Below are 56063 nucleotides of genomic sequence, written 5' to 3'. Positions count from 1 at the left end.
CCAAACAGTGCGGCTTGATAGTCTGCCATTGCAACCCCTGGTCTGACAGGCGGGCGGTCTGGAAATCCCGTGATGTTTAAGACGCCCGCGAAGGCCAATGCGATCCGGTCGTAGGCTGCTCGGGAAGCGTAGGGGCCGGTTTGACCGTAGCCAGAAATGCTGAGCAAAATTAGATCGGGATTAACCTTGCTGAGCGTGTCATACCCAATCCCCCATTTCTCCATCGTCCCCGGACGGAAATTCTCAACTACGACGTCCGCCTTAGAAGCCAAATCAAGGAGCAACTTCTGCCCTGCCGGTACACGTAGGTCGATTGTTACGGACTTTTTATTTCTTCCTTCCACGTGCCAGCTGAGGCTCTCGCCATCTGCAAACGGTCCTAACTTGCGGATCGTGTCGCCTCCTCCAGGCTGTTCGATCTTGATGACATCGGCGCCGAAATCGCCCAAAAGTGTTGCAGCCACGGGACCAGCGAGCATGGTTCCCAAATCAAGTACCCGCACACCCGTCAACGGGTATGTCTTCACAGCAATAGAAGTCATCATTCGTCACCTTGAATTTAGGGGCTCGCAGAATCGCGCAGCGACATTTGAACGGCATGCCGGAGGGCTGGAGTAGCGAAACGAGCTCGGATGAAGGGGAAGACGCCCCACAGCCGACTTGCCATTTAATTTAACTGGATGTTTGCGCTCCGAATGACTTTCCCATATACCTCGGTATCGCTGCGCATCACGGACAAGAGTTCTTCCGGAGTACTCCCCACTGGACTGATCCCCATGCGTTCGATCTTCGCGGAGACCTCCGGCGTTGCGATGATGCGAGCCATCTCGTTTGAAAGTTTTGTGATGATCGGCGTGGGAGTGCCTGCTGGCGCGAGAATGCCCAACCAACCATCCTGTTCGAACGAGCGATAACCCAGTTCACGGAAGTTTCTAAGTTCAGGCAGTCCCGGAAGCCGTCGCGTGCCCGTCACTGCCAAGAAGCGGAACTTTTCTGTGAATTGACGTGCGGTGACGCTGTCCAGGAAACCTGCGCTCACCTGTTGGCCTATCAAATTGGTTGCCAGGGGCGCACTTCCTTGAAAAGCGACCAAGGGCAGATCCAATCCCGCTTGTTGATTGAGCATGATGCTCAGCAACTGCGAGGGTGTACCCACGCCATAGTTGCCAATACTGAATTGACTGGGATTGGCCTTCGCCTGGCGAACGAACTCTTCAAGTGAAGTTGGTCCGCTTTTCGGCACGGCGAGCAACAAGGGTAGGCGAGCGATAAGGGTGATAGGAGCCAGTTCCTTGAAGGGATCCACGGTGGCACTTCGTACCAGTAGGGGCTGAAGTACCAGCCCTGATACTCCCAACAGAATCGTATATCCGTCGGCCGGCGCGCGCGCCACGGCACGAGCTCCCACCATGCCGCCTGCGCCGGTCCGATTCTCGATGATCACGGGCTGGCGCAATGAATCTTGGAGCTTCTGCCCGACGACGCGCGCCGTTTGGTCGGCCACGCCGCCGGCGGGATAAGGAACAACCAGCGTGATGGGTTTAGCAGGGAAAGTTGCAGCGCTGCCTTGAGCCAAGGAAGTGGCGGCCATCGTAGCGAGGCCGAGAGAGAGGCACAGCTTGGCCAATGACAGGAATCGCATTTCAAGTCTCCGTTTGGATGGGGGCTGATTCTTAGAGTTGCTGAACTTTCTCCTGGTCGAGCCAGACGGCGTGCACGCCGAACGGAACGCGTTGCGGAAGGTGCAGGCGACAGACTTCGTCCATGGTCTTGGCATCCAGCACGAGAACCTCGGCCCTGTCCTTCTCCATCATCAGGTCCAGGATGTAGCCGTCATCCTCATCGACCGCGCCCTTCTTAGGAACGAACAGCGGTTCTCCGCCGTATTGGTTTCCGTAGTCCACATACTTGATTTCGCGCTCGTTCAGGATGTCGTACTTGAGGGTGCCCTTGCCCATGTAGCCCTCCTTCTGCTCATCAAGGAGGTAGCAGTAGCGCATCTTCTTCCCGCGGTATCCGACGTGGAAAGAGCAACGTTCGTAGCCCCACTCGACGAGCACTCGGTCTTCCAGCACCTCGTGAGCTTCCGGATCAATCACCCATCGCGAAAGCTGAGCATGCGACTCTTCCGGGGTGTGAATGGGGACCGTAGTAGGGTATTCGTGGAATCGCGGACCGTACATCACGATGTTCGTGCCCCCGTCGGGCCTTTCTTCTTCCCACGCATTGAGCAAATGCCAAATTGCACCTGGCCTGCTCGTCGAGATCCAGCGAATTGGCGTGTCGCTATCGAACTTGCGCGGCAGTACGCCGAAGCGCATGTTGTATCCGGTGTCCCAGTAGTACATGCTCCCGTTTTCTTGCTGCAGCCCATTTCTATCGACCCGCATGGAGATGTCCGGGAAGATGATGTAGTTCTCGGTGATGCAGCACTCATGGATCCACGCCATATGCTTCGGCGGCTGCTGATAAGTAAGTGACCGAACCACTTCGTTGTTCGACACCTGCACAATGGTGATACTTCCGTCATAGCGGTTGGTCGCCACGCTGTACATGTCGCCGGTGTCAGGATCGATCGCGGGATGGGCGGAGAACGGTCCGGTCAGCTTTCCTCCCCAAGTGGTGGGCTCGCCAGTACCATCGATGACCAGTTCCCCGTTTTCCTTTCGGACATACAAAAGAAACGGATAGCCGGCCTCGTTAAACGTGTAGAGCTGGCCTTGGTGGAACTGGATGGCCGTGCCGTTGCCCGTGCCGCTGAACTTGAGTTCCGGCAACGCACCTTCCTTGTATTGCTTTTGCAGCCATTCCATTTTGGCTAAAGTCGCCTTGCCCCCGGTCAGCAGTTCACCCATGCTGATGTAGACGTCTCGGCCAAGCGCCCTTTCAACTTGGAAGCGCTTCGAACGGACATAAGAATTGGTATAGGTGGCCTGACCATTCTTGATGTGGACCTGGTGAAGCATGCCTGGCCCATCGAACATCTGATACCGGATCGCCATTGGATCAAACTGAGGATTCGTTCCGTTGCGGATATATACGCCCTCAAGATCCGGCGGGAGGGTGCCCGTGACCGTGACAGGCGCGCGCTGCAACTCGGTATGAATCGCACGGAAGCCCCAATGGCTATAGGCACTCTGTTGGTTGTAGGCCTGCGCCTGGATGGCGGCATCGATGGTCTCAAGTTCTCTTTTTTGGGTTTCGGTGAGTTGCATGATCATGGGTTCCCAGAAATTCTTCGAAAGAAGTACAACAACAAAGTCACCGCGGGCAGGGTCCGGCTCAGCCGTTTGAGCGGCATTTCGAATGATGCGTCCTACGGATCACCTGCGAGGCGGACCCTGCTCGTGGGTACAACGGCCGCTGTCGCACCCCGCCCGGGTTTGCGACACGTTGGTATGACCATTGCATATTGCTATGATAGAAGGCCTCTCCCCTGAGGCTCAAGCCCCTGCAGCATGATTATTTCCAGGGGCGCGTGAGTTTTCGTATCGCCTCGGCGGCGCAATTCAGCCGCCCCGCGCTATCGGTACGATGATTTACTGTCAGGCCAACAATCTTGTACAAGATCGCCTCGAGAGAGCGCGGAGTGTGTGGGATCTCGACTAAGGCATGCGCAATGGATCAAACAGCCGCCAAAGTACCCGCAATGTTTCAACCCATACCGGCGCAGCGGGCGTTTGAAGTTGTCTGCGAACGGATTCGCGAGCTTGTCGCGAGCGGCAGATTAAAGAAAGGGGACAAGCTGCCTCCTGAGCGTGAGTTGGCGGTTCAGCTTGGCGTCAGCCGTCTTGCAATACGCGAAGCCTTCAGAAGCCTTGAGAACGCTGGCCTCATAGCCTTGCAGAGGGGGCCAAAAGGCGGCGCGTTTATTCAGGCCAGTTCCGATCGCAAGATGACGGAGCTGATGCAGGACATGCTCAATCTGGGAACGATCACGCTAAGCGAGCTGACTGAAGCACGTATATTCATACTCGCTTCGGTTGCACGCTTGGCATGTGAACGAGCCACAACCCAAGACCTAGAGCAAATCGAAGAGAACGTAAGACTTAACGAGGTGGCGCTTAAATCCGGAAGTCGGGAAATTCGGTTGCAGCATGCCACCGACTTCTATGAACTGCTGGCGTCAGCCACAAAAAACAAGGTTATGACGGTTGTCGTCCGATCCCTAACAGACGTGATAAGAGTTATCTTGCAGCGCATCGAAATATATCCGACGCAAGATCTGGCGTTGTCAAGAAGGCGGTTCCTTGAAGCGCTTCAGGCTCGGAATGGGGATCAGGCAGCTCAAGAAATGCACACGCACCTTCGCAAGCTGCACGAACACATCGTTAGGCATGCCGTGGAGCAAAAGCAATCACCCGATTTGACGATGTTATAGGCCCCAGCAATGCGCCACTTGCCAAGTGCCACTAAGCGAAAATTAAAGAATACTCCGCGCGATAATTTCTTTCATGATCTCGTTTGAGCCCCCGTAAATCGGCCCAACGCGTACGTTTGCATACATTCTTGCGATCGGATAATCCATGATATAGCCGTTTCCTCCATGCAGTTGGAGGCATTCGTTGACTATCTCATTGCATCGCTGCGTGCTCCACCATTTCGCCATTGCCGCCTCAGAAGCGTCAAGATCACCATCTAGGCACCTGACTAAGCAATTGTCCAAAAACACCCGTGCAACCTTGGCCTGAGTTGCACATTCGGCGAGCTTGAATCGCGTGTTTTGGAGCTGCGACAGGGATTGTCCGAAGACCTTTCGACTCTTGACGTAGTCGATGGTCATCGCCACAGCTCGTTCCATTTGCGCCACGGCATTCATGGCTATGTACAGCCGCTCCGCTGGCAATTGCGCCATCAACTGCGAAAAGCCCTTGTTCTCCTCGGTGCCAAGAAGATTTTTCAACGGCACCTTTACGTCATCGAAGAAAAGTTCTGCAGTATCAGAGCCTTTATTTCCTAATTTCTCCAATACGCGGCCTTTGCGATAGCCCTCTAGGTTGTTAGTTTCTAAAACTATTATGGACAATCCACGCGCGCCCTTTGCTTCGGGATCGGTACGCGCGACCACGAATACCAAGTCTGCGTGATAACCATTCGTGATAAACGTCTTGGAACCGTTGACTACATAGTGTTCGTCTTGGCGCCGTGCCCGTGTCTTAATCGCTTGAAGATCGGAGCCCGCATCCGGCTCGGACATAGCGATTGCACCAACCAACTCCCCCGAGGCCATACCAGGCAGCCAACGGCGCTTCTGCTCCTCTGTTCCGTAGTGCAGCAAGTAGTGGGCAACGATACCGCTGTGTACCGTGTTGCTGAAGCTTCCTATCAGTGCTCGCGACTGTTCGCTAAAAATAACAATGTCATGCGCTAGGCTTCCTCCGCCTCCACCGTATTCCTCAGGAATGCTCGCACAAAGCAAACCCATGGCGCCTGCTTCGTTCCAAGCACTCCGGTCCATCAACATGTTGTGCGCCCATTCCTCCTCTCGAGGCACGAATTGTTCCTCGAAGAATCGGCGGCTCGCTTCCTGCAGCATTTCCAATTCCGGGGTCAACCAAGGCGACTTGTATTCTTTCATGTTTTATCCGGTAAATTGTCACGTATGTGCCATGGCTATTCTTATTTCATAGCAGGCCAGATGAGGCAATCCACTGCTAAATTTCCGTGGATCTAAATCTCAGCTACGGCTGGGATAACCGCCATAGTTAGGCGAGACACGCAAGTAAGCTTGCCCGCCTGATCGGAAATATCAATCTTCCACACCTGTGTGGTCCGCCCGATGTGGATCGGCATGGCGCGCCCCGTAACCCAGCCCTCACGTACGGCGCGTAGATGGTTGGCGTTTATATCCAGACCAACCACGCTGCTTCCCTCGGAACAACAATGGGCCGCGCCGATCGATCCCAGCGTTTCGGCTAGCACGACCGACACGCCTCCGTGCAGCAGGCCCATCGGCTGGCATGTTTGCCTAGTCACCGGGAGCCGCGCAGTGAGGAAATCTTCCCCCACCTCCATAAACTCTATTCCGAGATGGGTTATTGCGGTATTAGCCGCGCGCCGGGTAAGAGAAGCGACCGAAACCGGTTTTTTCCAGATCAACATGAATGATAACAATTGTTAATAAAGCGATTGTTCGGATGGAAAATTAAAATTGACCACGCTCCTGCTGGCGCTAAAGCAGGTGTCTCCCGTACTTCGCAATTTAGCCACCATCATTCCGGCAACTGCAGCGTCGATGTCGGTGTCGTCGAACACTGTGTAAAGCTGCATTTCCACCAGGGTTCCAAAGGATTCGCTTGACTATGCCAGCGCACTGCGCCCGAATTGTCAGATTGTCCGGAACGCCTCTTCGTGCGGCAAGCGATGAAAGCTTGAGCGGCGTGAGTTAATCTCATGCTCCTGCCTACCAGAGCGCAGCTTGGTGCCAGCGAACACACATCGCTGGCGCCTTGCATTGAGCGCCGCGCGGAGAAGCTGGGAGCCGGATTGCTGCTCAAGATGAGGAGTACTTTCACTGCCCGGAAGAGACGGCCGCGACCTTGCGTGACGGATAGGCGGCCATGGGCGACCGACGTGTCGGTTCGACGATGGCGGCTATTGAGCAGGCAGGTCCTTGTTGTTGTCGAAGTGGTAGTTGACCGTATCCATGGAGGGGGCCACTTCCCCGGCCTGCCCTCATGCTGATGCCGTCGAGTGCCATGTTCGGAGATCAGCTCATAGACTGTCCGAGCACATGTCGGCGCATCGTTTCCTGACCAGGGACGAGGCCGGGATCGCCTTGCGGCAATTGCATCGTTTGCTTGGCTGTTCACGGTGCGATTGCCAGTGCACCAGCGTGTGATAAAGGCGACTCAAACGTGAGATTGTCTGGTGCGACGTGAGTATTCGTCGATTGTGCGCTTGCGTACTCTGCGGAAAATGCTTCGAGCCATGACGCTCAAAACATCCCAATCCCAAACACTTGCAGATCGTCTCGCCGACAAGACGCTGCTCAGGCAGCTCAATCTGATCGACGGCGAATGGCGCAGCGCCGCCTCCGGCGAGGTGCATCTGGTCGTCAATCCTGCAAATGACGCCCGATTGGCGCACGTGCCTGCCTCGGACGCGCAAGATGCCGCCGCGGCCGTAGAAGCGGCGCACCGCGCCCTGCCAGCATGGTCCAGCCTCACTGCGAAGGAGCGTGCGGCTGTCCTGCGTCGTTGGTACGAGTTGATCCTTGCACACCGAGAAGATCTCGGGCTCATCCTCGCCAGCGAGCAGGGTAAGCCTTTGGCCGAGTCCATTGGTGAGGTGGTCTACGGCGCTGGCTTCGTTGAGTGGTTTGCGGAAGAGGCCAAGCGTGTTTACGGCGATGTCATTCCGCCGCACGTGCGCGACCGCCGCCTCGTCGTCGTGAAGCAGGCCGTCGGTGTCGCGGCGATGGTCACACCCTGGAACTTCCCCAGCGCCATGATCACCCGCAAGGCAGCGCCTGCCCTGGCGGCTGGATGTACGGTGGTGCTCAAGCCTGCGGAGGACACGCCGTTGTCTGCGCTGGCATTGGGTGAGCTGGCGCTGCGCGCGGGCGTACCGGCGGGCGTTTTCAACATCGTAACTACGGCAAAGCCGGCACCGGTAGGGGAGGTCTTCACTACGCACCCGGCGGTCCGAAAATTGTCCTTCACCGGCTCCACGCGTGTGGGAAAGCTGCTCATGTCGCAGTGTGCAGGAACAGTCAAGAAGGTGTCGCTAGAACTGGGCGGCAACGCTGCTTTCATCGTGTTCGACGATGCGGATCTGGACGCCGCGTTGGCAGGTCTGCTGGCGGTAAAGTTTCGCAACACGGGGCAGACATGCGTTAGCGCCAACCGCATCTTCGTGCAGGCCGGCATCTTCGATCGTTTCTGCAACATGTTGAGCGAGGCTGTAGCTGGCATGAAGGTCGGTGATCCGCTTGCGCCCGGCATCCAGCAAGGTCCGCTGATCAATCATGCCGCCCTGGAAAAGGTGCAAACGCTGGTGGGCGATGCCTTGGCTCGCGGTGCCAAGGTGGAAACTGGCGGCACCGTGCATCAACTCGGCGGGCTCTTCTTTCGCCCGACGGTGCTCTCCGGCGTCACGGGTGATATGCGCATGTGCCACGAAGAGATCTTTGGGCCCGTGGCAGCTCTGCAGCGGTTCGAGCATGAAGCGGACGTTGTCGCCACTGCCAATGACACACCTTACGGCTTGGCGGGCTACTTCTACAGCAGGGACGTTGGTCGCGCATGGCGGGTTGCCGAGGCGCTGGAGGTCGGCATGGTGGGCGTGAACGAAGGCGGCATATCCACCGAACTCGCTCCATTCGGAGGCGTGAAGGAGTCCGGCATCGGGCGCGAAGGCTCGAAATACGGGATTGAAGAGTACATCGAGACGAAGTACATCTGCTTCGGCGGCATCGCTTGAGGCCCGAGCGTACGGGCCATTCTTTCCAGCTTTGATGCGGGCAAGCTGATCGCACTTGCGGCATAACGTCGATATTGGCCAATGCGGGGATCCGTTGGTGCCAATTCGAGGCCGTCGGAGTGACTTCTGCGGCTGCATCGCGCGGCCACGCAGTGGCGCATCCGAGGAGCAACTGGAGTCACCCCCGCGCACGGGCTGCGGGCGCTATTTATTTTCCAAGCAGTCCCTGCACTCAGCGAGATCGTCGTTTCCTGGTTCTTGCGAATCGATCTCCGACGGCCCTATTCCGTTCGGTTATGCGGCTCCTCAAGCCTTTCTATTGGACTGTGAAAGAGCCCTGAGCCACGATTCCCCGATACGCCATCCGGCGTTCAACCTGAGAGGAATCAAATGTCAGACTGGTCGCTTCGCGACAGGGCCTGTGTCGTCGGTGTCGGAACGACGGCCTATGGATCCTTCCCCGAATCGGATGCCTATGGGCTGGGCGCGGACGCGCTCCAGCGTGCCGTCGAAGACGCCGGCCTGAAGCCGGAACAAATCGACGGGCTGATCGTCAGCCGCATCCCATCGTTCGAGCGCTTCGCCGAAGTCGCAGGGCTCAACCCGCGCTTCACCATGCAGACGCCCGTGCATGGCCGCTTCGCCTCGATCTCTCTCGAGTTGGCGGCCAACGCGCTTGCCTGCGGCGAGGCCAACTATGTAGCCCTTGTGTATGGCAACAACGGTCGCTCGCAGCGGATGAACTATGGCGGCGGCGACGCCACCTGGTCGCCCTGGGGCATGACCTCGCCGGGCGCGCTGCACGCGATGATGTGGCGCCATCACATGAACCAGTACGGGTCGTGCTCCGAGGACCTGGCCCACATCGCGGTGGCGTTCCGTAAGCACGCCATGCTGAACCCGGATGCCGTGATGCGGGAGCCGCTGACCGTGGAGCAGCATCAGGCAGGGCGCTTCATTGCGGACCCGCTGCGGCTGAATGACTACTGTCTGATTAATGACGGCGGAGTGGCCTGGATCATGACCACGCCCGAGCGAGCGCGAGATCTGCGGGGCAAGCCGGTGTACGTGAGCGGCTATGCCCGCCGCGACACCTACGACAACAGTTCCACGTTCCATCCGGATCTGTGGCATCCGGCGTTGCAAGAGGTTTCCCGCGAGGTGCACGCGCGCTCGGGGATCTCGCGCGCAGACCTGAGCGGCCTGATGATCTACGACAACTTCACGCCTACCGTGCTGTTCGCGCTGGAGGGCATGGGCTTTTGCGAGCGCGGCGAGGGCGGCGCATTCGTGCGCGACGGCATGCTTGAACTAGGGCGCGGCCGCTGGCCCACCAACACCAGTGGCGGCCATCTGTCGGAGTCGTACATGCAGGGCTGGGCACTGATTGCTGAGGCCGTGCGCCAGCTGCGTGGCAGCGCGGGCGAACGGCAGATCCCGGACTGCAAGGCCCTGCAGTACATCTGCGCAACCAACTGCGCCACTTCAATCATTTTCAGGAACTGAGTCCATGAGCGAAACATCGACTCCCTACCGCAAGCCGCTCCCCGTCATCGACGTCTGGAGCAGGCCCTTCTGGAACGCCTGCCGCGAGCATCGCCTGCTCATGCAGCGCGACAAGGCGACCGGCGAGTTCTGGTTTCCGCCTTCGCCCGTGGTACCGCGTACGCTCTCCAGGGAATGGGAATGGGCGGAGCTCTCCGGCTTGGGCACCGTCATCTCGTGGGTCGTCTTCCATCAAAAATACTACGCTGGCTTCGCCGACGAGCTGCCGTACAACGTGGCAATGGTCCAACTGGACGAAGGCCCGTTCATCTTCACCAATCTGGTCGGCATTGCGAACGATGACATCCGCATCGGCCAACGTGTTTGCGTGACGTTCCGCGACGCCAACGAGCAAGTTTCAATCCCGGTGTTCGAGCCGGTGCGGGAGGACGCTCGATGAGCACACCGCAAGAACCTGTTCTTCTGGAAGACCGTGGCGACTACGGACTGATCCGGCTGAACCGCCCGGCCCAGCGCAATGCCATGAACGGCGCGGCCCGCAAAGGGCTGCTCCAATGCCTCGAACGGGCCCGCGGCACGTACAAGGTCCTGGTCATCACGGGGCAGGACGGCAGCTTTTGCAGCGGCGTGGACCTGAAGGAAGTCGCGTCCGCCACTCAGCGTGAACGGGAGTTAGCTCCGCGCGAATGGGTGGAGGTGTTGCTGGCGATCCGCCGTCACCCTGCCGTCTTCATCGCGGCCGTCGGGGGTTATGCGCTGGGCGGTGGGGTGTCGTTGATCAACGTGTGCGACCTAGCGATCGCTGCGGACGAAGCGCCGATCGGCATGCCTGAGCTCGGCTTTGGCATGTATCCCGCGATGGCAGGGCCGTCCACGCAGATGATGCTGCCGCCGAAGCGCGCGGCCTGGATGGTGCTCACGGCTGATCGCATCGACGGCCGTACCGCCGCTCAGTGGGGACTTGTGAACGAGAGCGTACCGTTGGCTGACCTGGAGGGCGCCGCGGACGCACTGGCGAAACGGATCGCCCGGCATGACGCCATTGCGCTTTCCGAGAGCAAGCGTGCGCTCGAGATGATCCCGAAGCGAATCACCGAACTGGAACCGGGTTTCGACTACGCGATGGCTCTCAACGTCGGTATTCGGGCGCGCACGACGGTTCAGGCCGAAGGCATCGCAGCGTTCAAGGACAAAGCATGACGAAGCCTCTCCAAGGCCGTGTTGTGCTTGAGGCCGTTTCGCCACGCAGCAGTTGGGGGGTGCGACTCGCTGCTGCTTTCGCGGGTCGAATTGCTGCCGACCTCGGCGCGCAGGTCATCTGCCTGCAACCCGCTGGCGAGGCCGCGCTGCCGGACACGAGTGCTGCGATCGAAGAGGCGTCAGCGCTCCATTCGTTTCTCTGCGCAGGCAAGAACGTGATGAAGGGCGTCGCGGGCGACGCGGCCTCGACATTGGCGCGTGAAATCGCGGGCGGCGCGAATGCCCTGCTCGGGGATGTTTGGCTGCGCAATGCCGCGACCGACGCCCTCGGCCAGAAGCTGGCTGCCGGTGCCCCGCGCGCTATCGTGCAAGTGGACACGCTGCCCTGCCAGCATGCATGCGAACCGCCGGCCAGCGAGTTCACCGTCGAAGCCGAGAGCGGCTTGCTGGATCTGGTCGGCGATGCATGGCGCGAGCCCGTGCGCCTTGCCGGCCATCAGGTCGCTTATTCCGCCGGTCTGGCGGCGTACACCGGTATGGTGGCGGCGTTCTGTCGCCGCGGGCTGCGGCCGCCAGTCGTGCGTGTGAGCCTGCTGGAAACAGCCCTGTGGCTGAACTGGAAGAACTTGGCAACGGTTTCTATTGGCGAGACGCCTGCCACGCGTTCCGGCCAGGCGATGAGCTGGCCGGTGGTGCGGTGTGCGGACGGCTGGGTGGCGGTGGTCTACCAACCCCACGAGTGGGAGACGTTGCGTGACACGCTGGGTGATCCGCGTCTGCGAGATCCCCGGTTCGGTACCCCTGCGGGCCGTGCTTCGCACGCGTCCGAACTCGCTGCGCTGTTCGAAGGTTCGCTGACCAGATTGACACGGGACGAGGTGAACGAGCTCGCCGCGCGACACCGGTTGCCCCTGGGCGTCGTGCAAAGCGCCGGTGAGCTGGCGGACGATCCGCACTATCGCGCGCGCGGGTTCGTGCGCTCCGTCGCGTCGGATGCAGGCAGCGTGTCCCTGCCGCGCCTTCCAGTTTTCTGGAGCGGTGAGCTGTTTGCGCCGGGGCGAATTCCGGCGCGCAGCGTGCAGGAAGAGGAGACTGCGGCATGACCGGTCCTCTCGCAGGATGCAGGGTCCTGGACCTGGGCATCATCACCGCCGGCGCGGCGACCTCGGCCATGCTTGCGGACCTCGGTGCCGATGTGATCAAGGTGGAATCACCGGGCTACCACGATCCGTTCCGTCGCTGGAGCGGGCCGGGCGGCGCCGACGATTCGCCATTCTTCCGGTTCACCAACCGCAACAAGCAGGGAGTCGGCATCGACATCAAGCGGCCTGAGGGCAGGGCGGTGTTCATGCGTCTGGTTGCCCGTTCCGACGTGGTGGTGGAGAACTTCCGACGTGGCGTGCTGGCCAAGCTTGGCATCGACTACCCGCAGCTGCGCGCGGTGCGGCCTTCTATCATCCTGGCCTCGCTGTCCAGCCATGGCGAGTTCGGTCCCGACGCCGACCGCGTATCGTTCGGCACGACGCTCGAAGCGATGTCGGGTCTTGCGGCGGAAACAGGGTACGCGGGCGGAACGCCGACGGTGAGCGGCCGCGAGCTGAACTATCCCGACCAGGTCGTTGCGATCTTCGCGGCGGGCATGGTGGTCACAGCCTGGCACGCAGCCCAGGGTGGCCAGGGAGTGCACCTGGACCTGTCCCAGCGCGAGCTGACGAGCTTCCTGCTTGGCGAGCGCTTCGTGCTGGGCGCTTCGGGTCAGCCTCGGGGCAATGCAGATCCGCTCTACGCGCTCCAGAATTGCTATGCGTCTCAAGACAAGGTGTGGATTGCCGTTAGCGTGGAGCAGCGGCAGCTTCCGTCGTTGGTCGGACTGGTGGCCGATTCGACTGTCGGACGGGTCCAGGAGCGCTTGGTGCGGTGGATAGCCACTCGCACAGCCGAAGAGGCTGTCGAAGCACTGGCCGCGCTGGGCATTGCCACTGCGCCCGTGCGGGACGGGCGCGCAGCCGCCCAGGGGCGGGGTACCTCCTGGTGGGAAGCCGTCGGGACCCTGCCTGATGGCTCTCTCGCCAAGGGCTTCCCGTTTCAGTTCGAGGATGAGCCGATGCAATTGACGCGGCCCGCACCCTCGATCGGGCAGGACACCGCGCAGGTCTTGCAGGATCTCGGCGGCTACACGTCGCAGGAGATCGCGGCCTTGCGCAAGGACGGCGTGATCGAATGCGCGGACACCTGATTCCGTTCGCGTCAGTCTTCGCCGATCCAGGTGGCACCGACCCAGCGGCCTTCTTGGATCAAGGTGCGGGTGAGCGCGTTCAGTTCATTGGCAACGGCGCGAACCGCCAGGGAGTTGCGACGCATCATCGACACGGCAATTCCGGTGCGGCGCTGCAGCTCTTCGCTGGCCAGCGGCGTGAACTTCAGTTGCCCGCTGGCCGCCTCCGCGGCGACGATGTTTATGGGCAGCACTGCGTAGCCGAGGTTCAGTTGCAACATCTCCTTCTGCACTCGCGTGTCGTTCGTTTCGGCGACGACGTTGAGCTTGACGCCCTGCGCCTCGCTCGCGTGGTCGAGAATCAGGCGCAGCCCCCGGTAGAAGGTTGGCAGGATCAAGGGCAGGCTCACCAGGCGCTGGAGCCCAATGGGCTCGCGCCCATGGTCTTCCAATGCCGGGCCGCCAACCAGGCACAGCTGTTCCGCAAAGAGCGGCTGCATGTCCAACTGGCTCGACTGCTTGTAGTCGGTCAACATGGCGAGGCCGACGTCACCCGATTCCAGCCACTCGCGCAGCCGGTCCGAATAGCTCGTGAATATCCGCAGCAGCAGGTCCGGATGGCTGGCCCGCAGCGCGGCCACCAGCGGGGCGGCGATCATCTCGCTGTGGCTCGTCAGGAGTCCCAGTTCCACTGTGCCGCGCACCGCACCCGGACTGGCCGCCAGGATTTCCGTGCGTGCGCCATCGATCTCCCGCAGCGCGCGCCGCGCCCGGTCAATCAGGCGCGCGCCAGCATCCGTGAGGTCCATGCCACGTGGCGTGCGCTCGAACAGCGTGGTGCCCAGTTCGTCCTCAAGCATGCGCAGCTGGCGCGACAGCGCTGGCTGAACCAGATGCAATGTTTCGGAGGCCCGTGTGATGCTTCCCGTGTCGGCAATGGCCAGGAATGCGCGCAGCTGCTTGATGTCCACCTCGGGTCTCCTCGTCGCGAAATCCGTCGCGATCGTCATTCGATTCTAAGCAGCAGAGTACCCGGGGAGAGCCTGCCAACTGGCGGTGCTCCCCAATAACGTTGAATATTTGAAATGGAGACAAAGATCATGATGAATCGACGCAGAACTCTCGTTGCGCTGGGGGCTTCCGTGCTCGCGCATGTCGCGCGGGCACAGTCCTACCCCATCCGCCCGATCAAGCTGGTGGTGCCCACTTCCGCGGGCGGCATCGCGGATTTCATCGGTCGCAGCGCCGGCGAGATCATGGCGCGAAGCCTTGGCCAGCCCCTGGTGCTCGAGAACCGCCCGGGAGGAGCCTCGACGCTCGCCGCCAATCTGGTTGCGCACTCACCGCCCGATGGATACACGGTGCTCATGAGCACCGAGTTCAACATGGCTACGGCAGCCTTGTTGCGCAAAGACCTCAGCTACGACCCACGCAAGGATCTCGCACCCGTTGGCGTACTCGCCCGGTTTCCGCTCGGCCTGATCGTGAATGCCAAATTGCCGGTGCGCACCGTGCGCGAGCTCGTGGTTTATTTGAAGGCTCGCCCCGGCGCAGTGAACTACGCGTCTGCTGGCGCGGGCACCGCCTATCACCTGGCTGCCGAGATGTTTATGGCCCAGAACGATGTGCAGATGGTGCACGTGCCCTATCCCGGTGGATCGCCGATGGCAACGTCGCTCGTGCGGCGCGACACGGATGTGGCGTTTGCCGCGCTCAATACCTACCTGCCGCACATCCGCTCCGGTGACCTGCGAGTATTAGCGGTTGCCAACGAGAAGCGCATTGCGGCGTTGCCCGACGTGCCCACGTTTGCTGAAGCAGGGTTTCCTGCCTTTGACGCAGAGATGCACGTCGGACTGGCCGTGCCCAGCGGCGTAACGCCGGACGTCGTCCAGAAACTCCACGCTGCCCTCGCCAAAGTGTGGTCGGATGAAGCCTTGCGCACGCGCATGGCAGCTGCCGGTGTGGAAGTCGCGTCGCAGCACACACCGCAGGACTATGCCGAACGGCTCGCCCGCGAGGGGCGCCGCTGGCAGGGGCTGATTGCCAAGAACAAGCTGCGCATGGAGTGAGGAGGGCATGATGGAACAGTTCGCAACCGCATATGCCTACTACAGGGGCGGCACCAGCAAAGCCGCCATCGTGAAGCGCTCCGACTTGCCGCCGATGCGAAGCGATTCGGACTTGGACGCTTGGGTGCTCGCAGTGATGGGGTCTCCAGATCGCCGTCAGATCGACGGTCTCGGGGGCGCCGACCCGCTGACGAGCAAGTTCGCGATCGTGGGTCCCCCCACACGTCCCGACGCGGACGTTGACTACACCTTCCTGCAAGTCGTCCCCGAGCGGGCAACCGTCACGCAGGACATCAACTGCGGCAACATCTCCGCGGCCATCGGTCCGTTCGCCATTGACGAAGGCCTTGTGGTATCCCGCGCACCCATCACCTCGGTGCGCATCCACGCCACCAACATGGGCCAGATCATCCACGCCGATGTGGAGGTTGGCGAGGACGGGAAGGCTCGCGTGCTGGGCTCGCAACGCATCGATGGCGTGCCCGGCACCGGTGCGCCCGTGCGGCTGGATTTCAGGGAGCTGGTGGGAGGCGCGACAGGGCGGCTGCTTCCGACGGGGCGTGTCCGAGATCGACTGGTCGTCGATGGCAAAGAGATCGAAGTCTCCATCGTCGACCTCGCGAATCTGGTCTGCTATGTACGCGCCGAGGACCTGGGCTTAGCGGGGACTGAAGACCCACTCGCAATGCAGGCAAACCGCGAACTGATGCAACTGTGCGAGCGGGTGCGGCTGGAAGCCGCGCTGCTCGCCGGCGTCGCGAAGGACATGGACTCGGCCATCCGACAGCCACCTTCGACGCCCTGGCTGGCGCTCGTCAGCGCCCCGCGTCCTTGGCGCGATCATGCAACAAGCGAACAGCATGAGGCGCATGAGTGCGACATCGCCGCGCGTCTCTACGCGAGGGGCGGCAATGTGCACAAGGCCTATCCTGGGACGGGAAGCGCCTGCCTGGGCGTTGCTTCCATGCTGGAGGGAAGCGTGGCTCATGAGCTTGTCAGCGCGGACGCGCACGCGAGTGGCACGATTCGGGTTGGGCATCCCTGCGGAGTGCTCGACGTTGCCGCCGCGATCGAAAACCAGACGGGAGCCGATCCCTTGGTGCGCCGTGCGGCGTTCGTGCGAACGGCCCGCCGGATCGCGGATGGGCAGGTCTACACAGCGATGGACCGGCTGCCCTGGTTGCCGGAATTTGCTGCGCGCTGAGCCTGCGTACGGGCTATACCGAACACGTATCCGAGACCTCGCATCTTTCTATTGGACGCTATCGGCCGAGGGCGTCAGCATCCCCGCTATTCAATGTGTGAATCGGCAGGAGACATATCCATGAACTTCCAGCAACCCGTCAAATGCGCAGGACGGTCCGTATGCCCGCGGTGACCTTCGTGCAGGCCTCGGGCGAGCGCAGGACTGTGCAAGGCCTCGAAGGTGAATCGGTGATGCAGGTGGCACGCCGCCATGGCTTGCCCGGGATCGTCGCAGACTGCGGTGGTGAACTCTCGTGCGCCACCTGCCATGTCATGGTGGACGAGCAATGGCTCGCGACAATGCCCGCTCGCTCCTCCGACGAAGAAGAGATGCTTGAGTGCACGGCGGAGATGCCCACGCCGTGCAGCCGCCTCGCATGCCAGGTGCGTCTGACGCCGGCCCTCGAGGGCCTTGTTGTTCACGTGCCTCGCTCGCAGAAATGAGTGCCACGGAAGTCCCCGAGTACGGCGCCGTCGTGATCGTCGGAGCCGGCCAGGCCGGCTCCGAGGTGGCCACGGAACTGCGCGCCTGCGGCTACACCGGCACGCTCACGCTTGTTCATGAAGAGGAGGGCGTGCCCTATGCACGGCCCCCACTCTCGAAGGCCTACCTTCTCGGCGCAGCGACCGAAGCCGACCTGGCAATCCGGCCGGCTAGCGTGTATGACGAGCAGCGCATCGAAATCCTGTCAGGCACGGTTGACTCCATTGACCGCGCCAACAGGAGAGTCCGCCTGCATGACGGGTGCGAGCTCTCTTACGACGCAGTGGTCCTCGCAACCGGTGGGCGGCCACAGCGTCTTGCCGGCTGCGACATCGAGCGTGCACCGAACGTCCACTACCTCAAGACACTGCCGGACGCCACTGCGCTCAAGAAAAACCTGCGGACCAGCTCCAAGCTGGTGATCGTGGGCGGTGGCTACATCGGCCTGGAGGCCGCCGCGGCAGCGCGCCAGCTCGGACTGCAGGTCACTGTGCTCGAAGCGCAGTCACGCTTGCTGGCCCGCGTGACCTCCGAGCCGGTATCGGACTTCTACCGGCGTCTGCATGAATCGCGTGGCGTCGACATCCGACTGGCGTCCCAGATTGCCTCGTTCGAGTTCGGAGCAGGCGGGCACGTGACAGCCGTCACGCTTGCGGACGGAGAGCGCGTCGCGTGCGACGTCCTTCTGGTGGGAATCGGCCAGCAGCCGCGGACGGAGCTGGCCGAGAAGGCTGGACTCGCCGTGACAGAGGGTGTCCTCGTGGACGCGGCATGCCGCTCCAGCGATCACCGCATCCTGGCCATCGGGGACTGCGCACGGCAGCCATGTGGCGCGGACCGGACGCTGCGCCGAATCGAGTCGGTAGACAACGCCTTGCAGCAGGCGCGTATCGCCGCAGCCGCGCTCACCGGAAAGCCGCTACCTGTTCGGGCGGCGCCGTGGTTCTGGTCGAACCAGTTCGATGCGCGGCTGCAGAGTGTGGGCCTCTACACGCCGGATTGCGAACGTGTGGTGCGCGGCGACCCACAGACAGACAGCAGCTTCAGTGTGTGGTACCTCAGGGCGGGCGCCCTGATTGCTGCTGACGTCGTGTCGAGCCCGCGGGACTTTGCTGCCGCGCGCAGGCTCGTCGGCGGTGGCGTGAGTGTCACTGCGAAGAAGCTGGCCGACACCTCCCTGCCACTGAACCATCTGGCGACCGGCGCTACCTGTGCGGCGCCGCAAGTTCCATCCAATTCCAACTCCATTCAGGCATCCGTATGAGCGAACCCTCCCAATCCCCCACGCGATTCGACCCCAGTACGGATCGCGACTACCGGATGCTGATCGACGGCGAGTGGGTCGCTGCTCAAAGCGGTGAGACCTTCCGCTGTGTCGATCCTTACGAAGACCGCGAATGGGGCCGCGTCCCCTCGGCACAAGCGGGAGATGTGGACCGCGCCGTGTGCGCTGCCCGCCGGGCGTTCGATACAGGCGGCTGGCCGCAGACGCCACCAGGGCAACGGGCCGCGTTGCTGCGTCGGCTGGGAGACCTCATCGAACAGAACGCCGACGAGCTCGCGAGGATTCAGATCCAGGAGAACGGCAAGCTGCTTGGAGAGATGAGCCGCGGCACCTTCGTGCTGGGAGCCCATGCCCGCTATGTTGCCGGGCTGGTGGAAAACTTGCATGGCGAGACTGTCGACACCGGTTTTCCCAACATGAGCACAAGCACCGTGCGGGAGCCGCTGGGTGTCGTCGCTGCAGTCACCCCGTGGAACACGCCGCTGGGTCTGCTTGCTTGGAAACTGTTCCCGGCACTGGGCGCCGGTTGCACGCTGGTAATCAAGCCATCGGAGGTGACGCCTACCTCTACCCTACGCTTGGCGGAGCTCTGTGTTCAGGCCGGTTTTCCGGCGGGTGTGGTGAACGTGGTCACCGGCTATGGGCAAACGGCCGGCGCTGCGCTCGTGGCCCATCCCGGGGTAGACAAGATTGCCTTCACAGGTTCTACGCAGGGCGGCCGCGCGATGCTGAAGGCCGCTGCGGAGCGCATCGGACGGGTAACGCTCGAGCTTGGTGGGAAGTCGCCCAACATCGTCTTCGCCGATGCCGACCTGGACAACGCCGTGCATGGTGCGATGGCGGGTATTTTCGCGGCTACTGGGCAGACCTGCATGGGCGGCTCGCGGCTGCTGGTGGAGGACAGCATCTACGACGAGTTCACCCAGCGTCTCGCCGTCGCTGCCGAGTCCCTGCGGCTCGGCGACCCGCTCGACCCGGCGACCGAGGTTGGTCCCTTGGCCTGTGATGCGCAACTGCGCAAGGTGCTGGAGTACATCGAGATCGGGAAATCCGAAGGGGCGCGGTTGATGGCTGGCGGCGTACGTGACGAAGCGCCAGCCACTCGGCGCGGATTCTTCGTTCGGCCCACGGTGTTTGCCGACGTCGCCAACAGCTCCCGCCTCGCACAGGAAGAGGTGTTCGGTCCCGTCGTGGCGGTGATCCGCTTCAAGGGCGAGGAGGAAGCGCTCGCCCTTGCCAACGATGTGGACTTCGGGCTTGCGGCTGCGGTCTGGACACGCGATTCCGTCCGCGCCCAAAGGATGGCGCGCCGTCTGCGCGCTGGAACGGTGTGGGTCAACACCTACCGCATGGTCCACCACACGATGCCGTTCGGCGGCTTCAAGCAAAGCGGGCTGGGACGTGAACTGGGCTCCCATGCCCTCGACGAGTACACAGAGACCAAGTCGATCTGGATCGACCTGGGCAATCGGCAGACTTTCGGCCGCCGCTAGGGCGCCTTCCATCGCAAAAAAGGAGACGAGCATGAGCGCAGTAGCCGCAACACAGATCCCCAACCTGGCCAGCCAGGATACCTTCGTGGACCGCGTGCCGCACGAAGCTTTCGACGCCCTCCGGGCCATGCCCGGCCTCTATTGGCAGCCGGCCGATCGCGGTACGCTCAGCGGCGGGTTCTGGGCCGTCACAAGGGCCAAGGACATCGCCGCGATCGAGAGCGATCCGGCGACCTTCACGTCCAACCACGGCCCCTACTTTCCCCTGCCTGGAAAGAATCCCGAGAACATCCTGTGGAATGACCCGCCCAAGCATGGTGAGCTGCGCCGCGGTGTGGCGAAGACTTTCGGGCCGCGCGTGGTCGCGAACTTCGACGGTTGGGTTCGGCCGATCGTGGTCGAGGCGCTGGATGCCTATACGGCCAAGGGCGGTGGCGACTTTGTACCCGAAGTGGCTGCGATGATTCCCTCGCGCGTCATGGCTCGGGTGATCGGCGTCCCTCGCAATGAGGAGCTGCGCGTGGTTAAGTGGACGTTCGACATCTTTGCCGCAATGCAGGTGCCCGATGGCGGCAAGACATTCTGGACGGTCAACAACCCGATCCGTGACTACATGTGGGAATTGCGCGCTGCCAAGCTGCGCGAACCGGCGGATGACATGGCCACGGCGCTCGCGCAGGCACACGAACGCGGCGAGTTGAGCGAGGGCGAGTACCGCTCGTTCACGAGCGTGCTGTTGTTGGCCGGTTTTGAAACCACGCACACCGTGATGGCCCAGGCGATGCGGATGATCGCGGAAGACGAGACGATTGCGCGAATGGCCGATGAAGCGGTGGCGGCCGGCACGACCGATGCGCTGATCGATGAGTTCCTGCGCTACATCACGCCGGCCATGAACATGGTGCGGGTTGCCACGCGGGACCTGGAGTTCGCCGGCACGAAGATCCGCGAAGGCGATGTGATGCAGCTGTACTTTGTCTCGGCGAACCGCGACTCCGAGATCTTCGAGGAGCCGCACCGTTTCAACCCGGCGCGTCCGAAGAACAACCACATGGCCTTTGGCGGCGGTTGCCATGCCTGTCTGGGCGCGCCCCTCGCGAAGCTGGAACTGCGCATCCTGTTCGAGGAGATGCACCGGCGCGGCATTCGCCTGCGGCCCAACGGCGAGCCCAAGCGTGGCCGCAACACGATGATCAATCAGTTGCTGTCGCTGCCGCTGGCAGTCGCCTGAGCCATGAAGACGCTGGACAACACCGTCGTCGTCGTCACCGGTGGAGCAGCCGGGATCGGTCGCGCGCTTGCGATCGAAGCGGCGGGCCGGGGGGCGGCAGTGATCATCGGCGACGTGCAGGACGCCCAATCCACGGTGGATGCGATTTCCGCTGCTGGCGGTCGAGCCGAATGGCGCCCTTGCGACATGACGCAGTACTCGGACGTCGCTGCCCTGGCGGCGCACGCCGTCGAGCGATTCGGCGGTATCAACGTGCTGTGCAACAACGCCGGCCGAGGCGTGCCGGGGCCGCTGCATTCGACTGACCCTTCTCTGGCTCGCCAGGTGCTGGATCTCAATGTGCTCGGCCTGTTCCATGGCATCCATGCATTCACGCCGCATCTGCAGGCGGCTGCGGCGGTCGGTCGGCCCGCTTTCATCTTGAATACCGGGTCTGAACATTCGTTGGGCGTGCCGCCGCACGTCGGGCCGATGAGCATTTACACGGCCAGCAAGTTCGCAGCGCTGGGCCTGACGGAAACAGCGGCAAGGGATCTTGCTCCGCTCGGCATCAAGGTGTCGCTTCTGACTCCCGGATGGGTGCGAACCGAGCGCGTCACAGCCTTGATTGGCGCCTCAGCCGAGGCCGCGGCGCGCATAGAGCCCTATGCGCAGGACTCCGCGGACGTCGCTGCAAAGGCGTTCGATGGCCTCGCTGCCGGGCACATGATCATCGCGACGAATCCCGCCAGCCGTGAGTTCGCGATGGCCCATGCCCGCCAACTGATGGCGGAAGTCCAACGCCTGCCGATGCAGGCGGAACAAAAACCGGCGACGGCGGCAAATGGAGTGCGTTGCCCCTTCATGCACGGCAATCCCTGAAACCCGAATGAACACGCAAATGACCAAGACCTGGCTGATCACTGGAACCAGCGGTGGCTTCGGGCGCGCGATGGCAGAGCAGCTCCTGGTCCGCGGTGACCGCGTGGCTGCCACCACGCGCAGCCTGACCTCGCTCGATGACCTTGCAACTCGCTTCGGCGAACGTCTCTGGCGCAGCGAGCTTGACATCACAGACAACGCCGACATCGTGCGCGTCGTCCAAAAGGCTGTTGCGGATCTTGGCCGCATCGATGTGGTTGTGAGCAATGCCGGCTACGGCCTCTTCGGCGCGGCCGAGGAAGTCAGCGATGAGCAACTGGTACGCCAACTCGACGTGAACCTTCTGGGCTCGATGCGGCTCGTGCGGGCGGCCTTGCCGCACCTGCGTGGACACGGCGGCGGGCGCATTCTGCAGGTATCCAGCGTGGGCGGACAGGTCGCGTATCCCACCCTCGGGGTGTACCACGCCAGCAAGTGGGGCATCGAAGGCTTCATTGAAGCGCTCATTCCAGAGGTCGCGCCCTTTGGCATCCAAGCCACGTTGGTGGAGCCAGGGGGCGCGCGTACGGATTGGGCAGGATCGAGCGCTGAGCGCGCACAACCGCTATCAGCCTACGAAGAGTCGACCGTCGGCGCGATGCGGCGCCGCATGGCGGCCGCCGGTCTAGGGGCTTTCCGTGGCGATCCGCAAAAGATTGCGAGGGCCATGATCGCCTGCGCAGACGAGCCGCAGGCCCCGCGTCGTCTGGCCCTGGGCAGCGATGCCTACGAAGCCCTGCATTCGACGCTGACGGCACGCCTCGCGGCGCTAGAGGCGCAGCAGGCGATCGCGTTCTCCACGGACGTGGATGCCTAGTCGAACCGCGACCTTAATCCAATCCACCGAGGAGACAAGATGACTATTACCCGATTCGCGGCCTGGGCCGCGGTCATGGCTGTGGCCGCCCATACGACAGCTTTTGCCCAGAAAAAGTACGACCCGGGTGCCTCGGACACGGAGATCAAGATCGGCAACACCGCCCCTTATTCCGGAGCGCTCTCAAGTGCCAGTTCCGGTCCGAAGGCGATGAAAGCGTATTTCGACAAGGTCAATGATGAAGGCGGCATCAATGGACGAAAGATCGTTTTCGTCTCGCTGGACGATGGCTACAACCCGCCCAAGACGGTGGAGCAAACCCGCAAACTGGTGGAGCAGGAGCAGGCACTGATGATCGTCGCGTCGATCGGCAGCCCGACCAGCGCGGCGGTGCAGAAGTACATGAACGCAAAAAAGGTGCCGCAGCTGTTCGTCGCGTCAGGCACGCGCAAGTGGGGCGATCCGAAAGCCTTCCCGTATTCGATGGGCTTCACGCCTGACTATTACAGCGAGGCTCGCATCTTTGCGCAGTACCTTCTCGAGACCAAACCGGCGGCAAAAATCGCAGTTTTCCACCAGAACGACGACGTGGGAAAGGAGTTCCTCGCAGGTCTGGAGGAGGGACTCGGTGCCAAAGCCAAGTCCATGATCGTAGGCCGCGCCAGCTACGAATTTACCGACCCAACCATCGACAGCCAGATCATCGCCCTGAAGGCCTCTGGAGCGGACACGTTGCTGAACGTCTCTTTTGGCAAGTTCGCCTCGCAGGCCATCCGCAAGACGGCGGAGCTGGGATGGAAACCGACCCATTACCTGATCAATGCGTCGAGTTCGATTGGCGGCGTCTTGCAGCCTGCTGGCGTGGACAGCGCTGTCGGCCTCATCAGCGCGAACTTCTTCCGGGATGCTTCCGACCCGCAGTGGCAGAAGGGAAAAGAATACGAAGAGTTCGTGGCCTGGGCGCGTAAGTACAACCCCAACGCCGATCTGAAGGATTGGCTGGTGGTCTGGGGCTACACGGTTGCGCAGGCCACGGTGCAGGTGATCCGCCAGGCGGGTGACAACCTGACACACGAGAACATCATGAAGCAAGCCGCCAGCCTCGATGTCACGTTGCCCATGCTGCTGCCCGGCATCAGCGTGACAACAAGTGCCGATGACTACTTTCCGTTGGAGCGCATGAAGATGATGCGATTCAATGGCACCTACTGGGAGCTGTTCGGGAAGGTCTACGGGCGCTGACCGAACTGTGATGGCCATGAACCGCAGCGTGCATGTAGTCGGTGTGGGTCGGAGGCCCTTCACCGCTCCGCAACCAGATATCAATGCGGCCGTGCTGGGTGCACAGGCGGCACGTGCGGCGCTCGCCGATGCTGCACTCGACGGCGATCAGGTGCAGCGCGCATTCGTGGCTTCGGCCATCCAGGATCTGAACTGGGCTTCCAGCGCGGTCTGTGCCGCGGAAATGGCCGGCATCCCGGCATTCCGGGTGAGCACGGACGATCTCGGCGGTGCCCACGCGCTGCACCGGGCCCGCGAGGCAGTGGCGAACTTTTCGGTGGAGTGCGCGCTCATCCTGGGGGTCCATGCGGGTGCCGCCTGCTCGAAGAATGGCGAGGCGCACGACGAGGCCCGATGTCGTGTCGCACGCACCTGCATGAGCCTGTGCGGGACGCGAAGGGAGACATTCGCACGAATCGCGGTGAAAGCCTGGCAGCATGCTGCGCACAATCCGCTTGCGACCGACCGACGTGCATTGGGGCTGTCGGAGATCCTGGATTCGGATGCGCTCTCAGATTCGCCGAGGGGCTTGCAATTCAGCGCACCTCGTGCAGGTGCGGCGGCCGTGATCCTGTGCAGCACGGATTTCGCGCGTCGTCATCGGCTCGACAAGCGGGTTCTGGTTGATGCGCAAGTCGTCGAACGAACGGCTGGTTCCCTCGATGTACCGCGCGCCAGCGAGATTGCCGCGCGCAAGGCGTACGCAGAAGCCGGCACCGGCCCGGAGCATCTAGACCTCGTTGAACTGCATGACGACTGCATTGCGAGCGAACTGCTTGCTTATGAGTCGTTGCACCTTGTGCCGAAAGGCGGTGCAGAACGATTCGTTCTCGAAGGCGAGAACACCTACGGCGGACTCGTGGTGATCAACCCTTCGGGGGGATTGCTCGGTCTCGGCAACGCAGGTGCAGCCAATGCGCCTGCGCAGTGCGCTGAGCTGGTGTGGCAGCTTCGCGGCGCCGCTCGCCGCCGGCAGGTGGAGGGCGCCCGCTCGGCCTTGCAGCATGCCATCGATCACGAGACCGGGACCTGTGTCGTCACGCTGTATCGGGCGGAAGTGCGGTGATGACACGTCAGGAATTCTCATGCAGCTTGAGCGTTTTTGCCTCGCGTAATCACGAACCCGCGCCTACATTGCAGCGGCGCTTTCTCCGCGCGCTCCCAAGACGGTACACAGGACTGACCATGCCCAAGCATTGCAACACGACGCCTTACGCCTCCCCGGCACTGCTTGGCCGCAGACTGCTTCTTGCCCTCGCATCGGCTTGCACGCTGATGGTTGCCGCGCCGGCAAGTGCGGCCGATGCCTTCCCGGTGCGCCCGATCACGTTGATCCTGCCGTTCCCAGCTGGCGGCGTTTCCGATGGACAGCTGCGTGCGCTCGCCGCCGCGGCCTCGAAGGACCTGGGCCAGCCCATCATCATTGTGAACAGGCCGGGCAATGGGGGTACGCTCGCGCCGGCCGCGATGGCCCGCAGCGCTCCTCCCGATGGCTACACGATCGCGCTGGCAGTGCGCACCTTGTTGCGCCTGCCTCACCTCAGCAAGGTGAACTACGATCCGCTGCACGACTTCACCTACATCATCGGTCTGAGCGGGTTCTCGTTCGGGATCGTCGTGCGCGACGATGCTCCCTGGAAGACGCTGAAGGGCATGCTCGACGACGCACGTGCCAGGCCCGGCGCCATCGCCTACGGCGCCACGGGTCGTGGCAGCAGCGGCCATGTCGCCATGGAACGTCTTGCCCGGGCGGCCGGTGTGCGCCTGAACTTCGTGCCCTACAAGGGGACGGCCGAGGTGACCAACGACCTGCTGGGTGGGCATATCGGCGTGTATTCGGACGCCGGCTGGGGAGGGGTGCTCGAGTCGGGCAGGGTGCGCGTCCTGGCCACCATGGGCGAGAACCGGCCGAAGCGCTGGCCGCAGGTCCCCACGCTGAAGGAGCTGGGCTACGACATCGTCGTGACTTCGCCTATCGGCTTGATTGGCCCGCGCGGCATGGACCCCGCAGTCGTGGCGCGCCTACACGATGCCCTGCACAAGGCGATGAGCGATCCAGCCTACGTTCGTGCGATGGATCAGAACGACCAGATACCCGAGTACCTGGGCAGCGAAGCCTATGCGCAATCCGCGGCGCGCGAATTCGCCCGGGAGAAGGTCCTCATGCAGGAATTGGGCATCACGCTGGAATGACGGCAATGTATCTCACCCAAGGTTTGCACCGCGCTGTGCAGCAGGTTCCGGAGAAGCCCGCAACGGTGTGTGCTGGAAGAACGAGTTCGTTTCGCGAACTGGCTGAACGCGCGAGCCGCGCGGCGTCCCTGCTGCAGGGACTTGACGTGCGCCCAGGTGACCGCGTCGCAATCCTGGCGCACAACTCGGACCGCTATGTCGAGTTGCTGTTGGGCGTATGGTGGGCTGGGGCGGTCGCGACGCCCGTGAACACGCGTTGGAGCGTGACTGAGATCGCGTACTCGCTCTCGGACTGCGGGGCTGTCGTCCTGGTGGTGGACGACACCTTCCTGCCGCTCGTCGATGCGATTCGGACTGCCGCAGCTGTGGTGCGCCGAGTTGTGCACGTCGGCGTGGCACCACGTGCCGAAGGGGTTCATTCCTACGAGGCTCTGGTGCAGTCTTGCGAGCCAGTCGCCGATGTGCGGCGCGGCGGCGAAGAACTGGCGGCCATCCTGTACACGGGCGGCACCACCGGCTTCCCGAAGGGCGTGATGCTTTCCCACGCCAATCTCTGGGGCGGTGCAGTGACGCGCCTGGCGGAAATGTTTAGTCCCCGTGACGGTGTGGCCTTGCTGGTGACGCCCTTCTTCCATGTCTCGGGTCTCTTCCGGTTTGTCATGCAACTGGTGCTCGGCGCCAGCAATGTCATCGAGCCGCAGTTTCGCCCCGAAGCCGTGGTCGAGGCGATCGAGCGTCACGGTGTGACCGACATCGTCGTTGTCCCCAGCATGCTGCAGATGCTGCTGGACGATCCGGCGTTCGATGCCGTGCGACTGCGCAACCTGCAGCGACTCTCGTACGGTGCGTCTCCGATGCCACCCGCGCTGCTCGATCGGGCCATGCGCGCCCTGCCTCACGTGGGTTTTTGCAGCTCATATGGCATGACTGAGACTTCGGGCGTCGTGAGTGTGCTGGGCCCGTTCACCGAGGCAGACCGCAAGGGAATGGGCGAGGTGACGCGTTCCGTGGGGCGTGTCGGTCTGGGCGCCGAACTTCGCATCGTCGACCCCGATGACCGTGACCTCCCGCCGGGCGCCGTCGGCGAAATCGTGCTGCGCGGGGTGGCGGTAATGCGAGGCTATTGGAACAAGCCTGCCGAAACCGCGGCCGTACTGCGCGAGGGGTGGCTGCACACGGGCGACGCCGGCTGGAGCGACGCCGCTGGCCACATCTACGTGGTCGACCGGCTCAAGGACATGGTGATCACTGGCGGCGAGAACGTCTACTCCGCGGAGGTTGAGGCGGCGCTGATGGCGCACCCGGCCGTCTCGTCGTGCGCCGTGATTGGCATACCCAGCATCCTGTGGGGCGAAGCCGTGCATGCCGTCATCGTTCTGCGGCCAGGCGCAACTGCCGATGGCGAGTCCCTGCGGGAGCACTGCCGCACACGTCTCGCGGGCTACAAGTGCCCCAAGAGCTTCGACTTCGCCGACAGCTTGCCGCTGTCGGCCGCCGGCAAGATTCTGAAGACCCGACTGCGCGACGAATACCTGTCCCGTGCAACCGTGTGACAGCCCACTTTTCTTAATTTCCTCCGAGGAAGATCGATGACCCACAAGCACCGTCCCGTCCATGTCGTGGGCGTCGGCATGATTCAGTTCACCAAGCCCGGCACCAGCGAGCCCTACAACATCATGGGCGCGCGGGCTGTGAAGCTCGCTCTTGAAGACGCCCGGTTGGATTACGACCTCGTGGACCAGGCCTACGTTGGCTACGTCTATGGTGATTCCACCGCCGGCCAAGCGGCCATGTACCAAGTCGGACTGAGCGGCATTCCCGTCTTCAACGTCAACAACAATTGCGCCACAGGCTCTAGTGCGCTGTTCCTGGCGCGCCAGGCCGTGGAGAGCGGGGCTGTGGAGTGCGCATTGGCCTTGGGGATGGATCAGATGGTTCCGGGCGCACTGAAGGGCGCCTTCGAGGATCGCCCTTCGCCAATGCAGCGCTTTGCCGAAACGATGGCCGCGCACCAGGGCTACGAGCCGCAAACTCCGCGGGCCGCCCAATTTTTCGGCGGCGCGGGGCGCGACTACATGGCGCAATACGGGACCAAGCCCGAGACCTTTGGTCGCATCTCCGTCAAGGCGCGCCAGCATGCAGCGCGCAATCCACTGGCCGTGTTCCGGCAGGAACTCTCGCTCGAAGAAGTGATGGCATCGCCCAAGGTGTTCGATCCACTCACGCGCTACCAGTGCTGCCCGCCCACCTGCGGAGCGGCGGCGGCCATCGTGTGCTCGGCCGAATTCGCGCGCAAGCACGGGCTCGACATGAGCGTGGTGATCGCAGCCCAAGCCATGACCACCGATACGCCCGCCAGTTTCGAAAGCAACGACATGCGCAAGCTTGTGGGCTACGACATGACGGTGGACGCCGTGAAGTGGGTCTACGAGCGGGCCGCCATCGGCCCCGAAGACGTGGACGTCGTTGAATTGCACGATTGTTTTACGGCCAACGAACTTATTTCGTACGAAGCGCTTGGCCTGACCGCGCCTGGAACGGCGGAGAAATTCGTGCTCGATGGCGACAACACCTATGGCGGCCGCTATGTCGTCAATCCCTCGGGCGGGCTGCTGTCCAAGGGCCATCCGCTCGGTGCCACCGGCCTCGCGCAATGCGCGGAACTGGTGTGGCAACTGCGGGGACAGGCTGAACAGCGCCAGGTTGAAGGCGCGCGCGTGGCGTTGCAGCACAACCTGGGGCTTGGCGGCGCTTGCGTCGTCACGCTTTACCAGCGCGCTTGAAGGGACGACGTGATCGACAAGCGTTTTATCGGGTGTGCCTTAGAGCCGTTCTCGATTGCAGTGGAACCCGGCCGGCTGAGGTTCTTTGCCAAGGCGACGAGCCAGCCAGACCCGGTGTACACGGACGAGGCGGCCGCACACGCCGCGGGGTATCGCGGATTGCCCGTGCCGCCAACCTTCCTGTTTTGCCTGGAGATGGACGGACCCAATCCGGCTGCCGTGCGGGAGCTTCTGGGCCTCGACTACCGCTTCCTGCTGCATGGCGAGCAGGGCTTCCGGTATCACGCGATGGCCTACGCAGGTGACGTGCTCACCTTCGCGCCGCGCATCGAGAACATCTGGGACAAGAAGGGGGGGGCGCTCGAATTCGTCGCGCGTGACACGCGCGTCAGCAACCAGGTGGGCATACACGTTGCGGACCTGCGATTCGTGACAGTTGTGCGCCACCCGACTGGAGCAAGCGCATGAAGGCCTTCGAATCCTTGCAGGCGGGGGCAGATCTACCGGTCTTCGAACCGGAGCCTGTTTCGCGACTTGTGCTTGCGCTCTATTGCGGCGCGTCAGGGGATCACAACCCGATTCATGTCGACATCGACTATGCCCGCGCCTCCGGCGCGCAGGACGTCTTCGCGCACGGCATGCTCTCCATGGCCTGGCTGGGCCACGTGCTCACGTGCTGGGTGCCTCAGCATGCGATCCGCAGCATGGACGTGCGCTTTGCGGCGATCACGCGAGTTGGCGAACGCATCCGTTGTGGCGGGCGTGTCACCGAGCTTGTCGAACAGGCGCCGGAGCGACTGGCCCGTGTGGCGCTCACTTGCACCAATGAGCAGGGCGAGATCAAGCTCGAAGGAGAGGCCCTGATTTTGCTACCGCAGGAGGCACCATGAGCGAACCCCGAAGCGTATTGCTCGACATCAACGATGGTGTTGCGGAACTGACGCTCAACCAGCCGGAGCGCCGCAATGCGCTCGATCCCGTCATGCGGGCGCAATTGGCGGACGCGATCTGTGCCGTTCGACGCGACCGCAACGTGCGCGTCGTGATCCTGACCGGCTCGCAAGGGCATTTCTGTGCCGGTGGCGATCTCCGGGCGCTCGCCGGCGCGGGCCTGGACAACGAAGGCTGGCTTCAGCGCTTCCAGGACATGAACGACTGGGTGCGCGACCTGATCTCGCTCGACCGGCCGGTGGTCGCGGCCGTGGATGGCATGGCGACAGGGGCCGGTCTGAGCCTCGCCCTCACGGCGGACTTCGTGCTCGCCACGCCGCGTGCGCGGTTCAGCGCGTCGTTTCTGCGCGTGGGTCTCGTGCCCGACTGCGGCTGCCTCTACACGCTGCCTAGAGCGGTCGGTGTGCAGCGAGCCAAGGAACTGATGCTGTCGGCCCGCGAATTCGGCGCCGACGAGGCGCAGCGACTGGGCATCGTCACAGAGATCGCCGCTGCCGATGCGCTGCTCGCCCGGGCACGTGCCATCGCCCGCAGCTTCGTCCAAGCATCGCCTGCCGCCGTGAGCATGATCAAGCGCAACCTGGCGCCGCAAGGCGGTGAACTGGCTGCCTTGCTGGATGCCGAGGCCCAGGCGCAGGCGATGGCCATGAGTACCCCGGGCCACCGCTTGGCCGTCAATCGCCTGCTGGAAAAGCAGGCCCCCCCTTACAACTGGCCCGCCGGCACATGACGGCGGCAGGGCCCACCAACAGGAGCAATCACATGGACAACACAAAATCAGCGCTGACAGGCGCCGAGGGCATTCTGCAAGGCAAGGTGGCTGTGGTCACGGGCGCGGGCGGCGGCATTGGCCGCGACATCGCCCTGGCCATGGCGCGCGAAGGCGCTCGGGTGGTTGTGAACGACATCGGCGCCGCTCTCAATGGCGAGGGCCGGGACGCGGGGCCGGCCCAGGCTGTGGCGGACGAGATCAAGGCGCTGGGCGGCCAGGCCGCCGCGAACACCGACAGCGTGGCCGATCCGGTCGCCGGCCGGCGGATGGTGGAGTGCGCACTGGATGCTTTCGGTCGCCTGGACATCGTCGTCAACAACGCCGGGATCCTGCGCGATGGCTTCTTCCACAAGATGGGCGACGACCAATGGGATGCCGTCATCAAGGTGCACCTGTATGGCAGCTATTACGTGAGCCGCGCGGCCGCCAATCATTTCAAGGAGCAGGGGGGCGGATGCTTCGTGCACATGACGTCAACTTCGGGGCTGATCGGCGAGATAGGGCAGGCGAACTACGCGGCTGCCAAGATGGGAATTGCCGCGCTGTCCAAGTCGATTGCCCTGGACATGTCCAAGTTCAATGTGCGATCCAATTGCATCGCGCCATTCGCCTTCAGCCGGATGATTGCCTCCATGCCCACGGATACGCCGGAACAACAGGCACGAGTGAATCGTCTGAAGGAAATGACGCCCGCAAAGATCGCTCCATTAGCAGTGTGTTTGGCGAGCGATCTTGCGGAAGACACGACCGGACAGATCTTTGCAGTGCGCAACAACGAGATCTTCTTGATGAGCCAGCCGCGGCCCGTGCGCTCGGTTCATCGCGGCGACGGCTGGACTCCTCGTAGCGTGGCTGAACATGCACTGCCTGCGCTGCGAGCGCAGTACCACAGCTTGGACCGCACTGTCGATGTTTTTCGCTGGGACCCAATCTGAGCAGCACCGCAATGGACCGCACGGCGCCTCGTGAGCCTTTGCTGCGCATTGACAGCGTGACGGTTCGCTTCGGCGGGATCGTCGCACTCGATGGCGTCTCGTTCAACGTCGAGCGCGGACGGGTCTGCGGATTGATCGGCCCCAACGGTGCTGGGAAGAGCACCTTGTTCAACTGCCTTTCGGGCCTTTACCCGTGGCAGGCCGGTGCGATCGAATTCAATGGCCACTCGCTTGCGCGCATGTCTAGCCACCGTCGTGCGGTGCTCGGGCTCGGCCGCACCTTCCAGAACCTTGCGCTGTTCGACTCGATGAGTGTGCGTGAAAACGTGCTTGTCGGCACCTACGCACACCACCACGCCGGCTTTCTGCTGGATGCGATCGGTGGCAAGCGCACACGAAAGGTGGAGAGGGACGCGGCCGAGCGGGCCGATGCTGCCATCGAGTTGCTGTCGCTCCAGGCCGTGGCGGACCGGTGCGTCGCTGCGCTGCCTTTTGGAACGCAGAAGCGGGTGGAGATGGCGCGGGCGCTGGCCTGCGAGCCGTCCTTGCTTCTGCTGGACGAACCTGCCTGCGGCCTGAACCACGAGGAGCTCGAGAGCCTCGGTGAGTTGATCGTGTCCCTGCGGGACAAGTTGTCCCTCGCCGTGCTGCTGGTCGAGCATCACATGGGGCTCGTCATGGGGGTTTCCGACAAGGTGGTCGCCCTGAACTTCGGTCGCCGCATCGCCGAAGGCACGCCGGATCAGGTGCGCAGGCACCCGGACGTGATCACTGCCTACCTGGGCGAGCAGGTTCATGGAGCGAACGATGGACAAGCTGCTTGAAGCGAAGGGCCTGCGGGCCTTCTATGGCCCTGTCGCCGTGCTGCACGGGATCGATCTCGACGTGGAGCGGGGCGAAGTGTGCGCACTTCTGGGCGCCAACGGCGCGGGCAAGACGACCACGCTGCGGGCGCTGTGCCGTACCAAGGTGCGGACCGAGGGAATCCTGAGCCTCGCGGGAGAGGCCATCGAGCGCAAGACGACTGAGCAGGTCGCCCGGCTCGGGCTCGGTCATGTGCCTGACGGCCGTGGCACCTTCCTTGGCCTGACCGTGGAGGAAAACTTACGGCTGGGTTGCTACTCGCGGACGGACCGGGCCGCTTGTGCCGGTGACCTGGAGCGCATGTACGGCTACTTCCCGCGGCTGAAGGAGCGGCGGCGACAGCAGGCAGGGACGCTCTCGGGCGGCGAACAGCAGATGCTCGCTATTTCACGGGCGTTGATGGCGAGGCCGCGCTTGCTGCTGCTCGATGAGCCTTCGTTCGGCTTGGCCCCCCTGATCGTGCGCGAGATCTTCGGCATCCTCGCGAAGATCAATCGTGAAGAGAGCGTGAGCATCCTGCTTGTGGAGCAGAACGCGCGCCTGGCATTGGAACTTGCGCAGCGCGCCTATCTGCTGGAAGGCGGCCGCGTCGTCGCGCATGGTCCCAGCGAGCAGATGCGGCAAGACGATGCCGTGCGCCGCGCCTACCTCGGAGATTGAGATGGAAGCGTTCCTGCATCAACTTGCCGCCGGCCTTGCGGCCGGCGGGGTGTATGCGAGCATGGCGCTCGCCCTGGTAATGATCTACCAGGCCACCCACCACATCAACTTCGCCCAAGGGGAGATGGCCACCTTCTCGGCCTTCATTGCCTGGGCTTTGCTGCAGGCGGGGGTGCCGTATTGGCTGGCCTTCGTGGCCACGGTACTGGTGTCGTTCGCCATGGGCGCGGCGGTCCAGTTTGTCATCGTCAGGCCCTTGGAGAAGGCGCCCGAGCTGAGTGTCGTGGTTGTCTTCATCGGATTGCTGGTGGTCTTTCACAGCATGGCGGGCTGGCTTTTCGGCTTTGACGTGAAGCGCTTTCCGAGCCCGTTCCCCGCAGACGCCTGGTTCGGCTCGGCGCTGCTCAGCGTGCATCAACTGGGCGCCATGGCCGTCACGCTGGCATTGGTCGCGATGCTGTTCGCGTTCCTGCGGCTGACGCCGTTGGGTTTGGCCATGCGCGCGGCTGCCGAGAACGCCGATTCGGCGCGGCTGCTCGGGGTGCCCGTAAGCCGCATGCTGATGCTTGGATGGGGCTTGGCCGGAGCGATCGGCGCGGTGGCCGGCATGATGGTCGCACCCACCTTGTTCCTCGACCCGCACATGATGAGCGGGGTGCTGCTCTACGCATTTGCCGGCGCGCTCGTCGGAGGCATCAACAACCCGGTGGGCGCCGTTGTCGGCGGCCTCGTGGTGGGGGTGGCAGAGAACCTGCTCGGAACCTATGTCATCGGCACGGAGCTGAAACTGCCGCTGGCCCTGGTGCTGATTGTGACCGTGCTGGTTTTTCGACCTGCGGGGCTGCTGGGCCGCGTGGTGGTGAAGCGTGTCTGATGGAAGATCGACCATGAATGCCATTCCTCCCGCCCTGAAGGCGCTGCCAACCGCACAGCCCGCGCAGGTTGATGTAGTGCGCTCGATCCCGCGGCTGTTCATTGCAATGTTGGTTCTGGCCGTGTCTGTGACCTTCTTCGCCAAGGGCTACCAGCTGTTCCAGGCCACCATGATCGTGAGCTACGCGATCGCTTTGCTTGGCCTGAATTTGCTGACCGGCTACAACGGCCAGATTTCGCTTGGGCATGGTGCGTTTTACGCGGTCGGTGCTTATGTCACGGCCATCCTGATGGACAAGTATGGTGTGCCGTATTGGGTGTGCGTACCGATCTCTGGGGCCGTCGCGCTGGTAGTGGGTTACCTGTTCGGACGTCCCGCCCTGCGGCTGGAAGGCCTGTATCTGGCGCTCGCCACGTTCGCGCTGGGGATTGCCGCTCCGCAGCTGCTGAAGTCCAGGCATTTCGAGCCGTGGACGGGAGGGTCCAGCGGCATCGTGCTGAACAAGCCCGAGGCGCCGTTTGGCCTTCCCCTTGATGCAGACCAATGGTTCTACGTGTTCTCTCTCGTGGTGGGCTTGCTAATGCTCTTGGTCGCCCGCAATCTCGTCAGTGGCGCCAGCGGGCGAGCCATGAGGGCGATGAGGGACCATCCCCTCGCGGCCGAGGCCATCGGCGTGCCGGGCAGCCACTGCAAGTCGGTGACCTTCGGCATCTCGGCCGGGTTTACGGGCGTGGCGGGATCCTTGTTCGCTGTCGCGGTCCAGTTCGTGTCGCCCGACACCTTCGCCATGTTTCTGTCCATCTCGCTGCTCGTAGGCATCGTCGTTGGCGGCGTTGGCACCCTATGGGGGGCGCTGTACGGGGCCGTGTTCATCATGTTCGTCCCCGATTTGGCCGAGAAGGTGTCTAAGGCAGCGCCGTGGGCAGTCTATGGCGTGGTACTCATCGTTTTCGTCTACCTGTTGCCGGGAGGCTTGGCCCGGCTGATGCGCCGCCGGGCCTGACTCTCATGCTCCATCGGTGCGGATCATGGCAGCCGCCTTTTCGCCGATCATGATCGCGGGCGCGCTGGTGTTGCCCCCCACCAGAGTCGGCATGATCGACGCATCCACCACGCGCAAGCCGCTCACGCCATGAACCCGCAACTCGGCGTCGACAACTGCGCCGGTATCGTGGGCCGGGCCCATCTTGCAGGTTCCCACCGGGTGGTACTGCGAGTCGGAGCGCTGTCGGATGTCGGCTTCGAGATGAGCCTCGTCGCCCGGACGCACCGGGTACAACATGCGCCGGCCGCGGTAGGGCGCCAGCGCGGGGTCGCCGAGGATGGACTTCATCAAGTGCGCGCCCTTGAGCATCAGTGCCATGTCGTCTGGATGGCTGAAGAACGCGGGGTCGATCACTGGAGCTGCACGCGGATCGCGGGAGGCCAGGGTGACGCTGCCGCGACTCTTGGGACGCAAGACCGACACGTGGCAGCTGAAGCCATGACCCAGGTGCATCTTGCGCGCGTGGTCGTCCACGATGGCCACCGCGAAGATCAGCTGCAGGTCGGGCACAGCCACGTCGGCGCGGGAGCGCGCGAAGGCGCCGGACTCGGCAAAGGGGCTGGTGATGAGCCCGGTGCGATAGCGTCGCCACTCGAAGATCGCTTTGACGATTCGCCCGATACCGCGCAGGGAGACCCCGAAGGTTGGCGTGTCGCTACGGGCGAACCAAGCCTGCACGTAGTCGATGTGGTCCTGCAAATTCTGGCCGACGCCGGGCAAGTTATGCAACACTGGAATGCCAACGCGCTGCAGTGCGTGAGCGGGACCGATGCCCGAAAGCATCAGCAGCTGCGGGGAGCCGAAGGTGCCGCAGCAGACAATCACCTCCCGGCGCGCGAGGACCGTGTGCAGCTGACCGCCTTTCAGGAACTCGACGCCCACGGCCCGACCCTCGTTGAAGCAGATGCGGGAGGCCACCGTGCCGGTTTTGACATGCAGGTTGGGCCGGCTGCGATGTGGGGTCAGGTAGGCGCTGGCGGCGCTGCAGCGCTCGCCGTTCTTCTGCGTCACCTGGTAGTGGAAGCTGCCGAATTGCTCGGCGCCGTTGTAGTCCTCGTTGCGAGAGACGCCCTGATTTGTCGCTGCCTGGAGGAAGGCCTGATTGATGGGACTCGGACTGCGCAAGTCCGCCACGCTGAGCGGCCCGCCTCGGCCATGGAAGTCGTCCGGTCCGAACCGCTCATTGTTTTCCGAGCGTCGGAAGTAGGGCAGCACTTCGTCGTACGACCAGCCGGGATTGCCGAGCTCGGCCCAATGGTCATAGTCCCAGCGATGGCCGCGCACGTACAGCATGGCGTTGATGGAACTGGAGCCACCCAGTACCTTGCCACGGGGCTGATAACCGCGCCGCCCGCCCAGACCATGCTGCGGCACCGTCTCGTAGGCATAGTTGTTCAGTCGGGTCGGCACCATGGCGACGACACCGGCAGGCGCGCGTATCAGGACACTCTGATCAGGCGGACCGGCCTCGAGCAGGCACACGCTGGTCTTGGCATCCTCGCTCAGGCGGGAGGCAATCACGCATCCGGCTGCCCCCGCACCGACCACGACGTAGTCGAAGGTCTGCTGGCTCATCGGGCGGAACTCCCCAAGGCCTGGGATGGCCGCGGCGGGGACGGCGACAGCGACGGATCGCCGCGTCCCAGCCAGAGGCGCAGGATCAACCGCTGCACGAAGCTGCCGTACGGTGGATAGAAGAGGCCCACGGGGAACCAGCGGTGGCGCTTGAAGACCGTTCGTGCATGCGACAGCTCGCGGAAGCCCTCCTCGCCGTGATAGCTGCCCATGCCCGAGTTGCCTATGCCGCCGAAGGGCGCGTCATGGTTCAGCACGTGCCAGCCCCAGTCGTTGATCGTCACGCCGCCCGAGTGCGTATGCTCCAGCACGCGACGCCGCGCGCGCGCGTCATGGCCGAAGCAGTACAGGGCCAGCGGGCGCGGGCCGGCATTGATGATGCCGAGCGCGTCGTCGAGGCTGTCATAGCCCAACACCGGCAGGATAGGGCCGAATATTTCTTCTTGAGCGATCCGCATGTCCTGGCGCACACCTGTGACGATATGCAGGGGAACGCGCCTGCCGGCCCCCGGCTCGGCACAGGCAATCACATTGGCACCCTTGCTTCGCGCGTCATCCAGCAAGTCCCGGATGCGCTGACCGTGGCGTTCGTTCACGATGGCGGTGTAGTCCGGGTGATCACAGACGCTCGGGCCGTAGAGCCGTGCAAAGGCATCCTTCACGCCCTCGACGAACGCTTCTACCTGCGCCCGCGGCACGAGTGCGTAATCGGGTGCGATGCAGATCTGCCCGGCGTTGATGGCCTTTCCATGTGCGATCCGGCTCGCGGCATCGCGCGGATCACATCCCGGCAGCAACAATGCAGAGGACTTGCCGCCCAGCTCGAGCGTGACGGGAGTCAGGTTTTGGGCCGCTGTGCGCATCACAGCGCGTCCGACCGAAGGCGAGCCCGTGAAGACGATGTGATCGAAGGGCAGGGCGGTGAAGAGGTTCGGGTCCTCCAATTCCGCACCCACTACCGCAACCCATTCCTCAGAAAACGCTTCCGCCAGCAGGGTTGCCAGCACCTCATTGGTGGCAGGCGTGGATTCCGAGAGCTTGAGGAGCACGCGATTGCCGGCTGCGAGAGCGGCCGCGAGCGGCCCCAGCGCCAGGTAGACCGGAAAGTTCCAGGGCGCGATCACGCCCACCACGCCTTTGGGCTGATAGTGCACGCGCAGGCTGTTGCTCATGAACAGCAGTTCGGTCGATCGCCGGCGCGAACGCATCCAGCGGCCCACATGCGAAAGAGCGTGGTTGATCTCCAGCACCGAGCCCAGCACATCCATCATCTGGGTTTCGGCGGGTGCCCGGAATCCAAAGTCGCGGCTGATGGCGGCCACCAATTTGTCCTGATAGCGCAGCAACTGGCTCTTCAGTGTTCGGAGATGCGTCTTTCGCTGTGTGTCGCTCGGAAAGGGTTGGGCGGCAAAAGCTGCCCTCTGGCGATCGAAAAGCCCGCGCAAGCGCAGCTCGGTTTCCATGGAAGTGTCTCCGGTCATTCGTCGGTTGGATGGGCGCTCGCACATGCCGCAGGGTCGTGGGGACAGGGGTGGCGTGTGGGCGAGCGAAATCTACGGATGACGCAGGGCTTCAACGAGGTCTCATACTGCCAACAGAGGTCATAAATTGCCAAGCTCAATGCAACGGTGTCAGATGCAGTCCGCCGGCTTCGAACTGGTAGGCAGCTATGGAATGGAGTTGGAGGCGCCTGTGCACTCGGTGCTGGGCCTGGGCGCGCTCCTGGCCGAAATGGCTGGCCAGGGTGTGAGCGCCGAGGTGGTGCTCGGCGGGTCGGGGCTGGAAGCGGGGCAGTTAGTGGACCCCGAAGTGCGCATGTCACATCGACAGAAGATCACGATCTTCCGCAACGCACAGCGAATGGCCAAGCTGCCCGACGTCGGTCTGCGTGCCGGCGCGCGGCAGCGCCTGAGCGACTTCGGTGTGTACGGCTACGCGCTGACCAGCAGCGCAGCCTTCGGCGACGCAGTGATACTTGGCATGAAGTACCTGAAGCTGGCGGGGCCGGTGGTCCACAAGCGCTTTCGTCTGCTGGGCGATACCGCACTGCTCGAAGGAGCCGACGTTCTCTCGCTGGGTCCGGTGCTGCCGTTGGCCACCGAGTTCTGGCTCGCCTCGATGCTCCAACTCGCGACCAACATCCTCGCGGCACCGTTTCCTTCGCAGTGCCTGCGCCTGCCCTATCCGCGTCCGGTGCACGCCGCTGCTTATGAGCGCATGTTCCGATGCCCGGTGCACTTCGGCGCTCCACGTATCGAATGGGAATTCGACGCCGCCGTGTTGCGCATGGCTTGTCCCGGCGCGAATCCGGTGACGGCCAAACTTTGCGCGAGCTTTTGCGACCAGATCATGAGGAGCCAGCCCGAGGGCGGAGGACTCGGTAATCAGATCCGCGCCGCTTGTCTCAGCAACCAAGGCAGGATGCCGAATGCCGATGCGGTAGCTCGATCACTCGGCCTGTCGGTGCGGACCATGCACCGGCGACTGGCCGAGGACGGACTTGGTTTCCAGGCCATCGCCGACGAGGTTCGACAAGCCATCGCTGCGAGCCTGCTGAGAAACTCTCCCTTGTCGATCGACGAGATTGCCGAGCGCGTAGGCTTTTCCGAAGCCGCAAACTTTCGCAAGGCATTTCGGAGGTGGACAGGTCTTAGTCCGACGCAGTACCGCCAGCAGGTGCCTGCGAAGTCATAGATACACGGTGACTACAGGTCCCAGCCTTGCGACCGAGCCCATTCCTCGATGGAGCTCTCCGTGTCGCGCCCTTCCTGCTGGAGCCACTCGCAGAACTTGGCGATGAGCGGATAGGCGTCCGATTCAGACGGGAAACTGGCGTAATAGTCGCGGCGCTTGATTCCCAAAGGGCCGAAGGGTGCACACAACTTGCCGGCGATGATTTCGTCGAGGACCAGGAACAGCGGCACGAGCACGATACCGAGGCCCTCGCAGGCTGCCTGCAATGCGAAGTACATCTGCTCGAATTTCAGCGTGTTTGCAGGACGCAGATCCGCAACGTCAGCTGATTGCAGCCACTCCTGCCAAGGGTAGGGTTCGGTTGCATAGCTGATGGCCGTGAACCGCGTGATGTCCTTCGGCTCCAGCAGAGTCCCTCCGTTCAGTGCATCCACGTGACAGACAGGGAGGATGTGTTCCGACATGAACCGCACCGCGCCGCAGTCCAGGGGGGCTTCATGGGCACCTCGGATGGCTACGTCGTACAGGTTGGCTTGGAAGTTCGGCCGCTCCATCGAGGTCGAGAGCCGGATCTCGACGTCCGGTCGGCGGCGCTGGAAGCCTGACATGCGGGGGATGAGCCAACGCATGGTGAAGGTGGGTGGAGCGCTCACTCGCAGGCTGGTCGGCGACTGCTGCTGCAGCATGTACATCGAGGCCAAGGCCAGTCGGTCCAATGCGGCGCTGACTTCGGGAAGATAGCTGCGACCGGCGTCGGTGAGCGTCAGTTGCGAGGAAGACCGCCGGAACAGTGGTCGACCGAACCAATCCTCGAGCAAGGCTACCTGCCGGCTGATCGCGCCGTGAGTGACGCTGAGTTCTTCGGCAGCCTTGGTAAAGCTGACGTGTCTCGCCGCGGCTTCAAATGCACGTACCGCATTCAAGGGCGGGAGTTTTCTGATCATGACCTGTTTATTGTGGCGAAAGGTGTTCCGGCAGTCGAGTGACTTTAGCTCACGCCACGTGAAGAATCGTCCTTTGCCGCGATCGCCCGGCGTGTCGATGATCGGCAGTCATGAAAGCAGCCCCGTTCGACTACATCCGCGCCGAGAGCGAAGCTCACGCGCTGGAGGTCCTGCAGCAGCATGGCGCCGACGCCAAGCTTGTGGCAGGCGGCCAGAGTCTGGTGCCGATGATGGCCATGCGTCTTGCTCGGCCCTCGGTGCTGGTGGACATCAACCGACTGACTGCGCTGAAAGGTGTGGAGAACGCCGCCGACGCCGTCCGGATGGGTGCCTGCACTCGCCAGCGCGATGTCGAGCACGATCAAGGTCTCCGGTCTCGACTTCCGCTGGTTGCGCAAGCGCTGGCCTGGGTCGGCCACATTCAGACGCGCAATCGCGGCACCGTGGGCGGCAGCCTTGTTCACGCCGATCCTTCCGCCGAACTGCCGCTGGCGGCCAGCGTGCTGGCAGCCCGGCTGCACCTGCGCAGCCAAAACGGCGTGCGCGTCGTGGATGCGGCGGAGTTTTTCCAGGGCCCGATGTTCACTGCCACTGCCGAGACCGAATGCTTGGTCGCCATCGATTGGCCGGTCTGGAAGGGCGCGCACACAGGCAGTGCCTTCGACGAGACCAGCATCAGGCACGGTGATTTTGCGATGGCATCGGCCGCCTGCCAGCTGCAGCTCGATGAGGCTGGTGTCTGCCGACGAGTCGCCCTCGGCTTCGGTGGCGTGGACGGCACGCCGATGGTGTTTCCCGAGCTCGCCTCGCAACTCGTCGGCCATCGCATCACTGCGTCGGCCGCGCGCGAGATCGCCCACTCGGCCTCGTCGCGCTGCGAGCCGGGCGACGACATCCATGCCACCGCCTCTTTCCGCCGCCACTTGGCGGCGGTGCTGGGCGAACGGGTCCTGCTGAAGGCCGCCGAAAACGCTCGCGGTGCGAGCCACTGACCATGAACGATCTGAACAGACTTGTAAACATCCGCATTGCGGTCAACGGCCGCGAGCACCAGCGGGCCGTCGAACCCCGCACGACTCTCGTCGATTTCCTTCGCGACGAACTCGGTCTGAGCGGTACTCACGTCGGTTGCGAGCACGGAGTCTGCGGTGCATGCACCGTGGTGTTCGATGGCGAGCCCGTGCGTTCCTGCTGCATATTCGCCGTGCAGGCCGACGGTTCGTCCGTCACTACGGTCGAAGGCCTGGCGCCGGAGCGTGGAAAGCTATCTCCGCTGCAGGACGCCTTCTGTGAGAAGCATGCGCTGCAATGTGGCTACTGCACGCCGGGCATGCTGGTCGCTTGCCAGTCGCTGATCGACAAGGTTCCGCATCCCACGGAGGCTCAGGTGCGCGAGGCAATCAGCGGCAACCTGTGCCGCTGCACGGGCTACAAGCAGATTATCGACGCCGTTCTTCATGCGACGGTCCAGGATGCATCCCATGGCTGAAACACAATTCCGGTACATCGGCAAGCATCGCCGCGCGGTGGAGCATCGGCGATTCGTGCTAGGTCAGGGGCATTTCGCAGCGGATGTGAGGCGTCACGACACGCTTCACGTAGCGATCATCGCCAGTCCCTATGCGAGCGCGCGCATAGTAAAGATTGAGGAGAGTGCGGCGCTCGCCGTTCCCGGAGTGCACGCTGTGCTCACGGGCGAGGAGCTTTGCGCTGCGACGCTGCCGCTGCTGGTGGGGGTCGATGCTCCTCAAGTCGAACGGTTTCCACTTGCCACCGGCGTGGCACGTTATGCCGGCGAGTGGGTGGTTGCCGTCGTCGCGGAAACGCGTGCGCTCGCCGAAGACGCTGCGGAACTGGTGCACATCGATTACGACTCGCTGCCGGCGGTCGTCGACATGGAACGTGCGATCGAGCCCGACTCCCCCATCGTGCATCCGAAGTTCGGCTCGAACACGATCTTCCGCCGCAAGTTCACCTGGGGAGCAGTGGCAGACGACTTCGCTCGGGCTCGCCACACGCTCAGCTACCGCGTGCGCTGGGCGCGCAGCGCAACCGTGCCGATCGAGACCTTCGGTGTCACCTGCGAATGGAACGAGTCGCAGCAGATCCTCGATGTATGGGCCTCGATCCAGATGCCCAAGTTCCCCGATCAGCTCGCCAAGGCGCTCAAGCTGCCCGGAAACGCTGTGCGGGTTCACTTCGATGTGGATGTAGGCGGCAGCTACGGCGTCAAGCGCGGCATCAAGCATGCCGTGCTCGCCGGCTACCTGGCGCGCAAGCTCGGGCGACCCGTGCGGCTGATAGAGGATCGACTGGAGAACATGCGCGGTGGTGACATGCAGGGCCCCGACCGTGCCTTCGACGTCACGATGGCGTTCGACGAGCAGGGCGTTATCCATTCGATGAAGATGCGGGCCATCGACGACATCGGTGCCTACTCCGGCCGGGCGCCGCTGCAGTTGGGCAAGCCGGTGGGCGCCATTGTCGGTCCTTACCGCATGGCGAGCGTCGAGTACGAAGCGATCTCGGTGCTCACCAACAAGACGCCGCAGGAGGCAGTCCGCGGTTTCGGTCAGGCGCCCACCAACTATGCCATCGAGACGGGAATGGAAAAGGTCGCCCGCTTCCTCGGTTTGGACCGCGTGGAACTGCGGCGTCGAAACCTGATCGCCAAGGACGAGTTCCCTTACCTCATTCCGAGCGGAACAACTTACGACTCCGGCGACTACGCCACCGTGCTGGATAAGGCCCTGGGCGTCGTCCCGATGGCCCAGCTGGAGCGAGAGCGCGACGCGCTGCGCAGCCAGGGGCTGCTGGCGGGAATCGGCGTTTCCACTTGCCTCGAGCCATCGGGGGGCAACTCTTCTTTCGAGCCGTTGTTCAATCCGAAGAACGAGACCACGACGTGGATGGACTCCTGCCTGGTGCGCATCGATCTGTCAGGCGCCGTGACGGCGCTGATGGCTACTTCCACCTCGGGGCAGGCGCATGAAACACTGGTCTCGACGGTGGTGGGCGAAGTCCTGCAGATTCACCCCGATAGCATCCGAGTGCTGCACGCGGACTCGTTGAGCGCGCTGCCGTCCAACAGCCCGGTGGGAAGCCGCATGGCCATCATGCTCGGCGGGGCTGCAGCCGGCGCAGCGAAGATTCTCAAGGCGAAGGTGCTCGCCATCGCTGCTCACAATCTGGGCGTCCCGCTCTCGTCGGTGGTCTATGACGGCGGTGCCGTGTTCGTGGCGGAGGAACAGCAGCGGCGTCTGGGCTGGGAGCAACTGGTCGAGATCGCTCACCGCAAGTACCACCAACTGCCGCCCGGCATGGAACCTGGGTTGCAGGAAAAGTTCGTCTGGCAAGTTCCCACCGGAGGCAAGATGCCCACCGAGGATGGCCGGGTGCAGATGTATCCCTGTCATTCGTTCGAGAGCCATGTGGTCCTCGCAAGCGTCGATCCCCAGACTGGCAAGGTGAAGCTGCATCGCTATTCGGTGGGCCACGACTGCGGTGTGATGATCAGCCCGGACGTCGTGCACGGCATGACCTACGGAGGTGTCGCGCACGGCCTTGGCGCCGCGCTGATGGAGAAGTTCACCTATTCCGACGATGGGCAATTGCTGTCGGGCACGTTCATGGACTACTTGCTGCCCAGTGCGGAAGAGGTGCCGAACGTGACCATCGTCGATCACTGCACACCTTCGCCGCTGACGGAGTTCGGCCAGAAAGGTTCCGGCGAGGCCGGCTACCTGGGCAGCGCCGCGGCGATCTCGGCGGCCGTCAACGATGCGCTCGAACCGATGGGCGCATCCATCGACGCACTGCCGATGACGCCGCAAGCCATCTGGACCGTCATCGAGCAGCGCAACGGTGGAAAAGCCGGAGATAACCATGCGACTTGAATCCACACTCATTCCCGCAGAGGGCTTTCACGGGAAACTGGCGGTACACACCGCCGGCCCTGTCGGCGCTCCGGCGGCCGTGCTGGGACACTCGATCCTGGCTTCAACGAAAATGTGGCGCGGCCAAGTCGAAATGCTGCTTGAGCTGGGACTGCGCGTCGTGAGCATCGATACCCGAGGCCACGGAGCCTCAGACGAGCCGCCTCCGGAATGCAATCTGGACGACCTGGTTGCCGACAACATTCGCGTGCTCGACGAGTTGGGCATTGCACGGGCGCACTTCATCGGCGTATCGCTGGGCGGGATGGTGGCGCTCGGTCTCGGCATTCTTCACCCGAATCGCGTCGCCAGCTTGATCGTCTGCGACGCCCGTGCGGATGCGCCACCGGCATTTGCAGCTCCCTGGGACGAGCGGATTGCGATGGCCCAAGAGCATGGCACCGCTGCACTCGCGGACTCGACTGCTGAACGCTGGCTCGGTTCCGGCTTCCTCGAACGCCGGCCAGAGGTCGCACGAGAGGTGAAAGAGATGATCGCCGGCACTTCCGTCGGTGGTTTCGCCGCCTGCGCGCGAGCCTTGCAAGGGCTGGACTACCTGGGTCGCGTCGGGAGCATTGCGGTGCCCACGCAATGGATAGTCGGTGCCAACGACGGTGTCCTGCCGGACGCTATGCGGCACCTGCAATCACTCGTTCCCAGCTCGGCCCTCGACGTGATCGAAGGCGCCGGACATCTTCCAAATGTCGACCAGCCTACTGCGTTCAACGACGTTGTGGCGCGCCGGCTGCACTCTCTGATCGCTTAAGGACTGCCATGCAAATCACCGGAAGCCAATCCATCGCCGCGCCACGCCATCAGGTCTGGGCGGCTCTAAACGATCCAGTGATCCTCAAGGGCTGCCTGCCCGGCTGTGAGTCGGTCGAGCGTGTCTCGCCTGAGCTCTTCCGCGTGGTCGTCGTGTCGGCCATTGGTCCGTTGCGGGCCAAATTCAACGGAGACTTGCGCCTGACTCAGGCACAGCCGCCGGAGTCATGCGTGATGGTGTTCGAGGGGCAGGGCGGTGCCGTGGGGTTCGGCAAGGGACAAGCCACCGTCGAACTGCTCGACGTCGGCAGCGCGACCGAGCTGCGCTATTCGGCGCAGGCACAGGTCGGCGGCAAGCTCGCGCAAATCGGTTCGCGGCTGATCGACAGTGTCGCGCGGAAGATGTCGGACGATTTCTTCGAGGCGTTCCGCAAGCTGGTGGTGCCCGCGCCGAGCCCTTCGATCACTGCCGAGGCTGACACGGCAACTCCTGCGAGCGCAAAGCGAAGCAGCGTTGTCCCCGTGTGGGTGTACGCCGCAGCCGCTGTCACGGCAGTCGTCTTGGGCGGGGTACTTCTGCGCTGAGATCGGCTGGCCACTTCAAATGAAAAGCTACTGAAGGAGACATCGGATGAAAGCCTTTCGAATACTTGCCGCAGTCGCGGCAATGGCGGTTTCTGTTGCCGCCAACGCGGATACGTGGCCAAGCCGCCCTGTGAAAATCATCGCGCCCGCTCCGCCGGGTGGCCCCTACGACTATGTTGCGCGTGCGCTGGCAGATGGCTTGCAGCGGTCGCTGGGCCAGCCGTTCGTGGTGGAGAACCGTGCCGGTGCGGGCGGCACCATCGGCGTGGATGCAGCGGCGAAGTCCGCGCCCGACGGCTATACGCTGGTGGTGGGCTCCACCGGGCCGATGTCGGTAGCTCCGGGCATGTTCCGAAAACTGCGCTACGACCCGGAGAAGGACTTCGCTCCCGTGGCCAGGCTCGTGAAGATGCCCGGCTATCTCGTCGTTCACCCCAGCCTGGGCGTCGACAACGTGAAGGATTTCCTCGCCAAGGTTCGGGCCGAACCTGGCAAGTTCTCGTACGCGTCGACGGGAAACGGGTTCTCGCAGCACACCAACATGGAGTTGCTGAAGAACATGGCCAACCTGTTTGTCGTGCCGATCACTTATCGCGGCAGCGGTCCGGCGGTGTCGGATCTTCTCGGTGGTCAGGTGCAGATGATGATCGAGCTCGGTCCGGTCGTGATCCCGCACGTCAAGACGGGACGATTGAAGGTACTGGCTGCGAGTACCGCCGCACGAACCGAGGCCATGCCTGAAGTGCCGACGTTGAATGAGAGTGGTGTCAAGGGTTTCGATGCATATACCTGGTTCGCGCTGTATGCACCTGCCGGCACGCCGGCGGACATTGTGCAAAAGCTGCACGCCGAGACGGCCAAGGTGTTGAACCAGCCCGAGCTGAAATCACGCCTGGCTTCGCAAGGAGCCGAAGTGGCACTGGCCACGCCGGCGGAGTTGGCGGCGTTCCAAGCCGCCGAAACGAAGAAGTGGACGTCGGTGATTCACCGAGCCGGCATTCTTCCCGAATAGCTATGCACGGTCCGCTCAAAGGCACCCGGGTTGTCGAGATCGCCGCCATCGGGCCGGCGCCTTTTAGCGCCATGCTGCTGGCCGACATGGGCGCGGACGTGATCCGCATTGAGCGCAAAGGCGAGCGGCCGCGCGCAGGGTCTGGAACGGCGGATGTCCTGCAACGGGGCCGCAGGTCGATCGCGCTCGACCTGAAGCAACCGGGCGCCGCCTCGGTGGTTCTCAAGCTCGTTGAGCAGTCCCACATGCTGATCGAGGGCTTCCGGCCCGGCGTGATGGAGCGCCTTGGCTTGGGGCCGGACACCTGCCTGGCGCGAAATCCTGCGCTCGTCTATGGAAGAGTGACGGGCTGGGGCCAGCAAGGGCCGTTGGCCCAACGTGCCGGTCACGACATAGACTTCATGGCTATCTCCGGTGCGTTGCATGGCATGGGTGATCCGGACCGACCGCCGATGCCGCCGTTGAATCTGGTCGGGGACTTCGGTGGCGGCGGCATGCTCCTCGCCTTTGGTATGGCGTGTGCGCTGATCGAAGCTCAGCGCAGCGGCCGCGGCCAGGTGGTTGATGCAGCAATGAGCGACGGATCGGCACTGCTCATGAGCATGCTGTACGGGTACCTGGCCATGGGGCGCTGGAAAGCGGAGCGCGGTGCGAACTTCCTCGACGGCAGCTCGCCGTTCTATCGCTGCTATCAGTGCGCCGACGGCAAGTGGCTGGCGGTCGGAGCGGTCGAGGCGAACTTCTATCGCGAGCTGTTGCGTCGCTGCGGCCTGCCCGAAGCTCTGCTCGACAGCCAATGGGATGAACCGAGCTGGCCGCAGACCCGGCGGCTGTTCGAAGAAACCTTTCGCACGCGGGAGCGGGATGATTGGTGCGAACTGCTGGTTGGCGTCGATACCTGCGTGGCACCGGTGCTGGACATGCACGAGGCACCGGCGTTCGCGCACAACGTGGCACGCGGCACCTTCGTGGAGATCGACGGTGTCACGCAACCGGCCCCGGCGCCAAGGATGAGCATGACACCCGGGCGGGCCGGACGCATCGCTGCGCCGGGTGAGCACACGCGGGCCATTCTTTCCGACCTCGGGCTCAGCGACATGGAGATCGCAAGGCTCGAGTCCGAGGGAGTCTGCTGAGGCGAAGCACTCGGAAGGTCCGTCATGCAACGCTGATGCAGCACGTGATTGATCGACCCGTGAGCCAGGCTCGCGCTTCGTGAGAAATCCTCGTTTGCCGCACCACCACGTCCGCAGACAAACTGCCTTCTTTTCCGGAGATAGTCATGAGCGAACAGATCCGCATCGAACAAGACGGCCGCGTGCTGCGCGTCACCTTTAACCGGCCCGAGGACAACGGCGTATCGGACAGCATGGCCTCCGCGTTGTCTGCCGCGCTGGCCACGGCCCACGAGACTTCGGACGTGGTGGTGGTGAGCAGCGTTGGTCCCGACTTCTGTACCGGCCGCATCCGCGATGCGGGCGGGCCGCCCCCGGCAGAGGCCTACGCCCGCCGACCGGAGTACGACGCCATCTTCAATAGCTACAAGTCGGTGCGCTCTGCCCAGGTGCCCGTAGTCGGGATTCTGCGGGGCCGTGTAATGGGCTACGGCACTGCGCTCGCGGCCCTCTGCGATGTCAGCTTCGCCGCCGACACTGCGACTTTCAACATCCCCGAGATCACTCACAACGTGATGCCGACCATGGTGATGTCGGCGCTGTATGACCGCGTGAATCGCAATGCCATTCTGTGGATGGCGTACTCGGCTGACTTCATCGACGCGAAGCAGGCCAAGGACTGGGGAATCGTGAGCCAAGTGGTGGCACAGGACAAGCTCGACGCGACCGCCGCCGGCTTCCTGGACGTTCTCCTTTCCCGCCCGCGCCCGGCTATCTTGGGACTCAAAGAGTACTTGCGAGTCGCCCCGCGCATGGATGAACAAGCAGCGATCGACTACGCACGTGCACTGCACTCGATGGTGAACACCTCGGCAGCGATGAAGAAGGCGCACTAAGCGCTCGGCGAGGAGGAGCCAATACATGGCCCGTGCGCAAGTTCGACGCCGTCAGTTCCTGTTGGCAGGTGCGGCCGTCACGGCAAGCCCGTGGGCGCTGGGCCAAGCCACCGCGAAGACGGTCAAGATCCTGGTTGGATTCCCGGCGGGGCAGGCGACGGATGCTGTCGCCCGGCTGATGGCGGAGAGTCTTCGAGGCGCGACCGCCCAAATCTACATCGTAGAGAACCGGCCGGGGCAGGGCGGCAGCATCGCCTTGTCGGAGTTGGCGCGTGCACCGGCGGACGGCAGCGTCATGATGCTGGCCCATATGTCGGCGGTTTGCACCAATCCGCACCTCTACAAGCGTGTCAGCTACGATTCCCTGAAGGACTTCGAACCGGTCGGCCTAGTGGGCGACCTTCCCTTCGTGCTGGTTTGCCACGCGGCCCTTCCGATCAAAAACGTTCAGGATCTGATCGCTTACGCAAAGGCGAATCCCGACAAATTGTCCAATGCCTCCTCCGGGAACGGAACCGTATCGCATCTGGCGATGGAGGAATTCAAGCGTCGAGCCGGAATCTCGATCGTTCATGTGCCCTACAAGGGTAGCGTGCCCGGACTGACGGACGTAGCGGCTGGCAACGTGTCTATTGCGCTCGAGACGGCTGCCGGCGTGGCCCCGCTCATTCAGAGTGGCAAGTTGAGGCCACTGGCTGTCGGGACAAACCAGCGCCTCGATGGGATGCCGAACGTTCCCACGATGCAGGAACAGGGCCTGGGTGATTTCGATGCCGCCACTTGGCTGATGGTGCTATATCCGCGAGGCGTGCGGAAGGACCTCGCCCACGACACTTTCGAAGCGATGCGGACATCTTTGCGAACATCGAGCGTGGAGCAGAAATTGACCACATTGAACTGCCTGCCACGATACAGCGCCAATCCCGATGCCGCGGAAAGTTACCTGCGCGCGGAGTACGCCAAATGGGGCAAAGTCGTGAGGCGCAGTGGCGTCAAGCTCGAAGGCTGAGATGGCCGTAAATGGTTCCGAATTCCCGACTCCTTCATAACCCGTATGTCCGAACCTCTTCTTCTCATCGATAACCCCCGTCCCCAGGTCCGAAGGTTCACCCTCAACCGGCCCGAAAAGCGCAATGCGCTTTCCAATGCCCTTCGCACCGAGCTGTTCTCAGCACTCGAGGCTGCCGACAGGGACGAGTCGGTGCGCGTGAGCATCATCCGCGGCGCGGGAAAGTGCTTCTCCTCAGGCTATCAACTGGGCGGTGGAAACGAAGAGGGTCAACCGTACTACACGTCGGACGGCATCGGCCAATGGCCCCGGCACGTGGTCGAGGGATCCTTCCGGATCTGGGATCTCGCGAAGCCGGTGATTGCTCAGGTTCATGGCTACTGCCTTGCTGGTGGTAGCGAGCTCGCGACGGCCTGCGACTTGGTCTATGTTGCAGAGGACGCGCAGATCGGCTATCCGCCTGTACGCAGCATGAGCCCACCCGACATGCAGTTCCACCCTTGGCTGATGGGTTTGCGGAATGCAATGGAAATGATGCTCACGGGAGATTCGATCAGCGGAGCGGAAGCCGTCAAAAAAGGATTCGCAAATAGGGCCTTTCCAGCGGAAGAGCTCGAGGAGCGCGTGCTCAAGATGGCAGAGCGAGTCGCAATGGTGCCCTCGGACGTCCAGCAATTCAACAAGCGAGCGACCCACAGGGCCATGGAGATCATGGGCGTGCGTGCTGCCATCCGTGCGGGGACCGAGATGCAAGCGCTGGCCTTCTTCACACCTTCCAGCATCGCCTATCGCGGGGAGTTCTCCAAGGGCGTGAGTCACGCGCTCTCCGTCCGCGACGAGAAGTTCGGGGACTATCGAGAAAGCGGGGATCAGGCCAATTGAGGCCGTCGTTCGAAGGGCATAGGGTGCTCGTGAAAGGTGCCGGCTGCGATCCAGGGTAAGCGCGTGGCGATCCCGTCTTGACTGCAGTCGCAGATCAGGCTGCCGACAACACCCAGCGATGCGGCAGCAGTTCGGCGACACGACTGGCGGGCTGCGTGGGCAGTCGTCGGGATGCCCTTGTCGATGATGTGCGGGGCGACCGGGGCCTGCACCAGCGTCTCGCACTTCGCGCAGACCCACTTGCCGCGCACGTGGCGCTCCACCGTAAACACGCCAGGTTGGTAGTCGAGCTTCTCAGCCACGTCCTCGCCGATACGCTGTAGGGGGCATCCTCCGGCACAGAGGGTGCTCCCGGGCTCGTGGGGCACATTGGCATGACGCGCTTAACGGCCAGGTCAAGTTCACCGCGATCGCACCACGGCGAAGCTCAAGGTGAATGTCATTTGCGACGGTGGGATCTGGCGCCAGCGTGAGCGAGACGAACTCGGCTTGCGCGTCGCCGGCCTTCGAGGCGATGTCTCTCGCGTCGGCCATGCGGCGCCACATGTGAACGAGGTTGGCGTTGCTGCATGGAGCCCGCCATCGTTTGCCTCATTGGCCCGATGCGCGCGTCCTTGCTGCAAGCCAGTTTTCAATTTCGCTTTCCAGCCAACCGACGCTTGAACTGCCGAGTTTCACCTGCTTGGGAAAGGTGGGGTCATAGCGCGGGGAGTTTGCGTCGAGTCGGTCATATATGGCCGAGCGCGACAACGAGGTTCGGGCCTCGACTTGGCGCCGGCGCAAGATCACGGTGGCAGCGCTGTGCTGCGTGGGTGCTACCCAAGCTTCTTGGCTTTCCCTCGGTGATCGCTCAGTCTTGCTGTCCTGTCGGGAGGATGGCGGCTTCATTTTCGGCCGCGGCGATGCCGCGATTGACGTCGTTACGGGAGCAGCGAAGTCAACGAGTGCTGTCGTCCCTTCTGCGCCTTTGGTCGAATTTTCTTTCACCAAATCACTTTGGTGATCGGCTTCAAGTGCTTTGGGCGGTATTGCCGCTTTTGTGGCCGAAGCTTTCAGTTTCGATGCGGAGTGGGTGGAGCGAGAGGCCGGATCATCAACCGTGCGAAACCGATGTGCCTTGAGGTAGTTCAACGCATCTTCGCGACGGATGAAAGTGTTCTTTCCTGCACGGCCCTCGTCGATGTGATGCTGATTGAATGCGATGAGATTGCCTGATGCGATTTCTTGCTGAAGTGCGAGGCGATGCTTCTCCTGAATCTGGAGTATCTGGTGGCCGTTGGCGGCAACCATTTCTTCGCTCACAAACACGGGCCTCCAAGGGAGGCGGTCAGGATGCTTCAGATAGGCATCCATGAACACCTCTCGCTCTCTTGGGGGCATACCGGCGTGTGGTGGCAGGCCTGGCAAGATTCGAAGCAGCGCTGTTCGTTCTGCCGCTGACATATCGGATTGGATCTCGAGATCCGAGGTCGGCAGCTTTACGAGTTTCTTCTGGAGCCAGGCATAGTCTTCGGCTTCTCGCATGCTGGGGCAGATGGACTTGGCGATGAGCCGGGTGAAATCCCAAAGATCGATGGGATCATCGAGGGGGAGTTGGATGTCAATCTTCTGCACGCACGACTTTCTTGGAAAATGCCATCTGGATCTCGATTGTTCGACGGAGCGTGGAGCTCAGTGTCGAATGTATCAACCTTGATTGCCAGATTGGGAGTGAAAATTGAGAGGAAGGGAGCAGACTGCCTGCCTTCAGGCTTCTTCTTTTTTCTCTACCTTGGAGCAGAAGTCATCCCATTCCTGCATCATCAAACGGCGCTTTTCCAGTGCATCCCCGCGCCGGTAGGCGGCCTCGACCTTGTTGTCCAGGGCGTGTGCAAGGGCCTGCTCAGCCAAGTCCCGTGGGTAGTTGGTGCGCTCTCTCGCCCAATCGCGAAATGTGGAGCGAAACCCATGGGGTACAGCATCCACCTCCATGCGACGCATGACGGCGGTCATCGACATATCGGAAAGCTGCTTGCCCCGTGCCGACGGAAACACTAACTCGTTGTCTTTGAGACGAGGTTGGGCACGAAGGATCCGAAGCGCTGATTCAGGCAAGGGAACGCGGTGTTCCTTAGTTGCTTTCATCCGCTCTGGCGGGATGGTCCACACGCCAGCGTCCAGGTCGAACTCCGGCCAGACCGCGCCGCGCACCTCGCCGCTGCGTGCTGCGCACAGTACCGTGAATTCCAGCGCCTTGGCCGCAGTTCCTTCTCGCTGACGCAGGTCTGCCATGAAAGCCGCCGTGGCATCGATGGGTAGCGCGCGGTGATGTTCGACCTTCTGGATCTTGCCGGGCGCCGGCAGCAGCATATCCAGATGGCCTTTCCACCGCGCAGGGTTCTCTCCAGTACGGTACTTGCGGACAGTGGCCCAGTCGAGCACGTTTTCGATCCGGCCTCGCAGTCGGGATGCGGTCTCGTTCTTGGTTTTCCAGATGGGCTCTAACGCCGCCAGCACATGCTCTTGACCCACGTCGCGGATCAAGAGATTGCCCATGACTGGATAAACGTAGGTCTTGAGGGTGCTCGTCCATTGGGCGCGATGCTTGGGGTTCTTCCAAGTGTCCCCATGCGCCTCCAGGAACCCTTCGGCGGCTTGCTGAAATGTCTTTTCGGTAGCTTGCTGAGCGCGTAGAAGGCTGACTGCGGCCTTGCGTTGAGCGATGGGATCGATACCCTGGCTGACGTCGTCGCGGGCTGCCCTTGCTTTTTCTCTGGCTCGGGCGAGGGGGACATCGGGAAAGCCGCCGAGCCCCATGTGTCGACGTTTACTGCCGACCATCGTGCGAAGCACCCAGGAGCGCGCACCCGCGTCATTGACGTACAGATAAAGTCCAGACACGCCGCCAACAGCGTGGTTGCCTGGTGACGTCAGCCTTCCTACCTGGAGCGCTGAAAGCTCCTTTGCCTTGCGTGCCATGATGCCGTTACGCCTCTGAATAGACCTACCATTGTTTCTACCATAAATTTGAGGATTGGAATGGATCGATCAGGATCGGTCAGGAAGGCTGCGGAGCCGTTTCTCCAATGAAGAATCACGAAGATAGGTTGGGTTAGGACTGCGTAGGACGCGGTGAAGGCAGACACACTCTCCGCCAGGAACAACTTTTTCAACATGCCGAAACGCGCCTCACCGCGCCCAGGATGAGGCTGAGCGTCGAGAAGAAGAGGCCGGAGACCGGCGGCGCGCACGAGCCGAGGCGGATGCGGTGCCCGCGCAACGTGCGCCCGAGCGGCGCGCCGTCCCGCCACAGCGGGCCATGCGACCTGAGTCGAGGCCAGCACCAACCGATGCAGCTCGCAGCGCTCCGCGCGAGGCCTATCGATCCGGTGGGCGGGGCTCTGACGGGTGCGGTGGTCGCGGCGGGCCGGGTTGGCGCAAGCCAAATGGCAAATGCGCGAGCTGGCGGGACTGATGGCGAGCTGACAAAACCGCCTCCGCTCCAACGGGTGGGGAGTCTTCCACTGCTAGACCCTGTCAGCGTACCGGATTGCGCGCCATGACGATCCACGCCGCGCCGCCGATCAACACCGACCGCTCACCGGGCTGGCCCGAAAAGGCGGCACGAACTGCGGCCGAAGCGCGGGCACGGATGTCGTTGGACTGATCATCGAGCGCGCGCGAAAGCGGGCCGACCTCGAGCGCCATCTTCACCGCGTCGTCGATCGCAGCGTCCCGCGTCCCGCCCTCGCCGAACGGGACGGAAGCATCGAAGGGCGCGATAGCGATATCGGTGAAGCCGGCTGCCGTCAGGATGCGCGCCACTCGTCCCTGGTCGCCGAACGAAAATGGGCCGGGCGCTTCGGGATCGGGCAGCGCGGTCAACGGGACGATGCTCTTGAGCGCGCCAATCGGCAGGCGCACCCAATCGTTCTCGGCCACGCCGCGCCAGCAGACGAAAGCGACCCGCCCGCCCGGCCGGAGCGCGCGTCGCAAGTGGGCGAACGCCCCTGTCGGATCGTCGAAGAACATCACCCCGAAACGCGAAAACAGGATGTCGAACGCGCCCTCGGGCAGCTCGGCGCTGCTGGCGTCGGCCACCCGGAACAGGGCCGGCGTATCCTGTGGCGCAAGCGCGCGCGCTCGGTCGATCAGCGCTTCGGATATGTCCACTCCCAGCACTTGGCCTCCCGGGCCAACGCGGGCGGCCAGAGCCAGACTCGACGCGCCCGCGCCGCAGCCGACGTCCAGCACGCGCTCGCCCGTCGCAGGCGCGACGGCTTCGATCGCGGCCTGGCCGAACACCGCCACCATGGCGTCGAGCCGGGCCTGGTTGGCGACCCAGCGCTCTCCGCTTTGGCCATTCCAGTCGGCGACCTGATAGGCATTTTTCTCTGTCATGCTATCTCCTTGTTCTGATTCGTTCTTAACTAGCTACCCTTTTATCGAGGCAGGGGGAAATGACGCTACTCGGCCCATGCCGCGATCCGTTTCGCGATCGCCTCGGGGGCCTCGATGTGCAGGAAGTGACCGACCCCGGGGATGACTTCCAGCGCGTGCGGAGCGGCGAACCGATGTCGGTCGTCGACCTGCTGGGGGAGGATGCAGCCGTCGGCGGCACCGTGAAGCTGCAACAGGGGCACCGCGATCGGCCGAGACAGGCGGCGCGTCGCTCCAAGCATGCCGGGGCGCAGCATCGCCCGGTAGTACTTGAGAGGCGCGGGCATGCTCGCCCGCAGGTGCTCGTGCAGCTCTGCCTGGAGAGCAGGAGCTAGCGAGAGGCCGGGCGACCACTGACGCCAGAGGTGGTCGATGAGGGCGAGATCGCGGGCGGCGGCCATCCAGCCGCTTCCCGGCAGTTGAAAGAGTCCCATGTACCAGCTCCGGCGTAGCTGAGCGGGGCGCGCAAGCTGGCGCATGAACGTGAGTGGATGAGGGATTGCGAGCGTGACCGCGCGTTCGATCCGCTCCGGCGCGGTGACGCAGGTATCGTAGGTGACCAGGGCGCCCCAGTCATGGCCAATCAACTCCACGGGCCGCCCGGGAGACCAGCGGTCGATCAGGGCGATCACGTCGCCGGTGAGGGCAGCGAAGTCGAACGGCCCCGCAGTCGGGGACGGGGCGTAACCGCGAAGCCATGGGGCGACGACGTGACGCCCACGGCGACCGAGCTCGGCAAGGAAGGGCTTCGCCGTCGGCGGATGGTCCGGGAAACCGTGCAAGACAAGCGTCGGCTGAGCTTCGGGATCACCACCCTGCAGCGCGTGAAAAGTGCCGTGTGGCAGGTCGAAGGTGACGTGTTCGAAGTCCATGTGCATCAGGCTTCTCTAAAAGTGCGTTTCCTCAGGCGCCGCGTGCGGATCCATGCCCTCAAGCCAGCATCGATTGCTGGGCGAAGATTCCCGCCATCGCGCCCTGCGACGATGCCTGGGTGACCGAGGG

General features: G+C 63.0%; 53 protein-coding genes and 1 pseudogene (1 of these 54 running past the window's edge). 39 read left to right on the top strand and 15 right to left on the bottom strand.

Annotated features, from left to right (window positions below; genetic code table 11):
• The 3 genes from ACCC97_RS15725 to ACCC97_RS15715 all read right to left on the bottom strand — a co-directional run.
• Window positions 1–545, bottom strand: partial view of a CaiB/BaiF CoA transferase family protein gene (locus ACCC97_RS15725; RefSeq protein ID WP_413333763.1) — the start only. 694 nt of this gene lie to the left of the window's left edge; 545 of the gene's 1239 nt are visible here — the first part of the coding sequence; its start codon is at window positions 543–545; its stop codon lies beyond the left edge, outside the window.
• Window positions 546–667: 122 nt separating this feature from the next.
• Window positions 668–1642, bottom strand: coding sequence for a Bug family tripartite tricarboxylate transporter substrate binding protein (locus ACCC97_RS15720; protein WP_413333761.1), 975 nt, complete (start codon window positions 1640–1642; stop codon window positions 668–670).
• Window positions 1643–1673: 31 nt separating this feature from the next.
• The gene (locus ACCC97_RS15715) at window positions 1674–3221 is read right to left on the bottom strand and encodes a carotenoid oxygenase family protein (RefSeq protein WP_413333759.1); all 1548 of its coding nucleotides are present in this window, start codon (window positions 3219–3221) and stop codon (window positions 1674–1676) included.
• A 398-nt stretch (window positions 3222–3619) separates the two neighbouring features.
• Here ACCC97_RS15715 and ACCC97_RS15710 point away from each other — a divergent pair, with 398 nt between their 5' ends.
• Window positions 3620–4381, top strand: coding sequence for a FadR/GntR family transcriptional regulator (locus ACCC97_RS15710; protein ID WP_413333757.1), 762 nt, complete (start codon window positions 3620–3622; stop codon window positions 4379–4381).
• Between the two features lie 42 nt (window positions 4382–4423).
• On the opposite strand, the gene ACCC97_RS15705 is transcribed toward ACCC97_RS15710, so the two are convergent.
• The 3 genes from ACCC97_RS15705 to ACCC97_RS15695 all read right to left on the bottom strand — a co-directional run bounded on the left by ACCC97_RS15705 (window position 4424) and on the right by ACCC97_RS15695 (window position 6270).
• Window positions 4424–5578, bottom strand: coding sequence for an acyl-CoA dehydrogenase family protein (locus ACCC97_RS15705; RefSeq protein WP_307642057.1), 1155 nt, complete (start codon window positions 5576–5578; stop codon window positions 4424–4426).
• A 92-nt stretch (window positions 5579–5670) separates the two neighbouring features.
• On the bottom strand, window positions 5671–6102 hold the full coding sequence (locus ACCC97_RS15700) for a hotdog fold thioesterase (RefSeq protein ID WP_413333755.1): 432 nt from the start codon (window positions 6100–6102) through the stop codon (window positions 5671–5673).
• A gap of 15 nt (window positions 6103–6117) precedes the next feature.
• Window positions 6118–6270 carry an aldehyde dehydrogenase family protein gene (locus tag ACCC97_RS15695; protein WP_413333753.1) on the bottom strand — a complete coding sequence of 51 codons (153 nt, stop codon included), beginning with the start codon at window positions 6268–6270 and terminating at the stop codon, window positions 6118–6120.
• Between the two features lie 660 nt (window positions 6271–6930).
• Here ACCC97_RS15695 and ACCC97_RS15690 point away from each other — a divergent pair.
• The 6 genes from ACCC97_RS15690 (at window position 6931) to ACCC97_RS15665 (ending at window position 13366) form a co-directional block, all read left to right on the top strand.
• Window positions 6931–8424, top strand: a complete 1494-nt coding sequence (locus ACCC97_RS15690) for an NAD-dependent succinate-semialdehyde dehydrogenase (RefSeq protein ID WP_413333751.1) — start codon at window positions 6931–6933, stop codon at window positions 8422–8424.
• Window positions 8425–8814: 390 nt separating this feature from the next.
• Window positions 8815–9930: a thiolase family protein gene (locus tag ACCC97_RS15685; RefSeq protein WP_413333749.1), complete on the top strand. Its 1116-nt coding sequence runs from the start codon at window positions 8815–8817 to the stop codon at window positions 9928–9930.
• Window positions 9931–9934: 4 nt separating this feature from the next.
• Window positions 9935–10369 carry a Zn-ribbon domain-containing OB-fold protein gene (locus ACCC97_RS15680; protein WP_413333747.1) on the top strand — a complete coding sequence of 145 codons (435 nt, stop codon included), beginning with the start codon at window positions 9935–9937 and terminating at the stop codon, window positions 10367–10369.
• A complete protein-coding gene (locus ACCC97_RS15675) occupies window positions 10366–11130 on the top strand; it encodes an enoyl-CoA hydratase/isomerase family protein (RefSeq protein ID WP_413333745.1) in 765 nt (254 codons plus the stop codon). The genes ACCC97_RS15680 and ACCC97_RS15675 overlap by 4 nt, the downstream gene beginning before the upstream one ends.
• Entirely contained in the window at window positions 11127–12233 is a 1107-nt protein-coding gene (locus ACCC97_RS15670) for a CoA transferase (protein ID WP_413333743.1), read from the top strand. Before ACCC97_RS15675 ends, ACCC97_RS15670 begins: the two co-directional genes overlap by 4 nt.
• Window positions 12230–13366 carry a CaiB/BaiF CoA transferase family protein gene (locus ACCC97_RS15665; protein WP_413333741.1) on the top strand — a complete coding sequence of 379 codons (1137 nt, stop codon included), beginning with the start codon at window positions 12230–12232 and terminating at the stop codon, window positions 13364–13366. Before ACCC97_RS15670 ends, ACCC97_RS15665 begins: the two co-directional genes overlap by 4 nt.
• A gap of 11 nt (window positions 13367–13377) precedes the next feature.
• Here the strand turns inward: ACCC97_RS15665 and ACCC97_RS15660 are convergent, their stop codons facing one another.
• Window positions 13378–14355 carry a LysR family transcriptional regulator gene (locus tag ACCC97_RS15660; protein ID WP_413333739.1) on the bottom strand — a complete coding sequence of 326 codons (978 nt, stop codon included), beginning with the start codon at window positions 14353–14355 and terminating at the stop codon, window positions 13378–13380.
• A gap of 90 nt (window positions 14356–14445) precedes the next feature.
• Between ACCC97_RS15660 and ACCC97_RS15655 the strand changes: the two genes are divergently transcribed.
• The 21 genes from ACCC97_RS15655 (at window position 14446) to ACCC97_RS15555 (ending at window position 35188) form a co-directional block, all read left to right on the top strand.
• Entirely contained in the window at window positions 14446–15417 is a 972-nt protein-coding gene (locus ACCC97_RS15655; protein ID WP_413333737.1) for a Bug family tripartite tricarboxylate transporter substrate binding protein, read from the top strand.
• 7 nt (window positions 15418–15424) lie between these two features.
• On the top strand, window positions 15425–16621 hold the full coding sequence (locus ACCC97_RS15650; protein ID WP_413333735.1) for a PrpF domain-containing protein: 1197 nt from the start codon (window positions 15425–15427) through the stop codon (window positions 16619–16621).
• Window positions 16622–16782: 161 nt separating this feature from the next.
• The gene (locus tag ACCC97_RS15645) at window positions 16783–17106 is read left to right on the top strand and encodes a 2Fe-2S iron-sulfur cluster-binding protein (protein WP_413333732.1); all 324 of its coding nucleotides are present in this window, start codon (window positions 16783–16785) and stop codon (window positions 17104–17106) included.
• Window positions 17103–18410, top strand: coding sequence for an NAD(P)/FAD-dependent oxidoreductase (locus ACCC97_RS15640; RefSeq protein WP_413333731.1), 1308 nt, complete (start codon window positions 17103–17105; stop codon window positions 18408–18410). The genes ACCC97_RS15645 and ACCC97_RS15640 overlap by 4 nt, the downstream gene beginning before the upstream one ends.
• Window positions 18407–19924, top strand: coding sequence for an aldehyde dehydrogenase (locus ACCC97_RS15635; protein ID WP_413333729.1), 1518 nt, complete (start codon window positions 18407–18409; stop codon window positions 19922–19924). Before ACCC97_RS15640 ends, ACCC97_RS15635 begins: the two co-directional genes overlap by 4 nt.
• Before the next feature lie 31 nt (window positions 19925–19955).
• Window positions 19956–21155, top strand: a complete 1200-nt coding sequence (locus ACCC97_RS15630; protein ID WP_413333727.1) for a cytochrome P450 — start codon at window positions 19956–19958, stop codon at window positions 21153–21155.
• A gap of 3 nt (window positions 21156–21158) precedes the next feature.
• Window positions 21159–22016, top strand: coding sequence for an SDR family NAD(P)-dependent oxidoreductase (locus tag ACCC97_RS15625; protein WP_413333725.1), 858 nt, complete (start codon window positions 21159–21161; stop codon window positions 22014–22016).
• A 19-nt stretch (window positions 22017–22035) separates the two neighbouring features.
• Complete coding sequence (locus ACCC97_RS15620) at window positions 22036–22872, top strand: SDR family oxidoreductase (protein ID WP_413333723.1); 837 nt, start codon at window positions 22036–22038, stop codon at window positions 22870–22872.
• A 39-nt stretch (window positions 22873–22911) separates the two neighbouring features.
• On the top strand, window positions 22912–24114 hold the full coding sequence (locus ACCC97_RS15615; protein ID WP_413333721.1) for an ABC transporter substrate-binding protein: 1203 nt from the start codon (window positions 22912–22914) through the stop codon (window positions 24112–24114).
• A gap of 10 nt (window positions 24115–24124) precedes the next feature.
• Complete coding sequence (locus ACCC97_RS15610) at window positions 24125–25219, top strand: thiolase C-terminal domain-containing protein (protein ID WP_413333719.1); 1095 nt, start codon at window positions 24125–24127, stop codon at window positions 25217–25219.
• Between the two features lie 119 nt (window positions 25220–25338).
• Window positions 25339–26346 (top strand): tripartite tricarboxylate transporter substrate binding protein, encoded by a 1008-nt coding sequence (locus ACCC97_RS15605; protein ID WP_413333717.1) that lies wholly within the window; start codon window positions 25339–25341, stop codon window positions 26344–26346.
• A gap of 5 nt (window positions 26347–26351) precedes the next feature.
• Window positions 26352–27899, top strand: a complete 1548-nt coding sequence (locus ACCC97_RS15600; RefSeq protein ID WP_413333715.1) for an acyl-CoA synthetase — start codon at window positions 26352–26354, stop codon at window positions 27897–27899.
• Between the two features lie 36 nt (window positions 27900–27935).
• Entirely contained in the window at window positions 27936–29129 is a 1194-nt protein-coding gene (locus tag ACCC97_RS15595; RefSeq protein WP_413333713.1) for a lipid-transfer protein, read from the top strand.
• Window positions 29130–29138: 9 nt separating this feature from the next.
• Window positions 29139–29597 (top strand): MaoC family dehydratase N-terminal domain-containing protein, encoded by a 459-nt coding sequence (locus ACCC97_RS15590; RefSeq protein WP_413333712.1) that lies wholly within the window; start codon window positions 29139–29141, stop codon window positions 29595–29597.
• A complete protein-coding gene (locus ACCC97_RS15585; protein ID WP_413333710.1) occupies window positions 29594–30019 on the top strand; it encodes a MaoC/PaaZ C-terminal domain-containing protein in 426 nt (141 codons plus the stop codon). The genes ACCC97_RS15590 and ACCC97_RS15585 overlap by 4 nt, the downstream gene beginning before the upstream one ends.
• A complete protein-coding gene (locus tag ACCC97_RS15580) occupies window positions 30016–30810 on the top strand; it encodes an enoyl-CoA hydratase/isomerase family protein (protein WP_413333708.1) in 795 nt (264 codons plus the stop codon). Before ACCC97_RS15585 ends, ACCC97_RS15580 begins: the two co-directional genes overlap by 4 nt.
• A 32-nt stretch (window positions 30811–30842) precedes the next feature.
• On the top strand, window positions 30843–31787 hold the full coding sequence (locus ACCC97_RS15575; protein ID WP_413333706.1) for an SDR family NAD(P)-dependent oxidoreductase: 945 nt from the start codon (window positions 30843–30845) through the stop codon (window positions 31785–31787).
• An 11-nt stretch (window positions 31788–31798) separates the two neighbouring features.
• Window positions 31799–32611 (top strand): ABC transporter ATP-binding protein, encoded by an 813-nt coding sequence (locus ACCC97_RS15570; RefSeq protein ID WP_413333704.1) that lies wholly within the window; start codon window positions 31799–31801, stop codon window positions 32609–32611.
• Complete coding sequence (locus ACCC97_RS15565; protein ID WP_413333702.1) at window positions 32595–33311, top strand: ABC transporter ATP-binding protein; 717 nt, start codon at window positions 32595–32597, stop codon at window positions 33309–33311. The genes ACCC97_RS15570 and ACCC97_RS15565 overlap by 17 nt, the downstream gene beginning before the upstream one ends.
• Before the next feature lies 1 nt (window position 33312).
• Window positions 33313–34185: a branched-chain amino acid ABC transporter permease gene (locus tag ACCC97_RS15560; RefSeq protein WP_413333700.1), complete on the top strand. Its 873-nt coding sequence runs from the start codon at window positions 33313–33315 to the stop codon at window positions 34183–34185.
• 106 nt (window positions 34186–34291) lie between these two features.
• Window positions 34292–35188, top strand: coding sequence for a branched-chain amino acid ABC transporter permease (locus tag ACCC97_RS15555; protein ID WP_413333767.1), 897 nt, complete (start codon window positions 34292–34294; stop codon window positions 35186–35188).
• A 3-nt stretch (window positions 35189–35191) separates the two neighbouring features.
• Here ACCC97_RS15555 and ACCC97_RS15550 read toward each other — a convergent pair whose 3' ends face one another.
• The gene (locus ACCC97_RS15550) at window positions 35192–36805 is read right to left on the bottom strand and encodes a GMC family oxidoreductase (protein WP_413333698.1); all 1614 of its coding nucleotides are present in this window, start codon (window positions 36803–36805) and stop codon (window positions 35192–35194) included.
• Window positions 36802–38313, bottom strand: coding sequence for a coniferyl aldehyde dehydrogenase (locus ACCC97_RS15545; protein ID WP_413333696.1), 1512 nt, complete (start codon window positions 38311–38313; stop codon window positions 36802–36804). Before ACCC97_RS15545 ends, ACCC97_RS15550 begins: the two co-directional genes overlap by 4 nt.
• A gap of 127 nt (window positions 38314–38440) precedes the next feature.
• On the opposite strand from ACCC97_RS15545, the gene ACCC97_RS15540 reads away from it, so the two are divergent.
• Window positions 38441–39499, top strand: coding sequence for an AraC family transcriptional regulator (locus ACCC97_RS15540; RefSeq protein WP_413333694.1), 1059 nt, complete (start codon window positions 38441–38443; stop codon window positions 39497–39499).
• Between the two features lie 11 nt (window positions 39500–39510).
• Here ACCC97_RS15540 and gcvA read toward each other — a convergent pair whose 3' ends face one another.
• On the bottom strand, window positions 39511–40443 hold the full coding sequence (gcvA, locus tag ACCC97_RS15535) for a transcriptional regulator GcvA (RefSeq protein WP_413333692.1): 933 nt from the start codon (window positions 40441–40443) through the stop codon (window positions 39511–39513).
• A gap of 110 nt (window positions 40444–40553) precedes the next feature.
• On the opposite strand from gcvA, the gene ACCC97_RS15530 reads away from it, so the two are divergent.
• The 10 genes from ACCC97_RS15530 (at window position 40554) to ACCC97_RS15485 (ending at window position 50642) form a co-directional block, all read left to right on the top strand.
• Window positions 40554–41435, top strand: coding sequence for an FAD binding domain-containing protein (locus ACCC97_RS15530; protein ID WP_413333690.1), 882 nt, complete (start codon window positions 40554–40556; stop codon window positions 41433–41435).
• Window positions 41436–41437: 2 nt separating this feature from the next.
• Complete coding sequence (locus tag ACCC97_RS15525) at window positions 41438–41932, top strand: (2Fe-2S)-binding protein (protein ID WP_413333688.1); 495 nt, start codon at window positions 41438–41440, stop codon at window positions 41930–41932.
• A complete protein-coding gene (locus ACCC97_RS15520; protein WP_413333686.1) occupies window positions 41925–44339 on the top strand; it encodes a xanthine dehydrogenase family protein molybdopterin-binding subunit in 2415 nt (804 codons plus the stop codon). Before ACCC97_RS15525 ends, ACCC97_RS15520 begins: the two co-directional genes overlap by 8 nt.
• On the top strand, window positions 44329–45144 hold the full coding sequence (locus ACCC97_RS15515; protein ID WP_413333685.1) for an alpha/beta fold hydrolase: 816 nt from the start codon (window positions 44329–44331) through the stop codon (window positions 45142–45144). Before ACCC97_RS15520 ends, ACCC97_RS15515 begins: the two co-directional genes overlap by 11 nt.
• 8 nt (window positions 45145–45152) lie before the next feature.
• Window positions 45153–45728: an SRPBCC family protein gene (locus ACCC97_RS15510; protein ID WP_413333683.1), complete on the top strand. Its 576-nt coding sequence runs from the start codon at window positions 45153–45155 to the stop codon at window positions 45726–45728.
• A gap of 46 nt (window positions 45729–45774) precedes the next feature.
• A complete protein-coding gene (locus ACCC97_RS15505; RefSeq protein ID WP_413333681.1) occupies window positions 45775–46740 on the top strand; it encodes a Bug family tripartite tricarboxylate transporter substrate binding protein in 966 nt (321 codons plus the stop codon).
• Window positions 46741–46742: 2 nt separating this feature from the next.
• Window positions 46743–47876 carry a CaiB/BaiF CoA transferase family protein gene (locus ACCC97_RS15500; protein ID WP_413333679.1) on the top strand — a complete coding sequence of 378 codons (1134 nt, stop codon included), beginning with the start codon at window positions 46743–46745 and terminating at the stop codon, window positions 47874–47876.
• A 146-nt stretch (window positions 47877–48022) separates the two neighbouring features.
• The gene (locus tag ACCC97_RS15495; RefSeq protein ID WP_413333677.1) at window positions 48023–48751 is read left to right on the top strand and encodes an enoyl-CoA hydratase/isomerase family protein; all 729 of its coding nucleotides are present in this window, start codon (window positions 48023–48025) and stop codon (window positions 48749–48751) included.
• A 25-nt stretch (window positions 48752–48776) separates the two neighbouring features.
• Window positions 48777–49760: a Bug family tripartite tricarboxylate transporter substrate binding protein gene (locus ACCC97_RS15490; RefSeq protein WP_413333675.1), complete on the top strand. Its 984-nt coding sequence runs from the start codon at window positions 48777–48779 to the stop codon at window positions 49758–49760.
• 45 nt (window positions 49761–49805) lie between these two features.
• Window positions 49806–50642, top strand: coding sequence for an enoyl-CoA hydratase-related protein (locus ACCC97_RS15485; RefSeq protein WP_413333673.1), 837 nt, complete (start codon window positions 49806–49808; stop codon window positions 50640–50642).
• A gap of 164 nt (window positions 50643–50806) precedes the next feature.
• Here ACCC97_RS15485 and ACCC97_RS15480 read toward each other — a convergent pair.
• The 5 genes and pseudogenes from ACCC97_RS15480 to ACCC97_RS15460 form a co-directional block, all read right to left on the bottom strand.
• Window positions 50807–51010: pseudogene (locus tag ACCC97_RS15480) on the bottom strand (IS66 family transposase zinc-finger binding domain-containing protein); the annotation flags it as partial.
• A gap of 223 nt (window positions 51011–51233) precedes the next feature.
• Window positions 51234–52256 carry a helix-turn-helix transcriptional regulator gene (locus ACCC97_RS15475; RefSeq protein WP_413333671.1) on the bottom strand — a complete coding sequence of 341 codons (1023 nt, stop codon included), beginning with the start codon at window positions 52254–52256 and terminating at the stop codon, window positions 51234–51236.
• A gap of 132 nt (window positions 52257–52388) precedes the next feature.
• On the bottom strand, window positions 52389–53600 hold the full coding sequence (locus tag ACCC97_RS15470) for a tyrosine-type recombinase/integrase (RefSeq protein ID WP_413333669.1): 1212 nt from the start codon (window positions 53598–53600) through the stop codon (window positions 52389–52391).
• Window positions 53601–54158: 558 nt separating this feature from the next.
• Entirely contained in the window at window positions 54159–55022 is an 864-nt protein-coding gene (locus tag ACCC97_RS15465) for a class I SAM-dependent methyltransferase (protein WP_413333667.1), read from the bottom strand.
• A 65-nt stretch (window positions 55023–55087) separates the two neighbouring features.
• Window positions 55088–55939, bottom strand: a complete 852-nt coding sequence (locus ACCC97_RS15460) for an alpha/beta fold hydrolase (protein WP_413333665.1) — start codon at window positions 55937–55939, stop codon at window positions 55088–55090.
• Window positions 55940–56063 lie beyond the last annotated feature (124 nt).

This window comes from Variovorax sp. Varisp85, from assembly GCF_047304045.1.
Lineage (GTDB): Bacteria > Pseudomonadota > Gammaproteobacteria > Burkholderiales > Burkholderiaceae_C > Variovorax.
This window is presented reverse-complemented; position numbering and strand designations above follow the sequence as displayed.

Excerpts from the sequence above, each read along its gene's own strand:
- ACCC97_RS15460 (WP_413333665.1), bottom strand. The coding sequence starts at position 55,939 with ATGCACATGGACTTCGAACACGTCACCTTCGACCTGCCACACGGCACT.
- ACCC97_RS15470 (WP_413333669.1), bottom strand. The coding sequence starts at position 53,600 with ATGGCACGCAAGGCAAAGGAGCTTTCAGCGCTCCAGGTAGGAAGGCTG.
- ACCC97_RS15530 (WP_413333690.1), top strand. The coding sequence starts at position 40,554 with ATGAAAGCAGCCCCGTTCGACTACATCCGCGCCGAGAGCGAAGCTCAC.
- ACCC97_RS15515 (WP_413333685.1), top strand. The coding sequence starts at position 44,329 with ATGCGACTTGAATCCACACTCATTCCCGCAGAGGGCTTTCACGGGAAA.
- ACCC97_RS15575 (WP_413333706.1), top strand. The coding sequence starts at position 30,843 with ATGGACAACACAAAATCAGCGCTGACAGGCGCCGAGGGCATTCTGCAA.
- ACCC97_RS15695 (WP_413333753.1), bottom strand. The coding sequence starts at position 6,270 with ATGCAGCTTTACACAGTGTTCGACGACACCGACATCGACGCTGCAGTT.
- ACCC97_RS15580 (WP_413333708.1), top strand. The coding sequence starts at position 30,016 with ATGAGCGAACCCCGAAGCGTATTGCTCGACATCAACGATGGTGTTGCG.
- ACCC97_RS15635 (WP_413333729.1), top strand. The coding sequence starts at position 18,407 with ATGAGCGAACCCTCCCAATCCCCCACGCGATTCGACCCCAGTACGGAT.
- ACCC97_RS15650 (WP_413333735.1), top strand. The coding sequence starts at position 15,425 with ATGATGGAACAGTTCGCAACCGCATATGCCTACTACAGGGGCGGCACC.
- ACCC97_RS15690 (WP_413333751.1), top strand. The coding sequence starts at position 6,931 with ATGACGCTCAAAACATCCCAATCCCAAACACTTGCAGATCGTCTCGCC.
- ACCC97_RS15680 (WP_413333747.1), top strand. The coding sequence starts at position 9,935 with ATGAGCGAAACATCGACTCCCTACCGCAAGCCGCTCCCCGTCATCGAC.
- ACCC97_RS15685 (WP_413333749.1), top strand. The coding sequence starts at position 8,815 with ATGTCAGACTGGTCGCTTCGCGACAGGGCCTGTGTCGTCGGTGTCGGA.
- ACCC97_RS15565 (WP_413333702.1), top strand. The coding sequence starts at position 32,595 with ATGGACAAGCTGCTTGAAGCGAAGGGCCTGCGGGCCTTCTATGGCCCT.
- ACCC97_RS15625 (WP_413333725.1), top strand. The coding sequence starts at position 21,159 with ATGAAGACGCTGGACAACACCGTCGTCGTCGTCACCGGTGGAGCAGCC.
- ACCC97_RS15550 (WP_413333698.1), bottom strand. The coding sequence starts at position 36,805 with ATGAGCCAGCAGACCTTCGACTACGTCGTGGTCGGTGCGGGGGCAGCC.
- ACCC97_RS15665 (WP_413333741.1), top strand. The coding sequence starts at position 12,230 with ATGACCGGTCCTCTCGCAGGATGCAGGGTCCTGGACCTGGGCATCATC.
- ACCC97_RS15715 (WP_413333759.1), bottom strand. The coding sequence starts at position 3,221 with ATGATCATGCAACTCACCGAAACCCAAAAAAGAGAACTTGAGACCATC.
- ACCC97_RS15615 (WP_413333721.1), top strand. The coding sequence starts at position 22,912 with ATGACTATTACCCGATTCGCGGCCTGGGCCGCGGTCATGGCTGTGGCC.
- ACCC97_RS15570 (WP_413333704.1), top strand. The coding sequence starts at position 31,799 with ATGGACCGCACGGCGCCTCGTGAGCCTTTGCTGCGCATTGACAGCGTG.
- ACCC97_RS15595 (WP_413333713.1), top strand. The coding sequence starts at position 27,936 with ATGACCCACAAGCACCGTCCCGTCCATGTCGTGGGCGTCGGCATGATT.
- ACCC97_RS15505 (WP_413333681.1), top strand. The coding sequence starts at position 45,775 with ATGAAAGCCTTTCGAATACTTGCCGCAGTCGCGGCAATGGCGGTTTCT.
- ACCC97_RS15585 (WP_413333710.1), top strand. The coding sequence starts at position 29,594 with ATGAAGGCCTTCGAATCCTTGCAGGCGGGGGCAGATCTACCGGTCTTC.
- ACCC97_RS15655 (WP_413333737.1), top strand. The coding sequence starts at position 14,446 with ATGATGAATCGACGCAGAACTCTCGTTGCGCTGGGGGCTTCCGTGCTC.
- ACCC97_RS15510 (WP_413333683.1), top strand. The coding sequence starts at position 45,153 with ATGCAAATCACCGGAAGCCAATCCATCGCCGCGCCACGCCATCAGGTC.
- gcvA (WP_413333692.1), bottom strand. The coding sequence starts at position 40,443 with ATGATCAGAAAACTCCCGCCCTTGAATGCGGTACGTGCATTTGAAGCC.
- ACCC97_RS15490 (WP_413333675.1), top strand. The coding sequence starts at position 48,777 with ATGGCCCGTGCGCAAGTTCGACGCCGTCAGTTCCTGTTGGCAGGTGCG.
- ACCC97_RS15705 (WP_307642057.1), bottom strand. The coding sequence starts at position 5,578 with ATGAAAGAATACAAGTCGCCTTGGTTGACCCCGGAATTGGAAATGCTG.
- ACCC97_RS15495 (WP_413333677.1), top strand. The coding sequence starts at position 48,023 with ATGAGCGAACAGATCCGCATCGAACAAGACGGCCGCGTGCTGCGCGTC.
- ACCC97_RS15610 (WP_413333719.1), top strand. The coding sequence starts at position 24,125 with ATGGCCATGAACCGCAGCGTGCATGTAGTCGGTGTGGGTCGGAGGCCC.
- ACCC97_RS15540 (WP_413333694.1), top strand. The coding sequence starts at position 38,441 with ATGCAGTCCGCCGGCTTCGAACTGGTAGGCAGCTATGGAATGGAGTTG.
- ACCC97_RS15675 (WP_413333745.1), top strand. The coding sequence starts at position 10,366 with ATGAGCACACCGCAAGAACCTGTTCTTCTGGAAGACCGTGGCGACTAC.
- ACCC97_RS15520 (WP_413333686.1), top strand. The coding sequence starts at position 41,925 with ATGGCTGAAACACAATTCCGGTACATCGGCAAGCATCGCCGCGCGGTG.
- ACCC97_RS15720 (WP_413333761.1), bottom strand. The coding sequence starts at position 1,642 with ATGCGATTCCTGTCATTGGCCAAGCTGTGCCTCTCTCTCGGCCTCGCT.
- ACCC97_RS15465 (WP_413333667.1), bottom strand. The coding sequence starts at position 55,022 with ATGACAGAGAAAAATGCCTATCAGGTCGCCGACTGGAATGGCCAAAGC.
- ACCC97_RS15670 (WP_413333743.1), top strand. The coding sequence starts at position 11,127 with ATGACGAAGCCTCTCCAAGGCCGTGTTGTGCTTGAGGCCGTTTCGCCA.
- ACCC97_RS15700 (WP_413333755.1), bottom strand. The coding sequence starts at position 6,102 with ATGTTGATCTGGAAAAAACCGGTTTCGGTCGCTTCTCTTACCCGGCGC.
- ACCC97_RS15600 (WP_413333715.1), top strand. The coding sequence starts at position 26,352 with ATGTATCTCACCCAAGGTTTGCACCGCGCTGTGCAGCAGGTTCCGGAG.
- ACCC97_RS15560 (WP_413333700.1), top strand. The coding sequence starts at position 33,313 with ATGGAAGCGTTCCTGCATCAACTTGCCGCCGGCCTTGCGGCCGGCGGG.
- ACCC97_RS15620 (WP_413333723.1), top strand. The coding sequence starts at position 22,036 with ATGACCAAGACCTGGCTGATCACTGGAACCAGCGGTGGCTTCGGGCGC.
- ACCC97_RS15660 (WP_413333739.1), bottom strand. The coding sequence starts at position 14,355 with ATGACGATCGCGACGGATTTCGCGACGAGGAGACCCGAGGTGGACATC.
- ACCC97_RS15640 (WP_413333731.1), top strand. The coding sequence starts at position 17,103 with ATGAGTGCCACGGAAGTCCCCGAGTACGGCGCCGTCGTGATCGTCGGA.
- ACCC97_RS15710 (WP_413333757.1), top strand. The coding sequence starts at position 3,620 with ATGGATCAAACAGCCGCCAAAGTACCCGCAATGTTTCAACCCATACCG.
- ACCC97_RS15500 (WP_413333679.1), top strand. The coding sequence starts at position 46,743 with ATGCACGGTCCGCTCAAAGGCACCCGGGTTGTCGAGATCGCCGCCATC.
- ACCC97_RS15605 (WP_413333717.1), top strand. The coding sequence starts at position 25,339 with ATGCCCAAGCATTGCAACACGACGCCTTACGCCTCCCCGGCACTGCTT.
- ACCC97_RS15525 (WP_413333688.1), top strand. The coding sequence starts at position 41,438 with ATGAACGATCTGAACAGACTTGTAAACATCCGCATTGCGGTCAACGGC.
- ACCC97_RS15630 (WP_413333727.1), top strand. The coding sequence starts at position 19,956 with ATGAGCGCAGTAGCCGCAACACAGATCCCCAACCTGGCCAGCCAGGAT.
- ACCC97_RS15485 (WP_413333673.1), top strand. The coding sequence starts at position 49,806 with ATGTCCGAACCTCTTCTTCTCATCGATAACCCCCGTCCCCAGGTCCGA.
- ACCC97_RS15555 (WP_413333767.1), top strand. The coding sequence starts at position 34,292 with ATGTTGGTTCTGGCCGTGTCTGTGACCTTCTTCGCCAAGGGCTACCAG.
- ACCC97_RS15645 (WP_413333732.1), top strand. The coding sequence starts at position 16,783 with ATGCCCGCGGTGACCTTCGTGCAGGCCTCGGGCGAGCGCAGGACTGTG.
- ACCC97_RS15545 (WP_413333696.1), bottom strand. The coding sequence starts at position 38,313 with ATGTGCGAGCGCCCATCCAACCGACGAATGACCGGAGACACTTCCATG.